We start from the raw sequence: 44,639 nt of genomic DNA on the forward strand, positions 1-44,639 counted from the left end.
TCGAGCCTGGCTTCTACCACTATGGCGCGCTCAAGCGCGACCTGGGCCTGGTGCGGGCGGGGAAAGTGAAGGTGCCGGAGATGCTGGGCGGGCAGAAGTGGCCGGCCCAGGCCTCGGCCATCGTGTTCCTGGTGGCGCATTTCCCGCGCACCATGTGGAAATACCACCTGCCCATGGCCTATCGCATCGTGATGATGGAGGCGGGTTTCATCTGCCAGAACATCGCCCTGGCGGCCACGGCGCACGGCCTGTCAGCCGTGCCTTCCGGCGCACTCAAGGAGGATGTGATCGAGGGCTATCTCGGCACTCCGCCGCTGGAGTCGGCAGTGGTATTCACCATGAGCCTCGGCAAACCCAAGCCAGAGCGGCCCCGCCGCCGCTAGCCTGCGGCGCGCCGCTTGCGGGCGTGCCGGTCCATGTGCTGGCGCAGGAGATCCACCAGCTGCTGCTCATTGAAGGGCTTCATCAGGAACCCGTCCATCAGTCCCTGCTGTGCCTGGCCCTTGCCCTCGGGCAGCACGTCGGCGCTCATGGCGATGATGGGCGGCACCGCATCGCCATAGGTGGCGCGCAGCTTGGTGGCGGTCTCGATACCGTCCATCCGCGGCATGTGGATATCCAGGAGCGCCGCCTGCCAGGGACCGCGGGCCGCAAGGTCCAATAGCTCCAGCCCATTGCCCGCTTCGGCGGTGCGGAACCCCGACTGGTTGAGCATGGTGACCAGCAGACGGCGGTTGATGCGGTTGTCGTCCGCCACCAGCACCAGCGGCGCGTCGGGGGCCGGCGCGGCGGCCGGTTGCTTCGAGGCATCGGCGGCGCCCACGCTGGGCTCCACCGCCGCCTGCACCAGCGACTGAAGTTCCAGGTACACGGTCTTCTCGCGGGCGGTCTTGCTCAGCACGCGATGGTAGAGCGCCTCCGAGAGGTCCTTCAACGCCTGCCGTTCTATGCGCGGCGCGAGGATCAGCATCGGCGGCAGGGCCGGGGAGAACTTCTGCTTGAGTTCCCCGAGGTGCGCAAGCTCGCGCTCGCCCAGGGACAGCACCGCCGCTTCCGCCTGCATGCTCATGAGCGATTCCAGTTCGCGCACCTCCCTCACGTCGGCGCCCAGGCGCGTGAGCGAAGCGCGCCAAGCGGCGCTGGAGAGCGGGTGCTTGTCATAGAGCAGGATGGAGAGCTTGCGCGGCAGGCGTGTACCGGGGGTCGCATGCTTCTGCAGGCGGAACTTGAGCTGGAACTCGAAGATGCTGCCGGTGCCGACGCGGCTCTTCACCCCGATGCTGCCGCCCATGAGATCCAGGAGCTTCTTGCAGATCGCGAGGCCGAGGCCGGTGCCTTCCACCTGGTGGCGGGTGGAGATACGGCCGCGGGCATAGGCGTTGAAGAGCTGGCCGATCTCGTTCTCGGGGATGCCGATGCCGGTATCGCTGACGCTGAACGTGAGCGTGGTGTCGCGCTCGCCGTGCGCCACCTGTTTCACCTCGATACAGACCGCGCCGGACTCGGTGAACTTGATGGCGTTGCTGAGCAGGTTGGTGAGCACCTGGCGCATGCGCAGCGGGTCGCCGCGCAGCTGCAACGGCACCTCCGGCGGGATCACCCGTACCAGCTCCAGGCGCTTCTGATAGGCGATGGGGGCGAGCAGCTCGAGCGTGCTCTCTATGAGCTCCAGGAGGTCGAAGTCCACCTCGTCGATCAGCAGCTTGCCGGCCTCCAGGCGCGAGAGGTCAAGGGTGTCGTTGATGATCGCCAGGAGGCTCTCGGAAGACACCCGGATGGTGCTCACGTAGTCCTTCTGCTCCGAGGAGAGCGGGGTCGAGGTCAGCAGCTTGGTGTAGCCCAACACGCCCGTCAGCGGGGTCCGCAGCTCGTGGCTCATGTTCGCCAGGAACTGCGACTTCACCTGCTCGCCCTCGGCGGCGCGCCGTTGCGCGATCTCGAGCTCGGCGTTCTTGAGGTTCACGCCCTGCAGGGTCTCGCGCAGCTCCAGGGTCGCTTCCTTGACCTGCACCTCGAGGCGCTCCACGAAGTGGCTCTTGAGCTCGTTCGCCTCGCGCAGCTCGGCGCTGATGGCCTTCTCGCGTACGATCTTGCGCTTGAGGCTGTACACGTAGGCGATGCTGCTGCCGATGATGATCAGCAGGTAGATGGTGTAGGCCCACCAGGTGCGCCACCAGGGCGGCAGCACCACGATGTCCAGCGTCGCCGGCACGGTGCTCAAGGTGCCCCAGTTGTTCGCGGCCCTGACTTCCAGGCGGTAGTGCCCGGGGTTCAGGTTGGTGAAGGTGATCTGGTGCGAGGGACTGGGCGGCGTCCAGTCCGGCTGGAATCCCAGCAGCCGGTAGGAGTAGCTGTTGGCCTGGGGCGCGCCGAAGTCGGTGGCCGCGACGTCGAAGATGCTGATGGCGTCGCGATAGCTCAAGGTCAGGTGCGAGTCGGGCAGGATCGGCAGGTGCACCGGCTTGCCTTCGCGGTAGGCGGTGACGCCGTTCAGCACCACGCCCGGCGGCTGCAGGTTGGGCTTGAGGTCCTTGGACAGGAAGCCTACCGCGCCCTGGCCGCCGCCGAACCACAGCCAGCCGTTCGAGGTGCGGGTATGGCCGTAGGAATAGTACTCGGTGATGGGCGAGCCCTGGTCGCGGCCGAAGGTGAGCACCGTGCCGCTCTTGGGGTCGAACCTCATCAGTGAGTTGACGCTGGCGAGCCACAAGAACCCCTGCGGGTCCTGCTCGATGCCGAGCACCTGGATGCGGTGGAACTGCGGCACCGCCTCGGGGCGGGCCAGCGGGTTGCCGGCGGCATCCAGCTTGAGGCGCCACAGCCCGTCGTAGGTGCCGATCCACAGCTCGTGGTGGGGGTCCAGGTACAGGCCCTGCACCACCGGCTCGATGTTGCCCGGGGTCATGGGTACCAGCGTGCTCTTGCCGGTGGCGGTGTCCACCTGGAACAGGCCGCGGAAGGTGCCGGCCCAGAGCGTGCGGGGCGTGGCCTGCAGCAGGTCCTCCACGATGTCGTTGGAGGAGAGCTCGGAAGGAGTGGTCCCGGCGATCTGCCGCGTCTTGGAGGTGGAGAGGTCGAAGTCCAGTAGGCCGTTGCCGAAGGTGGCGAGATAGGCCTGGTGGTCGCCGTGCATCACGATGCGGTCCGGTGCGCGCGGACGGATGTCCAGGTCGTCGCCGGGCCGCCAGGACTTGAGCACGCGGCCCTGGGAGTCCACCGAGATCAGGTAGCCGAGCTCGGTGGTGACCAGCAGCCCCCGTGCACCCATGCCGGCGATCGCCCGCACCATGCCGTAGCGGTTGAGGTCCAGGTGCATGAAGACGTTGCCGGCATCCTTGAGGCTGTCGTCCTGGGATGCGAGCGGGAACTGGTAGATGGTGCCCGGCGCGCCGAGCAGGAGCTTGCCCTGGTATTCGTACAGCGCGTGCACCTTGTCCGAGATGCCCAGCTTCACGCCGTTGATATCGGATGGCCGGAGCGAATAGACGTCCAGCACGTTGGGGTCCAGCAGGCTCACGCCGGCGTCGGTGGCGACCCAGATGAAGCCGGCCCGGTCCTGGAAGATGGAGAGTACGGTGTTGGAGGAGAGCGAATCTGTGTTGCCGATGTCCTGCTGGTAGCGGCGCACGTGCCCGGTGCCGGCACGGATCAGGTATAGGCCCGTGTTGATGCTGCCGTACCAGACGTTCTGCTGCCGGTCGACCCGCACGCTGTCCAACAGGTCCTCGCCGCCGGGATAGTGTTCGTTCGCTGCCCCCGGCACCTGGCGCAGCCCCGGCTCACCCGGCACGTACATGTAGGGGCCGGCATGGGTCGCCAGCCACAGGCGGTGTTGCGCGTCTTCGGCGATGCGCCAGATGTTGTTGGCTTCGCTGCTGTCACTCGCCCTGAAGTGGCGCGCGGGCGTCTTGCCGCTGGGATCGAACAGGTCGAGCCCGTTCAGCGTGGCGAGCCACACCCGCTGCTGGCTGTCCACCAGGATGTCGTTGATGCGGTTGTTTCCCGGTGCCGCGGGCCCGGATCCCGCCGGGAAGTGGCGGAACTTGCCGGTCTTCGGGTCGAAGACATCCAGCCCTGCATCCCAGGTGCCGATCAGCAGCGTGCCATCCGGGCCGGGGCCCAGCGACCAGATCGAATCGCTGATGATGCTGTCCGGGTCGCCCGGGATGTGCCGATAATGCTTGAACGCCCCGGTATCGGGATCGTAGAGGTTGAGGCCGTTGGAGAAGGTTCCGGCCCAGAGGCGGCCTTCAGGATCCTCGTACAGGGCCCGGATGAAGTTGCCGGAGATGCTCCCGGCGTCGTTCGGGTCGTGCCTGAAGATCTTGAAGGTGTAGCCGTCGTAGCGGTCCAGCCCGTCGATGGTGCCGAGCCACACGTAGCCCTTGCTGTCCTGGATGACGATGTTGACTTCGTTGTTGGACAGCCCGTCCTCCATGGTGAGGTGCCGGAACCGCGCGGTCGCGAGTCCCGGCACCGCATGGCAGGCGAACAGCGCCGCTGCTGCGCAGAGCAGCAGGGCGCGTGTCCGGCACATCGTGCGAGGCATGCGACGTGGCCTGGGGGACTTCAGGTGTCCTTGTTGTTGTAGGTCGGCGTGTCGGCGCACATGGAAGCGCTGCCGAAGGCGGCGTGGGCCTCGTTGAGCTGCCTGAGCGCCATCTTCGCCTGCTTCTTGGCCTTCGGGTTCGGATGGGTGGCGGCGATCTTGCCCAGGGTCTTGGATACCTGCTTCATCAGCTTGTCGCCCTTGCTGTAGTGCTGGGCGCGCTTCTTGGCGCTGGCCGCCGCCTTCTTGGCGTGGCTGCGGGCGTGCTTCTGAAGCTTGGCGGGAGAGACAGTCTTCTTGCCGGCCATGGTGAGCCTCCTTATTTGATGTTCACGATCCCTTACGGTGCATGCACGGGATACCCCTATCGCTGAGATGGCATGCCCATTCCAGTTTACAGAATGGGATTTGACCCTGCACGGCAGATCGAAAGAAATCCCAGGAATGTCGTGGCCTTAGGTAGGACCCGTCCTACAAGGCGGCCAGGACTCGGGTGACCTCGGCCGAGAAGCGGGCCATGGTGGCATGGTCAGGCGGACCGCCAGCGGCGACCGACTGCTCGACCTCCAGGCAAGCCTCCCGGAGCGCCTCCAGCCGGCAGAAGGAAGCGGAGCCCTTCACCCGGTGCACCTGCTCCCGGAGCTGTTCCCAGCGGCCGGCGATGAAGGCGTCTTCCGCGCTCTTGCGGTCCAGCGGCAGATCCTCGGCGAGCATCTGGCGTATCTCGGGCTTGAGCGCGGCGAGCGCCGCGGCGAGGCCGTCCTTATCCACCGTCATCAGCGGTCCTCCGCGTTCCCTTCCGGACATGGTGCGGCTTCCGCCGTCCGCGGTCAAAGGGCGGCCGGCCGGGGGTTTGTTAAACTGCGTGTTGCGCGGACCGCGCGCCCGGGACCCTGCATGAACATCCTCGCCTTCGACATCGAGACCATCCCTGACCTTGAGGGCGGCCGGCGCCTGTACGGCCTGGAAGGCCTGTCCGACGAGGACGTGGCCCGCGCCATGTTCCAGAAGCGCCGCCAGGACACCGGCGGCAGCGAGTTCCTCCCCTTGCACCTGCAACGGGTGGCGGCGGTCTCTCTCGCCATGCGCAACCGCGACGGCTTCAAGGTCTGGACCCTCGGTACGCCGGAGTCCGACGAGAAGGAGATCGTGGCACGGTTCTTCGAGGGGATAGAGAAGTTCGGCCCCGACCTCGTGTCCTGGAACGGCTCCGGCTTCGATCTGCCGGTCTTGAACTACCGCGCGCTGCGCCACGGCCTCAGCGCACCGCGCTTCTGGGAGCTGGGGGAGGGCGACCAGTCGTTCCGCTGGAACAACTACATCTCCCGCTACCACTGGCGCCACACCGACCTCATGGACGTGCTGGGTTTCTACCAGGGGCGCGCCGGCGTGCCGCTGGACGAGATGGCGCAGCTCTGCGGCTTCCCAGGCAAGCTCGGCATGCACGGCAGCCAGGTGTGGGAGCAGTGGCTCAAGGGCAACCGCGCCGGCGTGCGGGATTACTGCGAGACCGACACCCTCAACACTTACCTCCTGTACCTGCGCTTCGAGCTCCTGAACGGCAGCCTGGGCGAGGAGGAATACCGGCGCGAGTGCGCCGTGGTGCGGGAGGCCCTGAAGAAGGCCGGCAAGCCGCATCTCGATGAGTTCCTGGCGGCCTGGCCGCCGGCGGGCACATGACCGCACGCGCCGCCGCAGGAGCGGAGAGCACCGCCCAGGTCACCGCCCTGTCCCACGAGGGGCGCGGCATAGCGCGCCTGCACGGCAAGACCGTGTTCATCGAGGACGCGCTGCCCGGCGAGACGGTGCGCTTCCGCATCCTCAAGAAGCGCAGCGACTTCGACGAGGCCCAGGTCACAGAGGTGGTGGAAGCCTCGCCTGACCGGGTGCAGCCCCGCTGCCGGCACTTCGGCACCTGCGGCGGCTGCGCGCTGCAGCATCTCGCGCCCGCGGCCCAGGTGGCCGCCAAGCAGCAGACGCTCCTGGATAACCTCAAGCGCATCGGCGGCGTCACGCCGGATGACGTGCTCCCGCCGCTGCTGGGTCCCGCCTGGGGTTACCGGCGCCGCGCGCGCCTCTCGGCCCACCGCAACACCAACAGCGGCAAGGTGCTGGTGGGATTCACGGAGCGCCACCGCCACCTCATCACCGACGTGTGGCAGTGCCATACCCTGGATCCGCAGGTGGGCGGGCGTATCGAGAAGATATCGGAGCTCCTGAGCGGCCTCAGCATCGCGGACAAGGTGCCGCAGCTGGAGGTGGCGGTGGGTGACGGCGATATCGTGCTGTCCCTGCGGGTGCTGGCGGCGCCCAGCGCCGCGGACCGGGAACGGCTCGCGGCCTTCGAGAAGGAAGAGGGCATGCGCATCCTGCTGCAGGAAGGCAAGGCTGAGCATGCCGTGCCCCTGGGCGGCGAGCGGCCCGAGTTGCACTACCGGCTGCCGGCATCACAGGTGGACATCGCCTTCGAGCCCGCCGACTTCATCCAGGTGAACGGCGAGGTGAACCGGCGCCTCGTGGACCTCTCGCTCGAGCTCCTGGCCCCGCGGGACGACGAGGACGTGCTGGACCTCTTCGCCGGCCTCGGCAACTTCACCCTGCCGCTCGCGCGCCTCGCGCGCAGCGTCACGGGCGTGGAGGGAGAAGCGGGCTTGGTGGCCCGCGCCCGCAGCAACGCGGAGCGCAACGGCATCGCCAACGCCTCCTTCGAACAGGCGGACCTTTTCGCCGAGAAGCAGCATGGCGAGTGGGCGAAGCGCCGCTATGCGCGCATATTGCTCGACCCGCCCCGGGCCGGTGCCCGGGAGATCATCGCCCAGTTCCCGCGCTTCGCCGCCCGCAAGCTCGTCTACGTCTCCTGCCATCCCGCCACCCTGGCGCGGGATGCGAAGACGCTGGTGGAGGAGCAGGGTTGGCGGCTCACCAAAGCCGGCGTGCTGGACATGTTTCCCCATACCGCCCACGTGGAATCCATCGCCGTGTTCGAGCGGGGGGCCGCATGAGCCTGGGTCCCCTGATGGTGGACGTGGCGGGCACCGAACTCACCGCCGAAGACCGGGAGATACTGCAACATCCCCTGGTGGGCGGTGTGATCCTGTTCACCCGCAACTACCGCGATCCCAGACAGGTGCGGGCCCTGACGGAGGCGATCCACGCACTGCGGGAGCCGCGCCTCTTGGTCACCGTGGACCACGAGGGCGGGCGCGTGCAGCGCTTCCGCGACGGATTCACGCAGTTGCCGCCGGCGCGGCTCTATGGCGAGCTGCATGACAGGGATCCCAAGGAAGCGGCACGGCTGACGGAACTCTGCGGCTGGCTCCTGGCAGCGGAGTTGCGCGCGGTGGACGTGGACATGAGCTTCGCGCCGGTGGTGGACCTGGACTTCGGCGTGAGCAGCGTCATCGGCGACCGGGCCTTCCATGCCGATCCCACGGTGGTGGCGGAACTCACCCGGGCCTGGACCCTGGGCATGCGCCGGGCCGGCATGGCTGCCTGTGCCAAGCATTTCCCCGGCCACGGCGCGGTACAGGGTGATTCCCACCACATGCTCCCGGTGGATGAGCGGTCCCTGGAGGAGATCCGGCAACGTGACCTCGTGCCCTACCAGCGCCTGTTCAAGCTCGACTGCGCCTCCGTGATGATGGCCCACGTGGTGTATTCCCAGGTGGACGAGCAGCCCGCCAGCCTGTCGCGGCGCTGGGTGGATGAGGAGCTGCGCGGGCGTATGCGCTTCGAAGGCGTGGTGTTCTGTGACGACCTCAGCATGCGAGGCGCCGAGAAGGCGGGCGACTACCTGGACCGGGCCGAGGCGGCGCTCGCAGCAGGCTGCGACATGCTGCCGGTGTGCAACAACCGCGCCGGCGTGGAGGCGATCCTGGACGGACTCAAGGCGCCGCCGAACCCGGTGAGCCAGTGGCGGCTGGTGCGCCTGCACGGGAAGGAGAGCCACTCATGGGACGCGCTACGCGCCGGCGCCGAATGGCGCCACGCATGCAGCGCCCTGGCGAAACACTACGACGCGGGCTTCCGGCTCGAGCCGACCTGAATCAACGGCCCCGGTCTTCCGTGGCGTAGGCCCGCACCAGCCAGTGCGTGAAACCGAAGGGCGGTACGCTGTTGCTGTCGATGCCGGCCGCCACCAGCACCCCGCGTGTCCAGCCCAGGCCCTGTGCTTGCGCGCCGAGCATCGTGTCAGTCGGCGTGGCGTCTTCCCACAACAACCGCCCAGTCCGCGTGTAGGCGCGCACCATGAAGTGCGGCGCGCTCTCTACGGCAGGATCGAAGGCCTGTCCGGCCACGAATACCCGCTTGTCGCCCACCGTCACCGCCAGGGCCGTATAGGGTGCCGATGGCGTGCCCGGCTGATCCTGCCATAGCAGCGCGCCGTCGGACGCGGCGTAGGCGCTCACCAGCACCTGGCTGCCTGCCTCGGCGGTGAACAGGCGATTGGAATCCAACGCCAGCCGGTTTACGCGATCGCCTGGGTCCGCCTGCCAGCGCAGCCGGCCCTTGCGCAGGCCGTAGGCGGCCACCTGGTTCGTATCCTGGCTGTTCGAATCCACCGCCCACCAGGCGAGATATACCTTGCCGTCGCCGACCACGAGTTCGGCGGTACGCAAGGACAGGCCTTGGGCTTCGGCAGGGCGCGCTTCCCAAAGGAACCTGCCTTGGCGGGTGGTGTAGGCGCGCAGCACCAGGTGGCCGCCGTCATCTGCGCCCGCCACCAGCACCGTGCCGCCGGAGACCGCGAGAGCGAGCGGCAAGGCCACGTCATCGACTTCCCAGCGCTGTGCGCCGGTGGACGCGGCATAGGCGCGCAGCAGGCCGGCGCCGCCCGTGCCGGGGGAGCAGGTGCCGGCGGCGAACACGGAGCCGCCATCGGCGACGATGGCCCGTGCGCGGGAACCGAACTGTCCGCAGTGATCCTCCCACAGCACTGTACCGTCGCGCCGGTCATAGGCGCGCACGACGTAGCCGTTGCTGCCGGCGGTGTTGGTGCCGGAACTCCCGGCGAGGAAGAGGCGCGTGCCGCCCACCGCGAGTCCGGACACCTCGTCGTCCTGGTGGATGCCGCCCGCGTCCCACACGTCTTCCCAACGGAGCGCGCCGCTCGCCACGTCGTAGGCGCGCACGCGGATGTCGGCATCGCTGCTGGGCGTAACCTTGTAGGGACCGCCGCCCGCCACATAGGCGAAGCCTCCGGCAACGGCCACCTGGCTCGCGGAAGCGTCACCCGTCATGGGGTCGTACACATCATCCCAGATGAGCTGGCCCGAGGCGGCGAACACCGGCGCGCCGGCGAGGGAGGCGGCTAGAGATGCGGTGAGCAGGAGTGCCTTCATATATGCACAAGGCTGCTCGTACCGCCGCGGCGGCACAATCAAGCGAATACCCGAAGCAGATGAAGCGCGCCCGCCGCGGGCGCGCGGTCAAATCAGGTTATTGGCGCCGTACCGGCGTCACCAGCACGATGGCGCCGAACAGGGGGTGGTCGAAGTAGGCGAGCTTGCCGCCGTTCACGCGCATGTCGTGGCGCAGGCGGTAGAGCTGGAAGGTCGGTGCCGCCGGCACGGCGGTGCTGCCGGGCGGTGCGAGCACCGTGGTGCTGATGGCGGGGGAGGCGGGTGCGGCGTTCTTCGCCAGCGGACCTTCCAGTATCAGGTCCAGGTCGAAGTGCAGGTAAGGGCCGGTGGTGCTGAGCTTCGCGTCGCCGTAGACGGGCGTCGCCTGGGGCAGCGGCATGGCGTCGGCGGGCTGCGGCGCGGTGCTGGCGGCGGGCACCGCGGAGGCCGGCACACCCAGGCGCACCGCCGGGGCGTTGGCCCGGTCCAGGGCCGGCTGGCTCCAAGCCACGTGCAGCAAAGGCTCGTAGTTGCGGGAGCGCTTGAGACGCGCCCAGGCGTCGTCGAGCTGCTGCGCGGTCACGGATATGAGCTGATAAGGCACCGGCGCTACCGCCGGGTCCACGGGCGCGAGGGGCAGCGCGCCGTTCCAGTCCGGCAACCCCGGGTCTGCGGGCCAGGTCTCCTGGCTGCCGGCGTTGGGGTCCGTGGCGCGGAACACGATCACTTCCACGTTGTACCAGTTGGGCGTGGGAGCGGAAGGCGCCGCGGCCGGAGCCGGCGCTGGGGCCGCGCCGTAGGCGGTGCTCGCGAGCAGGATCAGCAGGCTGGCGGCGAAGGTCTTCAAGGTACGGCTCCTTCCGGCGATGGCTGCATTATGCCGCAGTTGGCGGGGCGAGGCGTGCGAGCAGGGCTTCCACTTCGGCGACGCGCGTGTCCCGGTCCTCCAGGTCCATGGTGAAGCGCAGCCGGTCCTGGCCGTCCAGCCGGAAGATGTTGGGCTTGGCCTGCACCAGCCGTATCACGGTGATCGGTTCCACCGGCGTGTCCGGCCCGAAGTGGATGCGCCCGCCCGCGGGGCCGGCCTCGATCTTGCGGATGCCGAGGGGCGCGGCCTTGAGCTTGAGCTCGGCCATGCGGAACAGGTTCTTGGCCTGGGGCGGCAGGAGGCCGAAACGGTCGATCATCTCCACCTGCAGGTCGTCCAACTGCGCCTGGTCCTTGCAGCTCGCGATGCGCTTGTAGAGCGTGAGGCGCAGGTGCACGTCCGGCATGTAGTCGGAGGTGAGCAGGGCCGGGATGTGCAGGTCGATCTCCGGGCCGTGGTCCAGGGGCGCGTCCAGGTCCACGGGCTTGCCGGCCTTGAGGGTCTTCACCGCCCGCTCCAGGAGTTCCGAGTACAGCGAGAAGCCCACTTCCTGGATCTGCCCGCTCTGCTCGTCGCCGAGCAGCTCGCCGGCACCGCGGATCTCCAGGTCGTGGGTGGCGAGGGTGAATCCGGCGCCCAGTTCCTCCAGGGACTCGATGGCCTCCAGGCGCTTCAGGGCGTCGCCGGTCATGAGGGTGCGCGGCGGGATCAGCAGGTAGGCATAGGCCCGGTGGTGGGAGCGGCCCACGCGCCCGCGCAACTGGTGCAGCTGTGCCAGGCCGAACTTGTCGGCGCGGTGGATGATGATGGTGTTGGCCGTCGGCACGTCGATGCCGCTCTCGACGATCGTGGTGCACACCAGGATGTTGAAGCGCCGGTGGTAGAAGTCGAGCATCACCTGCTCGAGTTCCCGTTCCCGCATCTGGCCGTGGGCGATGCGGATGTCCGCGCCGGGTACGAGCTTCGCCACGTCCGCCGCCGCCTTCTCGATGGTCTCGACGCTGTTGTGCACGAAGTAGACCTGGCCGCCGCGCTTGATCTCGCGCAGGCAGGCCTCCTGGATCAGGCCGTCCTGCCACTCGCTGACGAAGGTCTTCACCGCCAGGCGCTCCTCCGGCGGCGTGGCGATGATGGAGAGCTCGCGCAGCCCCGCCAGCGCCATGTTGAGGGTGCGCGGGATGGGCGTGGCGGTGAGGGTGAGGATGTCCACCTCGGCCCTGAGCTTCTTGAGGCGCTCCTTGTGCTGCACGCCGAAGCGGTGCTCCTCGTCCACGATCACGAGACCCAGGTCCTTGAACTTCATCTCGGGTCGCAGCAGCGCGTGGGTGCCGATCACGATCTCCACCTTGCCGGCGGCGATGGCCTCGAGCGCCGCCTCCTGCTGCTTGCCGGTACGGAAGCGCGACAGCACCTCGATGCGCACCGGCAGCTCGGCGAAGCGGTCCTGGAAGGTCTGCGCATGCTGCTGGGCGAGCAGGGTGGTGGGCACCAGCACCGCCACCTGCTTGCCGCCCTGCACCGCCACGAAGGCGGCGCGCAGCGCCACCTCGGTCTTGCCGAAGCCCACGTCGCCGCACACCACCCGGTCCATGGGCCGCCCTTCGGTCATGTCCGCGATCACGCCCTCGATGGCCTTCTGCTGGTCCGGCGTCTCGTCGAAGGGAAAGCCGTCGGCGAAGGACTCGTAGTCGAGCGGCGCCAGCTTGAATGCGTGGCCCTCGCGCGCCGCGCGACGCGCATAGAGCTCCAGGAGCTCGACGGCGGTGTCGCGGGCCTGCTCGGCGGCACGGCGCCGCGCCTTGTCCCAGTCGCCGCTGCCGAGCTTGTGCAGCGGCGCGGTCTCGGGCGAGCTGCCGCTGTAGCGGCTGATGAGGTGCAGCGAGGACACCGGCACGTAGAGCTTGTCGCCGCCGGCATACTCGAGCCTGAGGAACTCGGTCTCGAAGCCGCCCATGTCCAGGGTCTCGAGCCCCAGGTAGCGGCCCACGCCGTGCTGCTCGTGCACCACCGGCGCCCCGGCGGCCAGGTCCGTCAAGTCCCGGATGATGTCCTCGGGGTTGCGGCGGCTGACGCGCCGGGTCTTCTGGCGCGCGCGCTCGCCGAAGAGCTGCTCCTCCGTGAGCACCGCGAGGCCCGCCTCCGGCAGCAGCAGGCCCCGCTCCAGGGGCGCGATGCAGATGGCGAGGGGCTCATCGGCCGACAGGAATTCATCCCAGCCCTCCACGGGCACGGGCTTGATGCCGTGCCTGCCCAGGAGGTCGTTGAGGTACTCGCGCCGTCCGGCGGATTCTGCCGCGAACAGCACCCGCCCCTTGAATCCGCGCAGGAAGCCCAGCAGCTTCTCCGCGGGCTCGCTTGCACGGCTCTCCACCCGCAACGAGAGGGGCGCGGCGGTCGCGAAGTTGACGCCGGCGCCTGGCAACCGCTCGAAGGATTGAACCACGATGCAGGCGTGCCGCTCCGCCGCGGCCTGCACCTCGGAGGGTTCGAACCAGACCTCCTGGGGTTTCAGCAGCGGCCGCTCGATGTCATGGCGGCGCTGCTCGTAGCGCTCGCCGATCTGCTGCCAAGCCTGCTCCAGCGCCCCCGGCATGTCGTCCAGGGCGGCGATGACGCCGTCTTTCGGCAGGTAGTCGAAGAAGCAGCAGGTGGAGTCGAAGAAAAGCGGCAGGTAATACTCGATGCCGCCGATGGCGACGCCGTTGGAGACGTCGCGGTACACGGCGCTGCGGTTTGGATCGCCCTCGATGCGGGCGCGATAGCGCTGGCGGAAGGCACGGATGCCCGTCTCGTCCAGCGGGAACTCGCGCGCCGGCAGCAGTTCGAGTTCCGGCAGACTGTCCTTCGAGAGTTGGGTCTCGGGATCGAATACCCGGATGGATTCGATCTCGTCATCGAACAGATCGATGCGGTAGGGCACCTCGCTGCCCATCGGGAACACGTCCAGCAGCGAGCCGCGCACGGCGTACTCGCCGTGCTCCATCACCTGGGTCACGGAGTGGTAGGCGGCGGCGGCGAGGCGCCGGCGCAGCGCTTCCGGGTCCAACATCTCGCCCACCTTCAGCATCAGCGTGCCGCCTGCGACGTACTGGGGCGGCGCGAGGCGCTGCAACAACGCGGCGGCGGCCACCACCACGATGCCGCGCTTCAGTTCCGGCAGCGCTGCCAGGGTCGCGAGCCGCTCCGACAGGATGTCCTGGTGGGGCGAGAAGAGGTCGTAGGGCAGGGTCTCCCAATCCGGCAGTGCGAGCACCGGCAGGGACGGGTCGGTGACATAGAAGCGCAGCTCCGCCCCGATGCGGTCCGCCTCGCGGGAGTCCTGTGCCACCACCACCAGCGGTGCTTCCAGGCGCGCCGCCGCCTCCGCCAGCGCGAGGCCGGGGCTGCTGCCATAGAGCTTGCCCCAGCGCTGTTCGCGGCTGGAAAGGTCGAGGTCCGCGGACGCTAGGACGGTGGACGGTTTGTCAGGCATCAAGAGGTCGGACGCGCCACTAGTCTCTGTAGCGCTTGGTCAGGTCTCCGTAGGAATCGATGCGGCGGTCCCGCAGGTAGGGCCAGATGCGGCGCACGGCCTCGGAGCGGCCGAGGTCCACGTCCACCACCAGCACCGTGGGGGAAGAGCTGTCGGCCTGGGCCAGGATCTCGCCCTGGGGGCCTGCGACGAAGCTCGAGCCCCAGAAGTCGATGCCGTCGGTGGCGCCGGAGGGATCCTTCTCATGGCCGATGCGGTTGCAGGCCAGCACCGGCAGGCCGTTGGCCACCGCGTGGGCACGCTGGATGGTGATCCAGGCATCCCGCTGACGGCCCTGCTCGGCCTTGTCGTCCGCCGAGACCCAGCCGATGGCGGTGGGATAGAGCAGGAGGTCCGCGCCGGCCAGCGCCATCATGCGCGCGCCTTCGGGATACCACTGGTCCCAGCACACCAGCACGCCGAGCTTGCCCACGGAAGTCTGGATCGGCTCGAAGCCGATGTCCCCCGGGGTGAAGTAGAACTTCTCGTAGTAGGCCGGATCGTCCGGGATGTGCATCTTGCGGTAGATGCCGGCGAGGCTGCCGTCCTTCTCCAGCACCGCGGCGGTGTTGTGGTAGAGGCCGGGAGCGCGGCGCTCGAACAGCGAGGCCACTATCACCACGCCGAGCTCCTTCGCCACGGAGCCCAGCTCCCGGGTGGAGGGGCCGGGGATGCTCTCGGCCAGGTCGAAGACCTTCGTATCCTCGGTCTGGCAGAAATAGGGGCCGGCGTGCAGTTCCTGCAGCAGCACCAGCCTCGCGCCTTGCTTGGCCGCCTCGCGGATGCCCTTGATGCTCTCCTCGAGGTTCGCGGCACGGTCGTCCGTGCAGCGCTGCTGCACCAGGCCGACCTTGAGGGATTTGGATGCGCTCATCTCGTCATGCCTTCTGCGGCACTACGCCGCGGGGGAACTGCATGGTCACGCAGTGCAGGCTGCCGTACTGGTGGATCAGGGAGCGGCAGGGGACGCCCACGATCTGGCGATCCGGGAAGCAGCTTTCAAGGGCCTTCAGGGCCGGCCCGTCCGCCGCATCATTATAGGTCGGCACCAGCACCGCGCCATCCACGATCAGGAAGTTGGCGTAGGTGGCCGGCAGGCGGCGGCCGGTGTGGTCGATGATGGGCTGGGGCCAGGGGAGCGGCACCAGCGTGTACGGCTGCCCGTCCTTGCGGCGCAGGGCCTTGAGCTCGTCCTCCATGGCCTTGAGACCGGCGTAGTGCGGATCCGACTGGTCGGCACAGGCCTGGTAGGCGATGGTATGCGGGTCGCAGAGGCGGGCGAGCGTGTCGACGTGGCCGTCGGTATCGTCGCCGTCGATGGCGCCGTGCCTGAGCCACAGGATGCGGTCCACGCCCAGGTACTTGTGCAGCAGCGCCTCTATCTCGGTCCGCTTGAGCTTCGGGTTGCGGTTCTTGTTCAGCAGGCAGCTCTCGGTGGTGAGCAGGGTGCCTTCCCCGTCCACTTCGATGCTGCCGCCTTCCAGCACCAGCTCGATGCTTTCCATCAGGATGTCGCCGAAGGCGCCGGCTTCATGCAGGCGGCGGCTCAGGCGGTTGTCCTCGGCATGGGGGTACTTCTCGCCCCAACCGTTGAAGATGAAGTCCAGCAGCACGAGCTGGCCGTCCTTCTCGACGGTGATGGGACCGTGGTCGCGGGCCCAGGCATCGTTGGAGGGGAAGGTGAATATGTGCAGCCGGTCCATGCGGCCGCCGGCGGCCTTCACGTAGCCGCGGATGCGCTCGGCATGGCCTGCGTCCATGCAGGTGATGATCACCGGCTCCCGCAGGCTGATCTCCTTGGCGATGGCAGTGTGGCAGCGCTCCGCAGAGGCGTAGTCCGGGTTCCACTCCACGTCGGAGCGTGGCCAGGTGAGCATCACGCCGCTCTGGGGCACCCATTCCGGCGGCAGGCTGTAGCGTGCGGTCATGTCTTCCCCAGTTCCCCAAAGCAAACCGCGTGACGTGCCGCCCCCGGGACGGCACCGCTCACGCGGCATATGGATCGGTGCGGTGGAGGCGGCGGTCAGCCGCCGGGCGTCTGCGTGAACGCGTTGGCCTTCATCACCGCATGCAGGACCATATTGTATTCGAAGTAGACCACGTAGTCCGCGTAGACCCAGCGGCTGATGGGCGGCTTGCCCACCGCCGGCTGCTTCTCCAGCGGCGCGCCGAAGATGTGCTCCACGTTCGCCATGTCCATGCCGCGCTGCGGCAGCTGCATCTGATAGCTGGGCGAAGCGGGCATCGCCATGGCGGGAGCGGCAGCGGCGGGCGCTGCGCTCACGGCGGATGCGGCGGTGGGCGCGGTCTCGGCGGTGGCCGGCGCCGCCGCGGTGCTCATGGCCGGCGCGTTCGCGGCGGTGGCGGCACCCGGAGCCGGGCTCACTTCGGCCGGTGCCGCAGTGGCCGCGCTCGGGGCGGCTTCCGCGGGGGCGGCGCTGCTTGCCGCCGGCGCCTCGGTACCTTGGTTGTCGGTCGAGCTAGGGACGGCAGCGGTCGCGGCGGCGGGTACTGCATCGCCGTCGGCCCATGCGAGAGGCAGGGCCGACAGCAGTCCTGCCGCGAGGAGCAGGCTCAGGGCGGGGCGTGTCATGTCACAATCTCCCTAGGACGTCTGGGCTAACTATAGCATCCTGCTGCAAGCGTTAAATGCTTTCTACAGCATCGGGTTAGGCGGTTTTCTTGACATATAGGCTCACTAACGCATGCGCTTCGAACCCGCTCTGCATGAGGCCCGGCTGCAACGGCGCTACAAGCGTTTCCTGGCGGATGTGGCGTTCCCGGACGGCCGGCAGCTCACCATCCACTGCCCCAACACAGGCGCCATGCTGGGCTGTGCCGAGCCCGGCATGCGCATCTGGGTGAGCCGCGCGGCCAATCCGGCGCGCAAGTACGCCTGGACCTGGGAACTGGTGGAGGCGCTACCGGGGGTGTTGGTGGGCATCCACACCGGGCGCACCAATGCCCTGGTGCGGGAGGCCATCGCGGGCGGCGTGATCACTCCCCTGGCCGGCTATGCCTCGCTCAAGGGCGAAGTCATGGCCGGGGAGGGTTTCAGGGTGGACTTCCTGCTGAGCGGCCACGCCGGCCAGCCGGACTGCTACCTCGAGGTCAAGAACGTCACCGCGGCGGTGCAGGACGGCATAGCTCTGTTCCCCGATGCAGTGAGCGAGCGGGCCAGCCGCCATCTGCGGGAGCTCATGCAGAAGGTGCGGGCGGGCCACCGGGCCGCGCTCTGCTTCTGCGTGCAGCGGGACGACGTCACGGAGGTCCGGCCCGCGGATGCCATCGATCCTGTCTATGGCCGCATCCTGCGCGAGGCGATGGCGGCCGGGGTGGAGGTGATGGCCTATGCCGCGCACCTGGACCACCGCGAGGCGGCGCTTTATCGGCCGGTCCCGGTCCGTTTACCCTGAATCACCCCCTATAATGCGCGGCATGTTCCGACCCTTCCCGCTGTTCGTGGGCTTGCGCTATTTCCGGGCCAAGCGCCGCAACCAATTCATCTCCTTCATCTCCGGCATGTCGCTGGTGTCCATCGCCATAGGCGTGATGGCGCTCATCACCGTGCTGTCGGTGATGAACGGCTTCCAGAGCGAGCTCCGGGAACGCATCCTCAACATGACCGCCGACGCCACCGTCTCCGGCTTCGACAACCGGCTGGCGGACTGGCAGGACGTGCTGCATGACGTGCGCGGGGAGGCCCATGTCACCGGCGCCGCCCCCTACGTGCAGGACCAGGCGATGCTCGCCAACGGCTCCAGCATGAGCGGCACCGAGGTGCGCGGCGTGCTGCCGGACATGGAGGGCGCGGTCTCGGAGGTGGGCAAGCGCATGGTCATCGGCAGCGTGCAGGACCTCAAGCCCGGCAGCTACGGCATCGTGCTGGGCAAGGACCTGGCCTATGCCCTGGGCGCGACGCCGGGCGACAAGGTCATCCTGATGATCTCCCAGGGCAACGTGACGCCCGCCGGCCTCATCCCGCGCTTCCGCCGCTTCACCGTCGCCGGCATCTTCGACGCAGGCATGTACGAATACGACCGCGGCCTCGCGCTCATCAACATGCAGGACGCCCAGACCCTGTACGGCCTCGGCGCGGCGGTGAGCGGCGTGCGCCTCAAGCTCGATGACAAGTATCAGGCGCCCCAGGTGGCGCGCGACCTCACCGAGCGCTTCCAGGGCGCTTACTACGTGAGCGACTGGACCCAGGAGCACGTGAACTTCTTCAAGGCCATCGCCATGGAGAAGACCGTGATGTTCATCATCCTGTCGCTGATCGAGCTGGTGGCGGCCATCAGCATCGCCATCACCCTGGTGATGGCGGTCACCGACAAGCAGGCGGACATCGCCATCCTGCGCACCCTCGGCGCTAGCCCGCGCGAGATCATGGGCATCTTCATCGTGCAGGGCACCATCATCGGGTTCCTGGGCACGCTCATCGGCCTGGTGCTGGGCGTGCTCCTGGCCCACAACCTCAACGACATCATGCATTTCCTGCAGCGGGTATTCCATACGGAGTTCCTGCCGTCGAGCGTGTACTACATCAGCGACCTGCCGGCGGCCATCTACGAGGCCGATGTGCTCAAGATCACCATCGCGAGCTTCGTGCTGACGGTGCTGTCGACGCTGTATCCGGCCTGGCGTGCCGCCAACACCCAGCCGGCGGAGGCGCTGCGCTATGAGTGACACGGCGCCGATCCTCCGCTGCGAGAAGCTGGTGAAGCACTTCCAGGAAGGCGACTACAAGGTGGAGGTGCTGAACGGCGTCGACCTCGCCGTGGCGCCGGGCGAGCGCGTCGCCATCGTGGGCAGCTCCGGTTCCGGGAAGAGCACGCTGCTGCACCTCCTGGGCGGACTCGACATACCGACCGCCGGCACGGTGGAAGTGCAGGGCCAGAACCTGAGCCGCCTGTCCGATGCCGCGCGCGGCGTGCTGCGCAACCGTGCCATCGGCTTCGTGTACCAGTTCCACCATCTCTTGCCGGAGTTCACGGCGGTGGAGAACGTGGCCATGCCGCTGTTGATCCGCGGCATCGATCCCGCTGAGGCGGAGGCCCGGTCGGCGGAGCTGCTGGGCAGGGTGGGGCTGGCCCAGCGCCTCACGCACCGGCCCGCGAAACTGTCGGGCGGAGAACGCCAGCGCGCCGCAGTGGCGCGCGCGCTGATCCACCGTCCGGCGGTGGTGCTGGCGGACGAACCCACGGGGAACCTGGATGTCCACACCGGCGAACAGGTATATGAGTTGATGCTCGAGCTCAACCGGGAGATGGGCACCAGCCTGATCCTGGTGACCCACGACACGGGACTCGCGAAGAAGATGCAGCGGGTGCTGCACCTGAAGGAAGGCAGGATCGCGGCCTAGCGGCGGTCTGCCCGCTCCAGCGTGCGCAGCTTCCAGCGGCCGCGGATCGACAGGCGCCAGGCCAGGTCGAACACGATATAGGCCACCAGTGCCAGCACCAGCCCTTCCACGGTGCAACCCAGCAGGAAGGCCTTGATGGCGTTCCAGGTGTGGGTGAGTTCCGGCACGCGCCAGGCGCGGGTCACCGGCTCCTTGACCACGAGGCCGGGATGGAACGGGTTCAGCAGCCAGGCGCCGAGCTTGTATCCGATGTAGTAGATGGGCCCGAAGGTGAGGGGGTTATTGACCCACACCGCAGCCACCGCCACCGGCAGGTTCATGCGCCAGTAGAGCGCTCCCAGCACCGCCATGAGCATGTGGCCCGGGATGGGCAGGCAGGCGATGAACACCCCCAAGGCGAGAGCCCTGCAGGTGCCGCGCCGGCCGATGTGCCAGAGCATCGGGTCGTGCAGCACGAAATCGAACGGGCGCAGGTACCACTTGCCGTGAAGCTTGGCGTGCAGCTTCTCGGGATCCGGCAGCAGTTTGGTGAGAAACTTACGGGGCACCGCGGCTCCAGGCGCGTGTCGCGGAGCTGATCTCCGCATCCTGAGCATAGCCGGCTCCTCGGGGACCCGGCATTAATCAAAAATGAACTATATATAGGTTGCCCCCGTCCTTAGCGGCGGGGCGGGGCCATTATCCACGATTTGGGGAAATGGAGGATGTGGAGATACGCGACCGCGATGCTCGCCGGGGTGCTCACGATCCTGGCCCTGCCGGAGCTGCCTTCGCCGCTGCTCCTGGCGGCGTTGGCCGGACCGCTCGCATGTGCTGCCCTCTGTAAGAAACGGTGGCGCTGGCTGCTGTTCCTGCCGTTGGGCGCAGGCTGGTGCTGGATGGCTGCTCATGCGCATCTCGCCTCACGGCTGGATGCCGGTTACGAGGGCAGGGAGGTCACCCTCACGGGTTGGGTCGCCGGCCTTCCGCGCCAGCGCGGCGAACTCACGGACTTCGAGTTCACGGTAGAGACCCTGGACAGCCGCGCGCCGGCACCGGGCATACCGGACCGCGTGCGCCTCAGCATCCAGGGCGGACCGGATACCGTGCTGCCACGGGCAGGTGAGCACTGGCGCTTCAGCACCAAGCTGCGCCGGCCGCGGGGCTTCATGGATCCCGGTGCCTTCGACTACGAGGGCTGGCTGTTCTTCCACGGCATCGGCGCCACGGGCTACGTGGCCCACGATGCGGCGCCGCTGCCGGGACCGGCGCGTTTCCCGTTGCTCAGGCTGCGCGCCGCGCTGCGCGAACGCATGTTCGCGGCCTTGCCGGACGATGCCTTCGCCGGCATGGCGGCGGCCCTCGCCACCGGCGACCAGGGCGGTATCAGCGACGCCCAGTGGGAGGTGCTGCAGGCCACCAACACCGTGCATCTCATGGCCATCGCCGGGCTGCACATCGGCGTGGTGGCGGGGTTCCTGTTCTTCATCATCCGCTGGCTGTGGCGGCGCAGTGCGGCACTGTGCCTGCGCTGTCCCGCGGCGGTGGCAGCGGCCGTCGCATCGCTCCTGGGTGCGGCCTCGTACGCCTGTCTCGCGGGCTTCACGCTGCCGACCCAGCGGGCGCTCATCATGTTGGCAGCCCTCACCCTGGGGGTGGTGCTGCGCCGCAGGTTGCGGGCGGCGGATACGCTCTCTCTCGCGATGCTGGGCGTGCTGCTGTGGAATCCGCTGGCGGCGGGCGAGGCGAGCTTCTGGCTCTCCTTCGGCGCCGTGGGCGGGATCCTGTTCGCCTTCAGCAGCCGGGTGCGCGCGCCCCATGGCACGCTGCGGGAACTGCTGCGCACCCAGTGGGCGGTCGGCGTGGCGCTGCTGCCGCTGCTGGCGTTCTTCTTCCAGCAGGCGGGCTTGAGCTCGCCGCTCGCGAACTTCGTGGCGGTACCGGTGTATGCGTTCTACGTGGTGCCGCTGGTGCTCATCGGCGCGCTGTTCCTGTCCGTCTGGCCTTGGGCAGGCGCAGCGCTGCTCAAGCTCGCCACAGGCGTGATGGCCGGTACCTGGCCGCTACTGGACTGGCTCGCACACCTGCCGGCGGGCATGCTGCCTGCCGCGGCACCCTCCTGGTGGCTGGCTGCGCTGGGTCTCGTGGGCGCGTTCTGGCTCCTCATGCCGCGAGCCATGCCGGGACGGGTGCCCGCGGCGCTGCTGATGCTGCCGCTGTTCGTGCCGCCCGCTTCCGGCATCACGCCGGGAGGTTTCGACCTCATGCTCCTTGACGTAGGGCAGGGCCTTGCAGCGGTGGTGCGCACCCAAGGCCACTTACTCATCTACGACACGGGTCCCGGCTTCCGCTCCGGTTCGGATACCGGCGAAGAGGTGTTGATCCCTTACCTGCGTTCCCAGGGCATCGCGGCGCCGGACCTGGCGATGGTGAGCCACGGCGACAACGACCACGCCGGTGGGCTCGCGAGCCTGCGCAAGGCTTACCCCGGGCTCAAGGTCTATACGGGCGCCATGGACCGCATCCCCGATGCGAAGCCCTGCCTCAGGGGCCAGCGCTGGGACTGGGATGGCGTCCACTTCGAGGTGCTGTACCCGGAACTCGGCAATCCCCTGAGCGGCAACGATGCTTCCTGCGTGCTGAAGGTGACGGGTCAGGGCGGCAGCGTGCTGCTGGCCGGCGATCTCATGAAGAAGGGGGAGAGACGGCTCCTGGAACTGGAGCCCGCGGAGTTGGGCAGCGAGGTGCTGGTGGCCCCGCACCATGGCAGCAATTCCTCGTCCACGCCGCCGTTCGTGGCGGCGGTGCACCCTTCGCAGGTGCTGTTCCCGGTGGGTTACCGCAACCGCTGGAACTTCCCCAAGCCCGAGGTGGTGGCGCGTTACGCTGCCGTCGCCGCGCTCGCGGACACCGCCACCGACGGGGCGCTGTGCATGCGCTTCAGGGCGGGCTCCCAACCCACGCTCGCCATGCGCTGGCGCCGGGACGCGGCCCGGCTCTGGACGGCTCACTAGCGCGAGCCTCCTCGATCGAGCTTGGAAAAACCTTCCCTAGGTTTTTCCAAGCCCGTTCGGCGCGGCGCAGGTTCGCGCCGAACGATCCCCAGTCCCGGTGGCGGCCATGCCTGCTGACGCACATCCCTGTGCAGCTGGGCCAAAAAAAGACCTTAAAATCCAGTATCATGCAGTAATCTGAACACCGGACGGGAGCGGCATGTTCGAGATCATCAAGGCAGGCGGCTGGATCATGGTGCCGCTCCTGCTCTGTTCCGTCATGGCCGTGGGCATCATCGCCGAGCGCCTCTGGAGCCTGCAGGTCGCACGGGTCGCCCCCGAGCACCTGGCGGCCCAGGTCTGGCAGTGGATCCGCAACGGCGAGTTCACCGAGGAGCGCATGCAGGCCCTGCGCACGGGCTCGCCCCTGGGCCGCCTGCTCGCCATCGGCATCCTGCACCGCGGTTCCGAGCGGGAGGTACTGAACGATGCCATCTCCGACGCCGGCCGCCACATCGTCCACGAGCTCGACCGCTATCTCATCACCCTGGGCAGCATCGCCACCATCTCGCCGCTGCTCGGCCTGCTCGGCACCGTGCTCGGCATCATGCACGTGTTCGCCGCGATCTCCGTGACCGGCCTGGGCAACCCCACCGCGCTGGCCGGCGGCATCTCCCAGGCGCTCATCACCACCGTGGTGGGCCTCACCGTCGCGATCCCCGCCTATGTGGCGCACCGCGCGCTGCGGGGCCGGGTGGAGGACCTGGTGGTGCGCATGGAGCGCGAGACGATGCGTCTCATGAACGCGCTGCAGGGACGCCAGGCGCCGGCCGAGTGGCAGCGCAGGGGTGATCGTGAGGCTGCGTGAGCGCCAGCGCTGGGAAGACCCGGAGCTGAACCTGATCTCGCTGGTGGACGTGGTCCTCATGATGCTGGTGTTCTTCATGATGACCACCCACTTCATCCAGAGCACCAGCGTCAACGTGGAGCTGCCCAGCGCTGGCGTGCCGCCGGTGTACACCGAGGCCCAGGGCATCGAGATCACCGTGGACGCGGAGGGCCGCTACTTCGTGGACCAGAAGCCGGTGCCCGGCTCCGGTGCCGCCAGCCTGCGCGAGGCGCTGCTGGCCGCCGCCGGCGACAAGCGCGACCAACCCATAATCCTGCGCGCCGACGCGCGTGCCACCCACCAGTCGGTGGTGACGGTGATGGACGTGGCCGGCGCGCTGGGCTTCGCCCAGCTGCAGATACTCACCACCGAGACCCGTCCGGAACGCTGAGATGGCCGAACCGACCGCGCCGAACAGCGTACTCCAGACCTACCGCCGCCTCATGGGCTATGCGCTGCCGCATTGGCCGCGCTACCTCCTGGCCATGTTCGGCATGGCCATCTACGCCTTCACCCAGGCGAGCTTCGCCTCGCTCATGAAGCCGCTGCTGGACCAGGGCATCCTGCTGCACGATCCAGTCACCATGCACCGGCTGCCGCTCCTGGTGGTGGGGCTGTTCCTGCTGCGCGGCACCGCCGACTTCCTCGCCGCCTACAACATCAGCTGGGTGGGCCGCAGCATCATCAAGCGCCTGCGCCAGGAGACGTTCGCCCAGTTGCTGCGGCTGCCCTCGCGCTACTACGACGCCATGTCCTCCGGCATGCTGCTGTCCAAGATCACCTACAACATCGAGCAGGTGGCGGAAGCCACCACCAACGCGGTCACCGTCATGGTGCGCGACGGGCTCACCATCATCGGCCTCGTCACCGTGATGTTCTACCAGAGCTGGAAGCTCTCGCTGTTCATGCTGGTGATGGGGCCGGTGATCGCGCTCCTGGTGCGCTACATCAGCGAACGCTTCCGCCGCTACAGCCGCCGCATCCAGGACTCCATGGGCGACGTCACCAAGGTGGCGGACGAGGTCATCACCGGCCAGCGCATCGTCAAGCTGTTCGGCGGGCGCGAGCACGAGACGCGCCGCTTCGAGGAAGTGAACGAGAAGAACCGCTACCTCAACGTGAAACTCATGTTGGTCAACGCGGGCTCCAGCCCCATCATCCAGATGATCGCGGGACTCGGCATCGCCGGCGTCATCGCCATGGCCTTCGGCGACAAGTCCGTGACACCCGGCGCGTTCGTGGCGTTCCTGGGCTCGACGCTGCTGCTGCTGCCCTCGCTCAAGCACGTCACCGACATCAACGCGCCCATGCAGCGCGGCATCGCCGCCGGGCAAAGCATCTTCGAATTGCTCGACGACAAGGTGGAGGACGAGGGTGGCAGCTTCACGCTGCCCCGCGCCCAGGGGGAACTGGAGTTCCGGGATGTGGGCTTCGCCTATACCGAGGCCAAGGGCGCAGTGCTCCATAGCATCAGCTTCAAGGCCGCTCCCGGCGAGACCATCGCCCTGGTCGGGCGCTCCGGCAGCGGCAAGTCCACCCTCGTGAGCCTGCTGCCCCGCTTCTACGACCCCAGTTCCGGCGCGATCCTGCTGGACGGTCATGACCTGCGCGAGTTCGCCCTCGGCAACCTGCGGGAGCAGGTGGCCATGGTCAGCCAGGACGTGATGCTGTTCAACGACACCATCCGCAACAACATCGCCTACGGCTCCATGGACCGGCGCAGCGAGGCGGATATCGTGGGCGCCGCCGAGGCCGCCTACGCGATGCCCTTCATCAAACGTCTTCCCCAGGGCCTGGACACGGTGGTGGGGGACCGGGGCGTGCTGCTCTCGGGCGGCGAGCGCCAGCGCCTCTCGGTGGCGCGGGCCTTGCTGAAGGATGCGCCCTTGCTGATCCTTGACGAGGCTACCTCGGCCCTGGACTCCGAGTCCGAGCGCCACATCCAGGCGGCGCTGGAAGGCCTCATGGCCAACCGCACCACGCTCGTGATCGCGCACCGCCTCTCCACCGTGGAGAAGGCAAGCCGCATCGTGGTCATGGACCGGGGCCGCATCGTGGAGATGGGCAAGCATGCGGAACTGCTCGCCAAGGGCGGCCAGTACGCGGCACTGCACCGCCTGCAGTTCCGCGACGGCGACTGAACCATGTCCGCCTGGCTGCTGCGCCGCTGGTACTCGCCTCATCCCGCCTGGTTCCTGATCCCGTTCAGCTGGCTGTTCTGGCTGCTCTCGGCCCTGCGCCGCGGTGCCTACGCGCTCGGCATCTTGCCCGTGGCGAGGCTGCCGGTGCCGGTCATCGTGGCGGGCAACATCAGCGTGGGCGGCACAGGCAAGACACCTTTCGTCATCTGGCTGGCGCAGGAGCTCAAGCAGCGCGGCTTCAGGCCTGGCATCGTCACACGGGGCTACGGCGCCAACTTGAGCCACGCCCGTCTTGTGACGGCCGATGCCGGCGCGCATGAAGCGGGGGACGAGACCCTGCTGCTGGCTCGCCACGGCGGCGTGCCGGTGGCGGCGGGACGCGACCGGGTGGCGGCGGCGCGCCTGTTGGCCGAGGAGCAGGGCGTGGACGCGATCATCAGCGACGACGGCCTGCAGCATTACCGGCTGCCGCGGCGCTACGAGATCGTGTTGTTGGACGGCAGCCGCGGTTTGGGCAATGGCTGGCTGCTGCCTGCGGGGCCGCTGAGGGAACGCGCGGCGCGCTTGCAGGGCGTGCAGCAAGTGGTGATCAAGCAGGTCCCGGGCGGCAGCTTCGCTTGGCCTGGGGCCCTCTCCATGCGCCTCAAGGCGGACACGGCCGTGTCCCTGCAGGGCGGTGAGCGCAAGCCCCTGAGTGCGTCCGCGGGACAGTCCGTGCACGCGGTGGCGGGCATCGGCAACCCGGAGCAGTTCTTCGCCACGCTGCGGGCCGCCGGCCTCACGGTGGATGGACGCGCGCTGCCGGACCATGCACAGCCCTTGCCGGCGGACCTGGAGTTCGGCGATAAGCTGCCGGTGTTCATGACCGAGAAAGACGCCGTAAAATGTGCCGGCATGACCCTGCCGCGCCACTGGTACCTCGAAGCGGCGGCGGAGTTCGACGCCGCCGAGGCGGTGCGGCTCCTGGACGACATAACACGCAAATTGAAAGGTTGAAACATGGCTCTCGACCCCAAGCTGCTGGAGATCCTGGTGTGTCCCCTGTGCAAGGGACCACTGCTGTACCGCAAGGCGGAGGGAGAGCTGGTGTGCAAGGCGGACCGCCTGGCTTATCCCATCCGCGACGGCATCCCGGTGATGCTGGAGGGCGAGGCGCGCGAGATCGCGCCGGGCGAGAAGCTCTGAGATGCGCTTCATTGTGGTCATCCCCGCGCGCTATGCGGCGCAACGCCTGCCGGGGAAGCCCCTGGCGGACCTCGCCGGCAAGCCGCTGATCCTGCATGCCTGCGACTCGGCGCGCCGCAGCGGCGCCGCCGAGGTGATCGTGGCCACCGACGATGAGCGCATCCGTGCCGCCTGCGCCGCCGCGGGCGTGGCGGCGGAGACGACCGCCGCCAGCCACGCCTCCGGCACCGACCGCATCGCCGAAGTGGCGGCGCGCCGCGGCTGGGACGACGATGCGCTGGTGGTGAACCTGCAGGGGGACGAACCCATGATGCCTCCGGGTTGCATCGAACAGACCGCGAAGCTGCTCGAGTCCGGCGCGGACATGAGCACGCTCTGCACGCCCATCCATGAACTGGCGGAGTTCATGAATCCCAATGTGGTGAAGGTGGTGACGGACGGGCAGGGACGGGCGCTCTACTTCAGCCGGGCACCCATCCCCTGGAACAGGGACGGCGCAGCTTCGGGCCTCGCTTCCCAGCAACAGCACCACGGTGCGCTGCGCCACATCGGCATCTATGGCTACCGGGTGGGCGCGCTCAAGCGCCTCTCCGCCACGCCTCCCTGCGAGCTGGAACAGCTCGAGAAGCTGGAGCAGCTGCGGGCCCTCTGGCTCGGCATGCGCATCGCGGCGGACGTGGCGAAGCAAGTCCCAGGTCCCAGCGTGGATACGCCGGAAGACCTCAAACGGGTCGCATCCCTGCTGAAGCACTGAACATGGCCGGCACGTATCGCGTCAGCGTCCTGTTCGTATGCATGGGCAACATCTGCCGCTCGCCCACGGCGGAAGGCGTGTTCCGCAAGCTGCATGCAGAACTGGCGCCGGAGCTGGACATCCACATCGACTCCGCCGGTACCCATGCTTATCACATCGGCGATCCGCCGGATCCGCGTTCCCACGCGGCAGCCCTGAAGCGCGGCGTGGATATCTCCAGCCACCGCGGCCGCCAGGCCCGGGCCCAGGACTTCCACGACTTCGACTACGTGATCGCCATGGACAGCGAGAACCTGCGGCGTCTCGCCTCCCTGCGTCCCAAGGACGCCAGGGCTGAATTGAGGCTATTGTTGGAATACTCACCCGAGGCGGGCATCACCGATGTGCCAGATCCCTACTATGGCGGCGCCGGCGGATTCGAACGGGTCCTGGACCTGGTAGAGCAGGGATGTCGCGCTCTGCTAGAGGAAATCCGCAAGAATCATTCTTGAAGCCTTCTCAAAAGCGTTACGAGCGAAGGCAGAGCGAGGCGCGGGAGGCGAGTGCCCGGAGCGTACTCTTCGGTACGTGAGGAGCACGAGCCGGACCGCAACGAAGCTATGCCGAGCGCAGTAGCTTTTGAGAAGGCTTGAGAAAAAGAAAGCCCGGCTTAGCCGGGCTTTCTGCTTCTGGACGTCGGGCGTTCACGTCACTCGTGATGGTCGCCGCCCTGCTTGCCTTCGCTGCCGCCGCCCTGGCCGCCACCGTGGTTCTCGGAAGGCTCCTGACGGGGCATGGCATCCGGGATGCGGTAAGGGTTGGGCATGGTGCGATCGTCATGGCCGGCCGCGCTCGAGGGCTCGTGATAGATCTCTCGTGCCGGTTGTGCCGGGGCCGCAGTGTGGGCGTGATCGTGCACGTCGTGGGAGAAGTTGCGCTCCTCCGCACCGCCCTCGTGGTCATCATGACCGAAGTGTTCGCCCGGGGGCGCCACGTTGCCGCGGTTGTCATCCTCGGTGTGGGAGGCGCCGGCCTGCTGCTGGCCCGGAGCGCCTGGCTCGCCGCGCTCTTCGAAGCGGCGGCGACGTCCACCACGGCGTCCGCGGCGGCGTCCGCGGCGTCCGCCGCCTTCGCCTGCGCGCTCGGCGGCGGGGCCGCCCATGCCGTTGCTGAACTGGCCGCCGGCCGGGGTCATGGCTGCCTGCTCCTGGGCGATCTGCTCATGGCGGGCCTGCTCGCTCAGCTGCTCGGCCTCGGAGAGGACGGGAGCCGGAGCGGGGGCGGGAGCCGGAGCTGGAGCCGGCTGCGCCTGCTGCTGCGGACGGTTCTCATGCCGTTCGCCACGCTCGCCCCGGTTGCCGCGTTCATGCCGGTCACCGCGCTCGCCGCGGTTGCCACGCTCATGGCGGTCGCCACGTTCGTGACGGTCCTGGCGCTCGCCGCGGGCCTGCTGGTTGCGGTCGCCGCGCTCCTCGCGCTTCTGGCCTCCGCCGCCTTGGTTCTGGCCCTGGCCTTGGCGCTGGGCATTGCGGTCGCGGTCACGGTCGCCGCGCTCGTCGCGGTGGCGGTTGCCGCGCTCCCGGTCGCGTCCGCGGCTGCGGTCACGCTCGTTACGGTCACGCCGGCCGAACTCCTGGCGCGGGCCGCGGTGCTCGCGGGGGCTGCGTTCGGGACGTTTCTTCTCGGCCTCGCCCCCGGTGCCGAACAGGGCACGCCAGAGCTTCACGAAGATGCCGGGCCGCTCCACGGTCTCGGGAGTGAACACCGGGGCCGGCATGGAAGGATTGATGCCCTTCACGGCCGGGGCCTCGGCGGCTTCCTTGGCGCGCTCCGAACTCGGCAGAGGTTCCGGTTCCGGCGCCGTCACCAGCTTGTAGCTGGTGTTGGTGGCGCCTGGCGCGCGGGCTTCGTCGTCGCGGATGCGCTGGATGTCGTACTTCGGCATGTCCATGTGCGGGTGCGGCACCAGCACCACGGTCACATGGCAGCGCTTCTCGATCTCCGAGATGATGCCGCGCTTCTCGTTGAGCAGGAAGGTCGCCACATTCACGGGCAGCTTGGCCACGACGCGCGAGGTGCGCTCCTTCATGGCCTCCTCCTCGATCAGGCGCAGCACCGACAGGGAGAGGGACTCGATGCCGCGGATGCGGCCCTCGCCTTCGCACTGCGGGCAGACCACCTGGGTGGACTCGCCCAGGGAAGGGCGCAGGCGCTGGCGCGACATCTCAAGCAGGCCGAAGCGGGACAGCTTGCCTACCTGTACGCGGGCACGGTCCATCTCCAGGGCGACGCGCAGGCGGTCTTCCACCTCGCGCTGGTTCTTGGGCGGGCCCATGTCGATGAAATCGATGACGATGAGGCCGCCCAGGTCGCGCAGCCGGAGCTGGCGTGCCACCTCGTCGGCGGCCTCCAGGTTGGTGCGCAGGGCGGTCTCCTCGATGTCACTGCCCTTGGTGGCGCGGGCCGAGTTGACGTCGATGGCCACCAGGGCCTCGGTATGGTCGATGACCAGGGCGCCGCCGGAGGGCAGGCGGATGTGGCGGCCGAAGGCAGCCTCGATCTGGCTCTCGATCTGGAAGCGGGTGAACAGCGGCACGCGCTCGTCGTAGCGCTTGAGCTTGCCGACGCTCTGGGGCATGACCTTCTGCATGAAGGCCTGGGCTTCCTGGAACATCTTGTCGTCGTCCACCAGGATCTCACCGATGTCGGCGCGCAGGTAGTCGCGCAGGGCGCGGATCACGACGTTGCCTTCCTGGTAGATCAGGAACGGTGCGGAGCGCTCATGGGAGGCCTTGTCGATGGCGTCCCAGGTCTGCACCAGGTAGTCCAGGTCCCATTGCAATTCCTCGGGGCTGCGGCCGCCGGCGGCGGTGCGGATGATGACGCCCATGCCGTCCGGGATCTGCAGGGAGGACAGCGCATCGCGCAGCTCCTCGCGGTCGTCGCCCTCGACCCGGCGCGAGACGCCGCCGGCACGGGGGTTGTTGGGCATCAGCACCATGAAGCGCCCCGCCAGGCTGATGAACGTGGTGAGGGCGGCACCCTTGTTGCCGCGCTCCTCCTTGTCCACCTGCACCATGACTTCCTGGCCTTCCTGCAACACCTCACGGATGTTGATGCGGCTGGATGTGTCGGCACCCTGACGGAAGTAGCTGCGGGAGATTTCCTTCAGCGGGAGGAAACCGTGGCGCTCGGAACCGTAGTCCACGAAGCAGGCTTCCAGGCTGGGCTCGACCCGGGTGATGCGGCCCTTGTAGATGTTGGCCTTCTTCTGCTCCTTGGAGAGTACCTCGAGGTCGAGGTCATACAGGCGCTGGCCATCCACCATGGCCACGCGCAACTCCTCGGGCTGGGTCGCATTGATCAGTATTCTTTTCATCGAATGTCTCGCTCAGCACTGCACCATGGGCTGCACGAGATCAGGAAGGGCCGGACGGCCTCAGGGCGGGGATCTTCTGGTTATTCAGGCGCCGGTCCCTTGCGGGGGACGGCTGCCTTAGAAATCCAAGCCTGGGCGGAATCGGCGCTTCGTGACCATGCGAAGGCATGGGAGCGCGGTCCTTAACATCGCTTTGGGCCCGTTCCAAGGGGCGGGCGACGTCGCTTTACACGGGGCCGCTGGATAGACACGCGGCGGACCCCACCAAATCGCATAAAGGCCCCCTCAGGGCCTCTCGCTGGGCGTTTTCCGCGGGCTCAGGCCTTGGCCAGGCAACGCACGGTTTACACCTGTCCGGTACTATAGCAACGATTTCCCGACCCTTCAACGCCGTAACACTTTTATTTTCAGGAGCTTAAGCGTGGATTCTGGCGGTCCCAAGGCCCGCATGCTGACCGCGGGAGAGGAGGACGCGGGCCAAAGGCTCGACAATTTCCTGTTCCGGACCCTCAAGGGGGTGCCCAAGAGCCACGTGTATCGGCTCCTGCGCACCGGCCAGGTACGGGTCAACAAGAAGCGCGTGAAGCCCGACTACCGCCTGGAGGCGGGCGACGAGCTGCGCCTGCCGCCGGTGCGCCAGGAGGAGAAGGCCGCTCCCGGCAAGCCGCCTCATTGGCAGCAGGAAGCCATGCAGTCCGGAATCCTGTTCGAGGACGATCGCATCCTTGTGGTGAACAAGCCCGCCGGCATGGCCGTGCATGGAGGCAGCGGCGTGAGCTTCGGGGTCATCGAGACCTTGAGGGTGCTCAGGCCCGACACGCCGGGCCTGGAGCTCGCCCACCGGCTGGACCGGGATACCAGTGGCTGTCTCATCGTCGCCAAGCGCCGGAGTGCCGTCCGGTCCCTGCATGGAGCCTTCCGGGACGGTTCCGTGGAGAAGCATTACCTGGCCCTGCTGGCGCACCCGTGGCAGGGCGGCAACCGGGAAGTGGATGCCCCCCTGCAGAAGAACCAGCTGGAAGGTGGCGAACGCATCGTGAAGGTGAGCCGCGAAGGGAAAGAGGCCAAGAGCCTGTTCACCCCATTACAGAAGTTCGCCGGCTCGGTCCTGGCGGACGTGCACATCTACACCGGCCGCACCCACCAGATCCGCGTGCATGCGTCCTACATCGGCCATCCGGTGGCGGGAGACGACAAGTACGGCGACCGGGAGGCCAACAAGCTTCTCAAAGCCGCGGGACTGAAGCGCATGTTCCTGCATGCCCACCGGCTGAGCTTCCCGCATCCGGAGACCGGTGAGCGGCTGAGTCTCACGGCACCCCTGGACGATGAGTTGCAGGCCGTGATCAGGAATCTCGGCGGGAGACCGGTCTAGGGCAATTCCAGGCCCGCGTTTCGCAGGAACTTGCAAAGCTCAATCAACGGCAGGCCTATCAGGGCCGAGGGATCGCTCGATTCGATGGCCTCAAATAGGCTTATCCCCAGACCTTCCGATTTGAAACTGCCGGCGGAGTCATAGGGCTTCTCCGCGTGGAGATAGCGCTCGATCTCCACATCCGTGAGCTTGCGGAAGGCCACCCGGGTCACGTCGGTGTATTCCTGGATGCGGCCGTCCCGGGTGTCGATGAGGCACAGGCCCGTGTGGAACTTCATGTACTTCCCGGAGGCGGCCCTGAGCTGGGCCGTGGCGGTGGCGTGGCCCCCCGGCTTGCCCAGGATCTCGCCCTCCCGTTCCGCCGCCTGGTCGGAGCCGATGATGAGCGCGCCGGGATGCTGCGCCGCCACCGCCTGGGCCTTGGCCCGGGACAGGCGCTGCACCAGGGCCTGCACCGGCTCGTTGGCGCTGCGGGTCTCGTCCACGCCCGGCGCCGCGGTGATGAAGGGCAGGCCGAGGCGTTCCAGCAGCATGCGCCGGTGCCGGGACGTGGATGCCAGGACCAGGGGAGGGCGGGAAGCGGGCATGGGATGGTCCAAAAAGGGGCCGTAAGCATCGCCTGGAAGCGGCTCCCGGCACAAGACGCTGTAAAAACAAGGGCTTGGCGCTTCAAACTTTGACACGAGCGGTCCGGAAAAGTATGATTGCGCGCTTATGTCAGGCGCTTTGCCGCCCTCCCTGGATCTCGCCCGCGCTGCCCGCCAGACCTACGGCCTGGAAGGACGCCTGCCGGTGAGATCGCTGCCGCGGCTGGCCGCGGTGCTGGCCTCGGACCGGGGAGAGGTGAAGGTGGCGCTCGAAGCCGGCAAGGACGCGGCGCGGCAGGTGACGGTCACGGGCCGCATCGACGCCGAACTCGAGCTGACCTGCCAGCGCTGCCTGGAGCCGGTGAAGCTCGCGGTGCACGCGGAGCCGAACCTGGCATGGGTGAAGTCGGACGAGCAGCTCGCCGGCTTGTCCGAGGAATACGAGCCGCTGCTCTCGGCCGACGGTGACGTCGACCTGAAGGAGCTGGTGGCGGATGAATTGCTGCTGGCGTTGCCGCTCGTGCCCAGGCACGAAGGCGACACGGCATGTGGAGAGCTCCCGGGCCACGCGGCGCAAGCCGCGGAACCCGTGGAGAAGAAGAACCCTTTTGCGGAATTGGCCAAGCTCAAGCGCGGCCAGTGAATCCAGGAGTAGGAAAATGGCTGTTCAGAAAAGTCGCGTGACCCCTTCCCGCCGTGGCCAGCGCCGTTCGCACGACGCGCTCCGTGGCGCGACCCTCTCGGTCGAGTCCAGCACCGGTGAGACCCACCGCCGGCACCACATCACGGCCGACGGCTTCTACCGCGGCAAGAAGATCCTCAACACCAAGCGGGACGACTGAGTCTTCATCCACCCGCGCGCGTCAGGCGCGGGTGACAGCATGACGGGGCCGGCCTCCGCTCATACGATGAACTCCACCGTCACCATCGCGCTGGACGCCATGGGCGGCGATCACGGGCTTTCCGTGACCGTGCCCGCGGCCGTCAACATGCTCGGCAAGCATCCTGAGCTCAAGCTGATCCTGGTCGGCCGCCAGGAGGCGCTCGAGCCCCTGGTGGCGCGCCATCGTGCCCGTCTCGGCGAGCGCCTCACCGTGCATCACGCCTCCGAGGAAGTGGGCAGCGACGAGCTGCCGTCGCTGGCGCTGCGCGGCAAGAAGGACTCCTCCATGCGCGTCGCCATCGACCTGGTGAAAGCCGGGCAGGCGCATGCCTGCGTGAGCGCCGGCAACACCGGCGCGCTCATGGCCACCGCGCGCTTCGTGCTCAAGACCGTGAGCGGCATCGACCGGCCCGCCATCTGCGCGCTGATCCCGTCCCATGGCGGTCACACCCACATGCTCGACCTCGGCGCCAACGCCGACTGCACGTCCGAGCAGCTGTTCCAGTTCGGGGTGATGGGCGCGGCGCTGGCGAGCGCGGTGTACAACATCAAGGAACCCCGCGTCGGCCTCCTCAACATCGGCGAGGAGGAGATCAAGGGCAACGAGAAGGTGAAGGAGGCGGCGCGCATGCTCACCGCCAGCCACCTCAACTACATCGGCTTCGTCGAGGGCGACGACATCTTCTCCCGAGACGTGGACGTGGTGGTGACCGACGGTTTCGTCGGCAACGTCTCGCTCAAGACCATGGAAGGCCTCGCCAAGATGATCAGCCAGATCATCCGCGAGGAGTTCCGCCGCAGCTATGTCACCAAGCTCCTGGCCATGGCGGCCATGCCGGTGCTGAAGATGGTGCGCAAGCGCCTCGATACCCGGCACTACAACGGCGCCAGCCTGCTGGGCCTGCGCGGCGTGGTGGTGAAGAGCCACGGCGGCGCCGACAGCGTGGGCTTCGCCGCCGCCATCCGCATCGCCATCCTCGAGGTCCAGAACCAGGTGCCCCAGCGCATCGGCAAACTGATGGAAGAACAATTGCCGCAACAGCCTCCGGCCGCGGCGGAGAACGCATGAAACAGATCTACGCGCGCATCGCAGGCACCGGCCGCTGCCTGCCGGACCGGGTCATGACCAATGCCGACCTGGAGAAGATCGTCGAGACCACCGACGAGTGGATCCGTTCGCGCACCGGCATCGAGCGCCGCCACATCGTGGCGGACGACGAGACCAACCTGGACCTGTGCGAGCGTGCCTCGCGCAAGGCCATGGAGATGGCGGGCGTAACCCCCGCCGACATCGACCTCGTCATCGTCGGCACCACCACGCCGGACCAGGTGTTCCCGAACATGGGCTGCTTGCTGCAGCGGCGGCTCGGCATCCACGGCCCCATGGCCTTGGGGCTTGAAGCCGCCTGCACCGGCTTCATGTACGGCCTCACCATCGCCGAGAAGTTCATCCGCACCGGGGCCGCCAGGCGCGCGCTGGTGGTGGGCGCCGAGACCCTCTCACGCATGGTGGACTGGAAGGACCGCAACACCTGCGTGCTGTTCGGCGACGGCGCCGGCGCCGTGGTGCTGGAGGCCTCCGACGAGCCCGGCATCCTCTCCACCCACGTGCATGCCGACGGCCAGTACGCGGACCTGCTGTATTTCCCCTCGGGTGTCTCGAAGATGCCCGAGAATTTCCATGCCCGCCGCGACTACATCCAGATGAAGGGCAACGAGGTGTTCAAGGTCGCCGTCACCAAGCTCGGCGAGGTGGCGCAGGAGGCCCTGGATGCCAATAACCTCAAGGGCGACGAGCTGGACTGGCTGGTGCCGCACCAGGCGAACCTGCGCATCATCGAGGGCACCGCGAAGAAACTGAAGCTGCCCATGGAGAGGGTGATCCTCACTCTCCAGGACCACGGCAACACCTCCAGCGCGTCAGTCCCGATGGCTCTCGACGTGGCAGTACGCGATGGGCGTATCAAGCGCGGCCAGAAGCTGCTGCTCGAGGCTTTCGGCGGTGGCTTCACCTGGGCTGCTGCTCTCGTCCGCTTTTAGTTAACCATTCCTGGCGCGCTTTCCAGCCCCGCCATCCCTGGCGGGTCGTTCACCGCATGCGGGGTTCACGGCACATGAAAAAAGGGAGGGCAGAGCCCTCCCTTTGCTTTGGGGCGGAGAGATCTCAGGGATTGCCGATGGCGGCGCTCACCGCAGAGATGTCGAAGCTGCCGAGGCCGGTGGTGAAGTCCCAGCCGGGGGTCGCGACGAAGAGGCCGTTGCCGCCCAGCACCACGTCGCGGAAACCGCGCACGCTGGAGAAGGGCAGCCCCGGGGTGCCGAGGGAATAGAGCACCGCGCCGGCATGGCCGAGTCCGTTGCCGTGGGCATTCTGGATGCGTGCCCAGGCGCCCAGCGACAACGGCGAGGACAGGCTGGTGCCGCCGTTGCTGGTGTCCGCGCCGCCGCTCACGAAGCCCGCGGGCGACAGCAGGAAGTCGGCGTCCATGGCCACGTCCGGCACGCCCTTGCCGCCGCCAAGCGCGGCGATGACTGCGTTCGCCGGGACAAAGGGAGCCTGCCAGGCGGGAGCCGGGGAGAAGAGGGCGGTGCCACCGCCACCCGCGTCCCAGGCGAGCTCGGAAGTGACGTTGAAATCCGCGTCCACCACCAGGGTGGTGCCGCCCGCGCCGACCACGTAGGTGTCGGACGCGGGGAATTCCACGGAGCCCTCGATGCCCGCCGGGACGCCGTTCGTGAGTCCGAGCACCGCGCAGGCGGAGCCGGAATCGCCGGTGGAGGCGAACACCGTCTGTCCCTGTGCCGCCGCCTGCTGGAAGATCTGGGCGTACAGCGGCGAGGAGCCGGTGACGAACTCGAGGACCTCACAGCCGCCGAAGGACGCGCTGCCCGCCTGCGCCCGGTCTTCGGTGACGAAGGCATTGAAGGCCGGGATGAGGTCGGTGTCGCTCAGGGAAGCCGCGTCGTACACGATGAGCTTCGCCACGTCGCCTGCGAGGCCCGTGGACTCCTGGGTGTCCATGTCCCATTCCACCGCGCCGCTGGTGTCGTCGCTGGCCGGCCCGACCTGCACGATCTCCACCGGCACCTGGGGCAGGCCGTACTCCGCCTCGAACTGGCGCAGGTCATTGGGCGAGGAGGGGTTGGCCGGGTCCGGCAGGATGCCGGCAAGGCTGCCTTCGGCGAAGATCGCGATGGTGGTGCCGGAGGCTGCCGGCACACTGCCGGCGTCGTAGATCTTCCAGAGGTTTTGCGGCGAGAGCGTCACCGGGATCTGCGGCAGGCTCAGGGGCGCGGCGGGCGCGGCCGCAGCGGCGGGCCACGACCCGAGCCGCGTGTGCAAGGTGTCGACGTTCTGCAGGCCCACGACCGAGAGCACCACGCTGCCCAGGTTGAAGGGGACCTGCGCGGTCTGGGTATTGGCGTAGACCGTGCGGCTCGGCGCGCCATTGGGTCCCGAGACCTGATACTGCCAGATGGGTGTGTTGAACGCCGCCTGTGCCGCGGCGGCGGTGCCATCGCCACTCACATACATGCCGTTGGCCGGCGCGGTGACGTGGGTGAAGCCCTTGCTGGCGAGGTAGGATTCCACCGCCTGCACCTGGGCCGCGGTGGGGCCGTGCGCGGAAGTGAACTCGGCGGGGGTGAGGAAATCGCCGTAGCTCGCGCTGCCAGGCGTGTTCACCGCGCTGATGGTGTTCGCAAGCTGCGCGGCATTGCGCAGCCTCAGGCCCACCACCACATGCAGCGGCGTGTTGGCCGGCAGGGGCCCCAGGGCCTGGGCGGTGATCGCGAGATCCGCGAGGCCGATGCCATGGGTGGCGGTGTTGCTCCACAGCAGCGTGGCGGAAGCCGGCGCCGCGAGGGCGGCTGAGAGCGCGCCGGCGGCGGCGAGGCCCAAGATGCGAAGACGGATACGCTTGTCCATGAGGTTCCTTCCTCCCTGTTGCCGGTTCCATCCGGCACCGCGCGCCACGGGATATGTCGAGCGGCAATCGGAATTGAATCTAGCAGCACGCCGGTGTGCGGCAATGGGGTAAACACCGGAGGTCGGGTTTGGATATACCTGAACGTAAAGAAAACGGGCGGCCGGGAGGCCGCCCGCATGTGCAGAAAATCAGGGCTTAGAGTTTGGGTGCGGCTTTCACTGTCACCGGGTCTCCCACCAGCAGGGTCGGGGCCCCGGCGGCGTAGGCGGTCTTGTTGTAGTCCGCCACGTCCTGCTGCAGGAGCGCGTTGAACTTCGCCAGCGCCTGGTCCAGCTTGGGCGTGAGTTCAGCGTCCAGGTCCGTCACAGACTGCAGCATGGGCTGCGGATCGCCCGACACGCCATAGAACAGGTATTGCAGCTGGGTGTCCAGCTTGGCGAGGTAGTGGATGTCGTCCTCCACCGCGTCCTTCTGCACCTCGGTGTTGTAGACCGACTCCTTCAGCTCCTTGAGCTTCTTGGAGAGGGCCTTGGCCTGGTCCACTGCACCCTTGTACTTGGCCTTGTCCGCGTCCTCCATGGCGTCCACCTTGCCGGTGAAGCCATTCAGGGAGCCTTGCATGGCGGTGAGGCGGTTCAGCATCTCGGCGTAGGCCGTGAGCTCGGAGCGGATCTTGAGGGCGAGGACGGTCTGCGCCTTCGCGTCTTCCGCCGCGTATTTCTGGTTCGGGTCGAAGCGCACCTGCACGGGAGCGGTCTCGGTCTTGCCGTTCACGGTGACCGCCACCTTGTATGTGCCGGGCAGCACCCGTGGGCCGAAGCCGCCGAAGAAGTCGCCGCCCTGGAAGGACTTCTCGAAGTCCAGCTTGGTGGGCGAGTCGTACTGCATGTTCCACACGAAGCGGTTCACGCCTTGCTTGGAGGGCCCATAGTGGGTGGCGATCACCGCGCCGGAGGCGTCGGTGAACACGAGCTTCACCGGGGTCTTCTCGTCGCTGTCGTCCTCGTCCTTGATCTCCTTCTTGAGCAGGTAGTCCACCACCACGCCGCTGGGCGCGTTCGGCGCGCTGTAGCCCACCTGGGTCTCGCCGCCCCGGTACCAGGTGACGAAGTGGGTGCCCGTGGCCGTGTCGAACAGGTGGAAGTCCTTGCCCGCCGCCTTCTCGTCGAGTTGCTCGAGCGGACGGGTGTCGTCGAACACGAACAGGCCGCGGCCGTGGGTCGCGACAGCGAGGTCGTGCTGCACGAACTTGACGTCGAACACCGGTACGGTGGGGAAGCCCGCCTTGAGCTGCTGCCAGTGACCGCCGGAGTCATGCGAGTACCACAGGCCGGTCATGTTGCCGAGCACCAGGAAGCCCTTGGTGTGGGGGCTCTCGCGCACCACCATCACAGGCTGGTCCGGCAGACCCTTGTCGATACGGCTCCAGCTCTTGCCGTAGTCCGTGGTGCGGTATACGTAGGCGTGCTTGTCGTCCAGCTCATGGCCGTCGAACGCCGCGTACGCGGTGCCCGCGTCGTAGGGCGAGATGCCGACCTGGTACACGCGCGTCCACTTGGGCGCTCCGGACGGCGTGGCGTCGTCCCAGCTCTTGCCGCCGTCGCGGGACACGTGCACCAGCCCGTCATCGGTCCCTACCCAGATCACCTGGGGATCCGTGGGCGCGAGGGTGATGGACAGGATGGTGTCGTAGCTCTCGGCGCCGGAGATGTCCTTGTTGATGGGGCCGCCCGAGAGGCCCTGCTTGCTCTTGTCGTTGCGGGTCAGGTCGCCCGAGATCGCGCTCCAGTGGATGCCGCCATCCGTGCTCTTGAACAGCACGTTGCCGCCCAGGTACACGGTGTTGGCGTCGCTCGGCGAGACGGCGATGGGCGAGGTCCAGTTGAAGCGGTACTTGGAGTCCGCCAGCGTCATGTCCGCCAGGAAGCCGGGACCGTGGAGGTAGGGCATCACGAACACAGTGCGCTTGTTCTTCACGTCGAAGCGGGTGATGGCCCCATCCTGAGAGTCCACGTACACCACGTCCGGGTCGCTGGGGGCGGGCACCGCGTACTCGCCGTCGCCGCCGGTCACGCTGTACCAGTCGTTGCCGTCCACCTGGCCGTTGGCGAGTGAGCTCGAGGGGCCGCACCAGGCGCTGTTGTCCTGCAGGCCGGCGCAGAGGGTATAGGGCTCGCGGCTGTCCGCCGCCACCATGTAGTCCTGCTCCAGCGCCATGCCGTCCAGGAAGCGCCAGCTATGGGAGCCGTCAAGGCTGAGGTATACGCCGCCGTCGTTGCCCTGGATGATGCGCTTGGGGTCGGCCGGGTCGATCCACAGGGCGTGGTGGTCCACGTGTACGCCGGAGTCGGCGTAATGCGCAGTCTTGCCGCCGTCCTTGGACTGCATCATGAAGAACGACAGGAAGTACACTTCGTCCGGATCATCCGGCGATACCACCATGCGCGAGAAGTAGAACGGGCGCACGTCCAGGTTGTAGCTGTCGTTGACCTTCGACCAGCTGTCGCCCATGTCGCTGGAGGACCACAGCAGGCCGTCGCCGCGCTTGGCCTCGATGATGGCGTAGACCCGGCTCGGGTCGCTGGGCGCCACAGTGACCGCGATGCGGCCGAGGGTGCCTTCCGGCAGGTCCTTGGTGAGCTTCTTCCAGGTGTCGCCGCCGTCCGTGGAGCGCCAGATGCCGCTCTCGGGACCGCCGTCCACCAGTTCCCAGGGATGGCGAACCGCCTGCCACATGCCGGCGAACAGCACCTTGGGGTTGGCGGGGGACATGCTGAGGTCGGAGGCGCCCGTGTGGTCGCTCACGTACAGCACCTTCTTCCAGGTCTTGCCGCCATCCACGGTCTTGTACACGCCGCGGTCCGGGTTCGCCGCCCAGGTGTGGCCGAGCGCGGCCACCCAGACGGTGTCGGGATCCTCGGGACTGACGATGACGCGGGAGATCTGGCCCACGTCCTTGAGACCCATGAGCTTCCAGGTCTTGCCCGCGTCCGGCGAGAAGTACACGCCAGCGCCATCGACGACGTCGTTGCGGATGTTCGCCTCACCGGTGCCTACCCACACGTAGTTGGGGTTGGAGGGCGCGAGCGCGATGGCGCCGATGGAGGAGGTGGCCTCGTGCTCGAACACGGCGTTCCAGCTCAGGCCGCCGTCGGTGGTCTTCCACACGCCGCCGCCACCACCACCCACGTAATAGATGCTGGGATTGCCCGGCACGCCCACCACAGCGGCGACGCGGCCGCCGGCACTGGCAGGCCCGAGGTTGCGGAACTTCAGGTTCTGGAAGGGATCGGGAGGCGTCCCGTCGTCGGCGGCATATACCGCCGTGCTGGCGAACAGGCAGGTGAGGGCGAGGAGCAGGAACCGGATGGACTTCTGCATGGACAGCCTCCGTTGCAGGAACGAAGGCCGCCCGCGGGGCGGGCGGCCGGATGCGGGATTATCCCATCCCTTAGGCCGTCCGCACGCCGAAAGTTCACCGGTTACAGGCTAGAAATACAGGCGCACCCGCAGCGCCGTGGTATTGGCCTGGTTGCTGTCGTGGGAGTAGCTGAACCCCACCGCCAGCCAGGAAGTGGCATCCACCAGTGCCCCCAGGCCCAGTTCGTTGCTGCCTTGGGCGAGGTAGTTGTGGGCGAGCCAGCCATCCACCTCCAGGAGCTTCCAGGCGCGGTGGCGCAGGCCCACCGCCAGGCGGTAGCCGTCGTCGGTGGTCACGCCGGTGCCCGTATCTGTCCGATGGTTGAGGTAGAGCAAATCCGTGAAGACGTCCGTGCTCTCGCCGATGCCGTCCTCGCCGGTGAAGCCGACCTCGTAGTCCTTGCGGGTGAGGCCGGCGCCGAGGTCGAGGCTGCCGTAGCCGGCGTGCAGCTGCACGCCGCTCAGGAACGTGTAGGACGCGTTGGCATAGGGGCCGCTCAGGTCGGCGCCGTACTGGGGCGAGACGCTCTGGCGGCCGAGCTCCACCCAGTCGTACTTGAAGTTGGGGGTGTCGGCCAGCGCCGGCAGCGGGGCCAGCAGCGCGCACAGCAACAGGGCAGTCAGTCTCACGTTCGTCCCCTTGTTCATGTTCAATGCACCATGGTGTTCATGTCGAAGATGGGCAGCAGCACGCCGAGCACGATGAGCAGCACCAGGAGGCCCATGGCGAGGATCAGCACCGGCTCGAACACGCCCACCAGCTTGGCGGTGAGCGCCTCGAGCTCACGCTCCTGGTGCTGGGCGGCGCGCTCCAGCATGCCCGGCAACTGGCCGCTGGTCTCGCCGCTGGCGATGAGGTGCACCGTGATGGGCGGGAACAGACGGCTCCTGAGCAACGCCTGGCTGATGGAGGAACCTTCGCGCACCCGCAGGCTCGCCTCCGCCACAGCCTCGCGCATGGGGATGTTCTCCACCACCTCGCCGGAGATGCGCAGCGCCTCCAGCACAGGCACGCCGGCGCCGGCAAGGATGCTCAAGGTGCGGGTGAAGCGCGCGGTGTTGAGGCCCCGTACCAGCCGGCCTATCAGCGGCAGCGTGAGCTTGCGGCCGTCCCAGCGCTTGCGCACCTCGGGGCTGCGGAACATGTACACCAGCGCGACGAAGCCGAGCCCCAGCGCGATCACGAGATAGATGCCGTCGTGACGCAGGAAGTCGGAGATCGCGATCAGGATGCGGGTGAGGATCGGCAGCACCTTGCCGGACTGCACGTACACGGCGGTGATCTTGGGCACCACGTAGGTCATGAGGAAGGCGACGATCAAGAGCGCCGCCGAGGTCAGGATGATGGGGTAGAGCATGGCCAGGCCGATCTTCTGGCGCAGCACCTGCCTGCCTTCCGCGTAGTCCGCCAGGCGCTCAAGTACCCCATCCAGGTGTCCGGAATGCTCGCCGGCCGCGACGGTGGAGCGGAAGATCTCCGGGAACACGTGCGGGAACTGGCCGAGGCCCTGGGCCAGGGTATGCCCCTCCATCACGCGGGCGCGCACCGCGAGCAGCATGCTCTTGAGGCGCGGCTTCTCGGACTGTTCGGAGGCTGCCAGCAGCGCTTCCTCCACCGGCAGCGCGGAGCGCACCAGGGTGGCGAGCTGGCGGGTGACGAGGGCGAGGTCCGAGGCGCTGACGCCGCGGCGGCTGCCGAAGCCGCTGGACTCGCGGGTCTCACGGGCGGCGGCTTCGTTGACCTCGAGAGGCGTCAGGCCCTGCTCGCGCAGCTGCTGGCGCACCTGGCGCGGCGTGTCGCCTTCCAGCACGCCCTTCTTCTCGCGGCCCTGGTTGTCGAGTGCGATGTAGACGAATGCGCCCATGTCAGCCCTCGCGGGTCACGCGCAGCACTTCCTCGACGCTGGTGAGGCCGGCCAGCACCAGGCGCTTGCCGTCGTCGCGGATGCTGGGGGTGAGCGTGCGGGCGTGCTTCTCCAGCGCCTGCTCGCCGCTGCCGTCGTGGATCATGGAGCGCATCTCCTCATCCACCATCACGAACTCGTAGATGCCGGTGCGGCCCCGGTAGCCGGTGCGTTTGCAGAGCTCGCAGCCGACCGGCTTGTAGAGGGTCGGCGGCTTCGACTTCGGCAGGTCGAACACCTTGATCTCGCGCTCGCCCGCCGTGTAAGGCTGCTTGCAGTCGGGACAGAGCAGGCGCACCAGGCGCTGCGCCAGCATGCCCAGCAGGGAGGAGGAGAGCAGGAAGGGCTCCACGCCCATGTCGCGCAGGCGCGTCACCGCGCCCACGGCGGTGTTGGTGTGCAGCGTCGAGAGCACCAGGTGGCCGGTGAGGCTCGCCTGCACCGCGATCTCGGCGGTCTCCAGGTCGCGGATCTCTCCCACCATCACCACGTCCGGGTCCTGGCGCAGGATCGCGCGCAGCCCGCGCGCGAAGGTCATGTCCACGCGCGCGTTCACCTGGGTCTGGCCGATGCCGTCGATGTAGTACTCGATGGGGTCCTCGACGGTCATGATGTTGCGGCTGCGGTCGTTGAGCCGCGCCAGCGAGGCATAGAGGGTGGTGGTCTTGCCGGAACCGGTGGGGCCCGTCACCAGGATGATGCCGTGGGGCTTGTGGATGACCTCGTTGATGAGGTCGCGGGTCTTGGCCTCCATCCCCAGGTGTTCGAGGTCCAGGCGGCCCGCCTGCTTGTCGAGCAGTCGCAGCACCACGCGTTCGCCGTGGCCGGAGGGGATGGTGGAGACGCGCACGTCCACCGCGCGTCCCGCGATGCGGATCGAGATGCGGCCGTCCTGGGGCAGGCGCTTCTCGGCGATATCGAGCTTGGCCATGACCTTGATGCGCGACACCACCAGCGGCGCCACGCCGAGCTTGCGCTCCAGCACCACCCGGAGCACGCCATCCACGCGGAAGCGCACCACCAGGCGGTTCTCGAAGGGCTCGATGTGGATGTCGGAGCCGTTCTCCTTCACCGCCTCGGTGAGGAGCGCGTTGATGAGGCGGATGATGGGCGCATCGTCCTCGCTCTCGACCAGGTCCTCCGGCTCCGGCAGCGCTTGGGCGATGCTGTCGAGATCCAGGCTGCCATCCAGGTCGTCCATCACCATTGCGCTGCCGCTCTGGCCCTCGTAGGCCAGCTGCAGCAGCGTGTCGAACTCGCCGCGGGATACCTCGCGCAAGCGTAGCGGCAGGCCCAGCACGCGGCGGGCCTCGATGAGTGCCTCAGGGTTCACATCCCCCCGATGCACCAGCAGCGCCTGTCCGTCCTCGATGCCCTCCACCAGGAGGCCGTGGCGCTTGGCGAAGGAGAAGGGGATGCGCTGCGGCGACGCCGCGGCGTGGTCCGCGACGGGCTCAGGGATTGCCGGGATGGGATTCATCAGAGCCACTGGCCGGCTGGGTGGAGGCGGCCGGCGCCGGTGTCGCGTTAGTCGCCGCCTGCGGCGCGGCGGCCTGAGGCGGCACGGACGCGGGAGCGGGCGGGCGCGTGGAAGCCGCGGGTGCGGGAGC

37 protein-coding genes (1 of these 37 running past the window's edge) are annotated in these 44,639 nt (G+C 68.0%); 20 read left to right on the forward strand and 17 right to left on the reverse strand.

What is annotated here, in order from left to right:
- Positions 1-383 carry the 3' portion of a SagB/ThcOx family dehydrogenase gene (locus VF651_09770; protein ID HEX7965994.1) on the forward strand. 682 nt of this gene lie to the left of the window's left edge, so the window shows 383 of its 1,065 coding nt (coding positions 683-1,065); its start codon lies beyond the left edge, outside the window; the stop codon is at positions 381-383.
- Here VF651_09770 and VF651_09775 read toward each other — a convergent pair.
- The 3 genes from VF651_09775 to VF651_09785 form a co-directional block, all read right to left on the reverse strand.
- Positions 380-4,549 carry a two-component regulator propeller domain-containing protein gene (locus tag VF651_09775; GenBank protein HEX7965995.1) on the reverse strand — a complete coding sequence of 1,390 codons (4,170 nt, stop codon included), beginning with the start codon at positions 4,547-4,549 and terminating at the stop codon, positions 380-382. The genes VF651_09770 and VF651_09775 overlap by 4 nt on opposite strands.
- 20 nt (positions 4,550-4,569) lie before the next feature.
- Positions 4,570-4,857 (reverse strand): hypothetical protein, encoded by a 288-nt coding sequence (locus tag VF651_09780; protein HEX7965996.1) that lies wholly within the window; start codon positions 4,855-4,857, stop codon positions 4,570-4,572.
- A 163-nt stretch (positions 4,858-5,020) separates the two neighbouring features.
- The gene (locus VF651_09785; GenBank protein ID HEX7965997.1) at positions 5,021-5,326 is read right to left on the reverse strand and encodes an Hpt domain-containing protein; all 306 of its coding nucleotides are present in this window, start codon (positions 5,324-5,326) and stop codon (positions 5,021-5,023) included.
- Positions 5,327-5,446: 120 nt separating this feature from the next.
- Between VF651_09785 and VF651_09790 the strand changes: the two genes are divergently transcribed.
- The 3 genes from VF651_09790 to nagZ are packed head-to-tail and all read left to right on the forward strand — an operon-like array spanning position 5,447 to position 8,594.
- Entirely contained in the window at positions 5,447-6,229 is a 783-nt protein-coding gene (locus tag VF651_09790; GenBank protein ID HEX7965998.1) for a 3'-5' exonuclease, read from the forward strand.
- Positions 6,226-7,551, forward strand: a complete 1,326-nt coding sequence (gene rlmD, locus VF651_09795) for a 23S rRNA (uracil(1939)-C(5))-methyltransferase RlmD (protein ID HEX7965999.1) — start codon at positions 6,226-6,228, stop codon at positions 7,549-7,551. The genes VF651_09790 and rlmD overlap by 4 nt, the downstream gene beginning before the upstream one ends.
- A complete protein-coding gene (gene nagZ, locus VF651_09800; GenBank protein HEX7966000.1) occupies positions 7,548-8,594 on the forward strand; it encodes a beta-N-acetylhexosaminidase in 1,047 nt (348 codons plus the stop codon). Before rlmD ends, nagZ begins: the two co-directional genes overlap by 4 nt.
- Position 8,595: 1 nt before the next feature.
- Here nagZ and VF651_09805 read toward each other — a convergent pair whose 3' ends face one another.
- From VF651_09805 to VF651_09830, 6 genes are all read right to left on the reverse strand, one after another.
- The gene (locus VF651_09805; protein HEX7966001.1) at positions 8,596-9,891 is read right to left on the reverse strand and encodes a PQQ-binding-like beta-propeller repeat protein; all 1,296 of its coding nucleotides are present in this window, start codon (positions 9,889-9,891) and stop codon (positions 8,596-8,598) included.
- Between the two features lie 97 nt (positions 9,892-9,988).
- Positions 9,989-10,738, reverse strand: coding sequence for a CsiV family protein (locus VF651_09810; protein HEX7966002.1), 750 nt, complete (start codon positions 10,736-10,738; stop codon positions 9,989-9,991).
- A 28-nt stretch (positions 10,739-10,766) separates the two neighbouring features.
- A complete protein-coding gene (gene mfd, locus VF651_09815) occupies positions 10,767-14,231 on the reverse strand; it encodes a transcription-repair coupling factor (GenBank protein ID HEX7966003.1) in 3,465 nt (1,154 codons plus the stop codon).
- 19 nt (positions 14,232-14,250) lie between these two features.
- Positions 14,251-15,144 (reverse strand): carbon-nitrogen hydrolase, encoded by an 894-nt coding sequence (locus VF651_09820; GenBank protein HEX7966004.1) that lies wholly within the window; start codon positions 15,142-15,144, stop codon positions 14,251-14,253.
- Positions 15,145-15,148: 4 nt separating this feature from the next.
- Entirely contained in the window at positions 15,149-16,198 is a 1,050-nt protein-coding gene (locus tag VF651_09825; GenBank protein ID HEX7966005.1) for an agmatine deiminase family protein, read from the reverse strand.
- Between the two features lie 95 nt (positions 16,199-16,293).
- Positions 16,294-16,863 (reverse strand): hypothetical protein, encoded by a 570-nt coding sequence (locus VF651_09830; GenBank protein HEX7966006.1) that lies wholly within the window; start codon positions 16,861-16,863, stop codon positions 16,294-16,296.
- 112 nt (positions 16,864-16,975) lie between these two features.
- Between VF651_09830 and sfsA the strand changes: the two genes are divergently transcribed.
- From sfsA to lolD, 3 genes are read left to right on the forward strand one after another with little or no spacing between them, the layout of a single operon-like run.
- Entirely contained in the window at positions 16,976-17,686 is a 711-nt protein-coding gene (sfsA, locus tag VF651_09835; GenBank protein HEX7966007.1) for a DNA/RNA nuclease SfsA, read from the forward strand.
- 22 nt (positions 17,687-17,708) lie between these two features.
- Positions 17,709-18,956, forward strand: a complete 1,248-nt coding sequence (locus VF651_09840; protein ID HEX7966008.1) for a lipoprotein-releasing ABC transporter permease subunit — start codon at positions 17,709-17,711, stop codon at positions 18,954-18,956.
- The gene (gene lolD, locus VF651_09845) at positions 18,949-19,632 is read left to right on the forward strand and encodes a lipoprotein-releasing ABC transporter ATP-binding protein LolD (protein HEX7966009.1); all 684 of its coding nucleotides are present in this window, start codon (positions 18,949-18,951) and stop codon (positions 19,630-19,632) included. The genes VF651_09840 and lolD overlap by 8 nt, the downstream gene beginning before the upstream one ends.
- Here the strand turns inward: lolD and VF651_09850 are convergent.
- A complete protein-coding gene (locus VF651_09850) occupies positions 19,629-20,180 on the reverse strand; it encodes a DUF2062 domain-containing protein (GenBank protein HEX7966010.1) in 552 nt (183 codons plus the stop codon). The genes lolD and VF651_09850 overlap by 4 nt on opposite strands.
- 156 nt (positions 20,181-20,336) lie before the next feature.
- Here VF651_09850 and VF651_09855 point away from each other — a divergent pair, with 156 nt between their 5' ends.
- The 8 genes from VF651_09855 to VF651_09890 all read left to right on the forward strand — a co-directional run bounded on the left by VF651_09855 (position 20,337) and on the right by VF651_09890 (position 28,064).
- Positions 20,337-22,625 (forward strand): DNA internalization-related competence protein ComEC/Rec2, encoded by a 2,289-nt coding sequence (locus tag VF651_09855; GenBank protein HEX7966011.1) that lies wholly within the window; start codon positions 20,337-20,339, stop codon positions 22,623-22,625.
- Positions 22,626-22,824: 199 nt separating this feature from the next.
- Positions 22,825-23,472: a MotA/TolQ/ExbB proton channel family protein gene (locus VF651_09860; GenBank protein ID HEX7966012.1), complete on the forward strand. Its 648-nt coding sequence runs from the start codon at positions 22,825-22,827 to the stop codon at positions 23,470-23,472.
- Positions 23,459-23,884, forward strand: a complete 426-nt coding sequence (locus VF651_09865) for a biopolymer transporter ExbD (protein ID HEX7966013.1) — start codon at positions 23,459-23,461, stop codon at positions 23,882-23,884. Before VF651_09860 ends, VF651_09865 begins: the two co-directional genes overlap by 14 nt.
- A gap of 1 nt (position 23,885) precedes the next feature.
- A complete protein-coding gene (msbA, locus tag VF651_09870) occupies positions 23,886-25,634 on the forward strand; it encodes a lipid A export permease/ATP-binding protein MsbA (GenBank protein HEX7966014.1) in 1,749 nt (582 codons plus the stop codon).
- A 3-nt stretch (positions 25,635-25,637) separates the two neighbouring features.
- Positions 25,638-26,630 carry a tetraacyldisaccharide 4'-kinase gene (gene lpxK, locus VF651_09875; GenBank protein ID HEX7966015.1) on the forward strand — a complete coding sequence of 331 codons (993 nt, stop codon included), beginning with the start codon at positions 25,638-25,640 and terminating at the stop codon, positions 26,628-26,630.
- Positions 26,631-26,633: 3 nt separating this feature from the next.
- Positions 26,634-26,819 carry a Trm112 family protein gene (locus VF651_09880; GenBank protein HEX7966016.1) on the forward strand — a complete coding sequence of 62 codons (186 nt, stop codon included), beginning with the start codon at positions 26,634-26,636 and terminating at the stop codon, positions 26,817-26,819.
- Position 26,820: 1 nt separating this feature from the next.
- Positions 26,821-27,573, forward strand: a complete 753-nt coding sequence (gene kdsB, locus VF651_09885) for a 3-deoxy-manno-octulosonate cytidylyltransferase (protein HEX7966017.1) — start codon at positions 26,821-26,823, stop codon at positions 27,571-27,573.
- A 2-nt stretch (positions 27,574-27,575) separates the two neighbouring features.
- Entirely contained in the window at positions 27,576-28,064 is a 489-nt protein-coding gene (locus tag VF651_09890; GenBank protein HEX7966018.1) for a low molecular weight protein-tyrosine-phosphatase, read from the forward strand.
- 197 nt (positions 28,065-28,261) lie between these two features.
- Here the strand turns inward: VF651_09890 and VF651_09895 are convergent, their stop codons facing one another.
- Entirely contained in the window at positions 28,262-30,931 is a 2,670-nt protein-coding gene (locus VF651_09895) for an Rne/Rng family ribonuclease (GenBank protein ID HEX7966019.1), read from the reverse strand.
- A 448-nt stretch (positions 30,932-31,379) separates the two neighbouring features.
- On the opposite strand from VF651_09895, the gene rluC reads away from it, so the two are divergent.
- Entirely contained in the window at positions 31,380-32,306 is a 927-nt protein-coding gene (gene rluC, locus VF651_09900; protein ID HEX7966020.1) for a 23S rRNA pseudouridine(955/2504/2580) synthase RluC, read from the forward strand.
- On the opposite strand, the gene VF651_09905 is transcribed toward rluC, so the two are convergent.
- Complete coding sequence (locus VF651_09905; GenBank protein ID HEX7966021.1) at positions 32,303-32,893, reverse strand: Maf family nucleotide pyrophosphatase; 591 nt, start codon at positions 32,891-32,893, stop codon at positions 32,303-32,305. The genes rluC and VF651_09905 overlap by 4 nt on opposite strands.
- Positions 32,894-33,020: 127 nt before the next feature.
- Between VF651_09905 and VF651_09910 the strand changes: the two genes are divergently transcribed.
- From VF651_09910 to VF651_09925, 4 genes are all read left to right on the forward strand, one after another.
- Positions 33,021-33,536: a YceD family protein gene (locus tag VF651_09910; protein ID HEX7966022.1), complete on the forward strand. Its 516-nt coding sequence runs from the start codon at positions 33,021-33,023 to the stop codon at positions 33,534-33,536.
- 16 nt (positions 33,537-33,552) lie between these two features.
- Positions 33,553-33,735: a 50S ribosomal protein L32 gene (gene rpmF, locus VF651_09915; protein ID HEX7966023.1), complete on the forward strand. Its 183-nt coding sequence runs from the start codon at positions 33,553-33,555 to the stop codon at positions 33,733-33,735.
- A gap of 66 nt (positions 33,736-33,801) precedes the next feature.
- On the forward strand, positions 33,802-34,845 hold the full coding sequence (gene plsX / locus VF651_09920) for a phosphate acyltransferase PlsX (GenBank protein HEX7966024.1): 1,044 nt from the start codon (positions 33,802-33,804) through the stop codon (positions 34,843-34,845).
- On the forward strand, positions 34,842-35,816 hold the full coding sequence (locus VF651_09925) for a beta-ketoacyl-ACP synthase III (GenBank protein ID HEX7966025.1): 975 nt from the start codon (positions 34,842-34,844) through the stop codon (positions 35,814-35,816). The genes plsX and VF651_09925 overlap by 4 nt, the downstream gene beginning before the upstream one ends.
- Before the next feature lie 124 nt (positions 35,817-35,940).
- Here the strand turns inward: VF651_09925 and VF651_09930 are convergent, their stop codons facing one another.
- The 5 genes from VF651_09930 to gspE all read right to left on the reverse strand — a co-directional run bounded on the left by VF651_09930 (position 35,941) and on the right by gspE (position 44,509).
- The gene (locus VF651_09930; GenBank protein ID HEX7966026.1) at positions 35,941-37,704 is read right to left on the reverse strand and encodes a S53 family serine peptidase; all 1,764 of its coding nucleotides are present in this window, start codon (positions 37,702-37,704) and stop codon (positions 35,941-35,943) included.
- A gap of 196 nt (positions 37,705-37,900) precedes the next feature.
- Positions 37,901-41,086, reverse strand: a complete 3,186-nt coding sequence (locus VF651_09935) for a glycosyl hydrolase (protein HEX7966027.1) — start codon at positions 41,084-41,086, stop codon at positions 37,901-37,903.
- Between the two features lie 108 nt (positions 41,087-41,194).
- The gene (locus tag VF651_09940; protein ID HEX7966028.1) at positions 41,195-41,755 is read right to left on the reverse strand and encodes a hypothetical protein; all 561 of its coding nucleotides are present in this window, start codon (positions 41,753-41,755) and stop codon (positions 41,195-41,197) included.
- 20 nt (positions 41,756-41,775) lie between these two features.
- A complete protein-coding gene (gspF, locus tag VF651_09945; protein ID HEX7966029.1) occupies positions 41,776-42,990 on the reverse strand; it encodes a type II secretion system inner membrane protein GspF in 1,215 nt (404 codons plus the stop codon).
- A 1-nt stretch (position 42,991) separates the two neighbouring features.
- Complete coding sequence (gene gspE / locus VF651_09950; protein HEX7966030.1) at positions 42,992-44,509, reverse strand: type II secretion system ATPase GspE; 1,518 nt, start codon at positions 44,507-44,509, stop codon at positions 42,992-42,994.
- Positions 44,510-44,639 lie beyond the last annotated feature (130 nt).

The organism is Gammaproteobacteria bacterium, from assembly GCA_036383255.1.
In the GTDB taxonomy this organism is placed as follows: Bacteria; Pseudomonadota; Gammaproteobacteria; order Natronospirales; family REEB76; genus DASUBN01.

Bases quoted from the DNA above. Each gene is read 5' to 3' on its own strand.
- VF651_09775 (HEX7965995.1), bottom strand. From the start codon at position 4,549: ATGCCTCGCACGATGTGCCGGACACGCGCCCTGCTGCTCTGCGCAGCA.
- VF651_09780 (HEX7965996.1), bottom strand. From the start codon at position 4,857: ATGGCCGGCAAGAAGACTGTCTCTCCCGCCAAGCTTCAGAAGCACGCC.
- VF651_09785 (HEX7965997.1), bottom strand. From the start codon at position 5,326: ATGACGGTGGATAAGGACGGCCTCGCCGCGGCGCTCGCCGCGCTCAAG.
- VF651_09790 (HEX7965998.1), top strand. From the start codon at position 5,447: ATGAACATCCTCGCCTTCGACATCGAGACCATCCCTGACCTTGAGGGC.
- rlmD (HEX7965999.1), top strand. From the start codon at position 6,226: ATGACCGCACGCGCCGCCGCAGGAGCGGAGAGCACCGCCCAGGTCACC.
- nagZ (HEX7966000.1), top strand. From the start codon at position 7,548: ATGAGCCTGGGTCCCCTGATGGTGGACGTGGCGGGCACCGAACTCACC.
- VF651_09805 (HEX7966001.1), bottom strand. From the start codon at position 9,891: ATGAAGGCACTCCTGCTCACCGCATCTCTAGCCGCCTCCCTCGCCGGC.
- mfd (HEX7966003.1), bottom strand. From the start codon at position 14,231: ATGCCTGACAAACCGTCCACCGTCCTAGCGTCCGCGGACCTCGACCTT.
- VF651_09820 (HEX7966004.1), bottom strand. From the start codon at position 15,144: ATGAGCGCATCCAAATCCCTCAAGGTCGGCCTGGTGCAGCAGCGCTGC.
- VF651_09825 (HEX7966005.1), bottom strand. From the start codon at position 16,198: ATGACCGCACGCTACAGCCTGCCGCCGGAATGGGTGCCCCAGAGCGGC.
- VF651_09830 (HEX7966006.1), bottom strand. From the start codon at position 16,863: ATGACACGCCCCGCCCTGAGCCTGCTCCTCGCGGCAGGACTGCTGTCG.
- sfsA (HEX7966007.1), top strand. From the start codon at position 16,976: ATGCGCTTCGAACCCGCTCTGCATGAGGCCCGGCTGCAACGGCGCTAC.
- VF651_09840 (HEX7966008.1), top strand. From the start codon at position 17,709: ATGTTCCGACCCTTCCCGCTGTTCGTGGGCTTGCGCTATTTCCGGGCC.
- lolD (HEX7966009.1), top strand. From the start codon at position 18,949: ATGAGTGACACGGCGCCGATCCTCCGCTGCGAGAAGCTGGTGAAGCAC.
- VF651_09855 (HEX7966011.1), top strand. From the start codon at position 20,337: ATGTGGAGATACGCGACCGCGATGCTCGCCGGGGTGCTCACGATCCTG.
- VF651_09860 (HEX7966012.1), top strand. From the start codon at position 22,825: ATGTTCGAGATCATCAAGGCAGGCGGCTGGATCATGGTGCCGCTCCTG.
- msbA (HEX7966014.1), top strand. From the start codon at position 23,886: ATGGCCGAACCGACCGCGCCGAACAGCGTACTCCAGACCTACCGCCGC.
- lpxK (HEX7966015.1), top strand. From the start codon at position 25,638: ATGTCCGCCTGGCTGCTGCGCCGCTGGTACTCGCCTCATCCCGCCTGG.
- VF651_09880 (HEX7966016.1), top strand. From the start codon at position 26,634: ATGGCTCTCGACCCCAAGCTGCTGGAGATCCTGGTGTGTCCCCTGTGC.
- kdsB (HEX7966017.1), top strand. From the start codon at position 26,821: ATGCGCTTCATTGTGGTCATCCCCGCGCGCTATGCGGCGCAACGCCTG.
- VF651_09890 (HEX7966018.1), top strand. From the start codon at position 27,576: ATGGCCGGCACGTATCGCGTCAGCGTCCTGTTCGTATGCATGGGCAAC.
- VF651_09895 (HEX7966019.1), bottom strand. From the start codon at position 30,931: ATGAAAAGAATACTGATCAATGCGACCCAGCCCGAGGAGTTGCGCGTG.
- rluC (HEX7966020.1), top strand. From the start codon at position 31,380: ATGCTGACCGCGGGAGAGGAGGACGCGGGCCAAAGGCTCGACAATTTC.
- VF651_09905 (HEX7966021.1), bottom strand. From the start codon at position 32,893: ATGCCCGCTTCCCGCCCTCCCCTGGTCCTGGCATCCACGTCCCGGCAC.
- VF651_09910 (HEX7966022.1), top strand. From the start codon at position 33,021: ATGTCAGGCGCTTTGCCGCCCTCCCTGGATCTCGCCCGCGCTGCCCGC.
- rpmF (HEX7966023.1), top strand. From the start codon at position 33,553: ATGGCTGTTCAGAAAAGTCGCGTGACCCCTTCCCGCCGTGGCCAGCGC.
- plsX (HEX7966024.1), top strand. From the start codon at position 33,802: ATGAACTCCACCGTCACCATCGCGCTGGACGCCATGGGCGGCGATCAC.
- VF651_09925 (HEX7966025.1), top strand. From the start codon at position 34,842: ATGAAACAGATCTACGCGCGCATCGCAGGCACCGGCCGCTGCCTGCCG.
- VF651_09930 (HEX7966026.1), bottom strand. From the start codon at position 37,704: ATGGACAAGCGTATCCGTCTTCGCATCTTGGGCCTCGCCGCCGCCGGC.
- VF651_09935 (HEX7966027.1), bottom strand. From the start codon at position 41,086: ATGCAGAAGTCCATCCGGTTCCTGCTCCTCGCCCTCACCTGCCTGTTC.
- gspF (HEX7966029.1), bottom strand. From the start codon at position 42,990: ATGGGCGCATTCGTCTACATCGCACTCGACAACCAGGGCCGCGAGAAG.
- gspE (HEX7966030.1), bottom strand. From the start codon at position 44,509: ATGAATCCCATCCCGGCAATCCCTGAGCCCGTCGCGGACCACGCCGCG.